43 protein-coding genes are annotated in these 44,005 nt (G+C 62.7%); 30 read left to right on the top strand and 13 right to left on the bottom strand.

Translation table 11 applies throughout. The annotated features are described in order from the left end of the window. Positions 1–72: 72 nt before the first annotated feature. From AC5ZFO_RS42750 to AC5ZFO_RS42735, 4 genes are all read right to left on the bottom strand, one after another. Positions 73–555 (bottom strand): MarR family winged helix-turn-helix transcriptional regulator, encoded by a 483-nt coding sequence (locus AC5ZFO_RS42750; RefSeq protein ID WP_282518412.1) that lies wholly within the window; start codon positions 553–555, stop codon positions 73–75. Further along, entirely contained in the window at positions 555–1,049 is a 495-nt protein-coding gene (locus AC5ZFO_RS42745) for a MarR family winged helix-turn-helix transcriptional regulator (protein ID WP_282518411.1), read from the bottom strand. Before AC5ZFO_RS42745 ends, AC5ZFO_RS42750 begins: the two co-directional genes overlap by 1 nt. A gap of 155 nt (positions 1,050–1,204) precedes the next feature. Next, positions 1,205–2,770: an indolepyruvate oxidoreductase subunit beta family protein gene (locus tag AC5ZFO_RS42740; protein ID WP_496123704.1), complete on the bottom strand. Its 1,566-nt coding sequence runs from the start codon at positions 2,768–2,770 to the stop codon at positions 1,205–1,207. Next, positions 2,767–4,926, bottom strand: a complete 2,160-nt coding sequence (locus AC5ZFO_RS42735; protein WP_282518409.1) for an indolepyruvate ferredoxin oxidoreductase subunit alpha — start codon at positions 4,924–4,926, stop codon at positions 2,767–2,769. The genes AC5ZFO_RS42740 and AC5ZFO_RS42735 overlap by 4 nt, the downstream gene beginning before the upstream one ends. A 386-nt stretch (positions 4,927–5,312) precedes the next feature. Between AC5ZFO_RS42735 and AC5ZFO_RS42730 the strand changes: the two genes are divergently transcribed. The 9 genes from AC5ZFO_RS42730 (at position 5,313) to AC5ZFO_RS42690 (ending at position 10,804) form a co-directional block, all read left to right on the top strand. Then, the gene (locus AC5ZFO_RS42730) at positions 5,313–6,419 is read left to right on the top strand and encodes a cupin domain-containing protein (RefSeq protein ID WP_282518408.1); all 1,107 of its coding nucleotides are present in this window, start codon (positions 5,313–5,315) and stop codon (positions 6,417–6,419) included. Between the two features lie 43 nt (positions 6,420–6,462). Then, positions 6,463–7,371 (top strand): fumarylacetoacetate hydrolase family protein, encoded by a 909-nt coding sequence (locus AC5ZFO_RS42725; protein ID WP_282518407.1) that lies wholly within the window; start codon positions 6,463–6,465, stop codon positions 7,369–7,371. After that, a complete protein-coding gene (locus tag AC5ZFO_RS42720) occupies positions 7,371–7,808 on the top strand; it encodes an acyl-CoA thioesterase (protein ID WP_282518406.1) in 438 nt (145 codons plus the stop codon). The genes AC5ZFO_RS42725 and AC5ZFO_RS42720 overlap by 1 nt, the downstream gene beginning before the upstream one ends. Next, positions 7,805–8,524: a hypothetical protein gene (locus tag AC5ZFO_RS42715; protein ID WP_282518405.1), complete on the top strand. Its 720-nt coding sequence runs from the start codon at positions 7,805–7,807 to the stop codon at positions 8,522–8,524. Before AC5ZFO_RS42720 ends, AC5ZFO_RS42715 begins: the two co-directional genes overlap by 4 nt. Before the next feature lie 83 nt (positions 8,525–8,607). Beyond that, complete coding sequence (locus tag AC5ZFO_RS42710) at positions 8,608–8,928, top strand: dodecin family protein (protein WP_282518404.1); 321 nt, start codon at positions 8,608–8,610, stop codon at positions 8,926–8,928. A 143-nt stretch (positions 8,929–9,071) separates the two neighbouring features. Continuing rightward, entirely contained in the window at positions 9,072–9,377 is a 306-nt protein-coding gene (locus tag AC5ZFO_RS42705; RefSeq protein ID WP_282518403.1) for a hypothetical protein, read from the top strand. A gap of 42 nt (positions 9,378–9,419) precedes the next feature. Then, positions 9,420–9,599: a hypothetical protein gene (locus AC5ZFO_RS42700; RefSeq protein WP_282518402.1), complete on the top strand. Its 180-nt coding sequence runs from the start codon at positions 9,420–9,422 to the stop codon at positions 9,597–9,599. A 151-nt stretch (positions 9,600–9,750) separates the two neighbouring features. After that, on the top strand, positions 9,751–10,392 hold the full coding sequence (locus AC5ZFO_RS42695; protein WP_282518401.1) for a glutathione S-transferase family protein: 642 nt from the start codon (positions 9,751–9,753) through the stop codon (positions 10,390–10,392). 82 nt (positions 10,393–10,474) lie between these two features. Next, positions 10,475–10,804 (top strand): GcrA family cell cycle regulator, encoded by a 330-nt coding sequence (locus tag AC5ZFO_RS42690; RefSeq protein ID WP_282518400.1) that lies wholly within the window; start codon positions 10,475–10,477, stop codon positions 10,802–10,804. Positions 10,805–10,837: 33 nt separating this feature from the next. Here the strand turns inward: AC5ZFO_RS42690 and AC5ZFO_RS42685 are convergent, their stop codons facing one another. Further along, a complete protein-coding gene (locus AC5ZFO_RS42685; RefSeq protein ID WP_282518399.1) occupies positions 10,838–11,809 on the bottom strand; it encodes an alpha/beta hydrolase family protein in 972 nt (323 codons plus the stop codon). A gap of 120 nt (positions 11,810–11,929) precedes the next feature. Between AC5ZFO_RS42685 and AC5ZFO_RS42680 the strand changes: the two genes are divergently transcribed. The 5 genes from AC5ZFO_RS42680 (at position 11,930) to AC5ZFO_RS42660 (ending at position 18,518) form a co-directional block, all read left to right on the top strand. Beyond that, positions 11,930–12,739, top strand: coding sequence for a LytTR family DNA-binding domain-containing protein (locus AC5ZFO_RS42680; protein WP_282518398.1), 810 nt, complete (start codon positions 11,930–11,932; stop codon positions 12,737–12,739). Positions 12,740–12,869: 130 nt separating this feature from the next. Beyond that, entirely contained in the window at positions 12,870–13,481 is a 612-nt protein-coding gene (locus tag AC5ZFO_RS42675) for a winged helix-turn-helix domain-containing protein (protein WP_496123703.1), read from the top strand. Further along, positions 13,430–15,739 carry an ATP-binding protein gene (locus tag AC5ZFO_RS42670; RefSeq protein WP_496123702.1) on the top strand — a complete coding sequence of 770 codons (2,310 nt, stop codon included), beginning with the start codon at positions 13,430–13,432 and terminating at the stop codon, positions 15,737–15,739. Before AC5ZFO_RS42675 ends, AC5ZFO_RS42670 begins: the two co-directional genes overlap by 52 nt. A 205-nt stretch (positions 15,740–15,944) precedes the next feature. Continuing rightward, positions 15,945–17,507 (top strand): winged helix-turn-helix domain-containing protein, encoded by a 1,563-nt coding sequence (locus tag AC5ZFO_RS42665; protein WP_282518396.1) that lies wholly within the window; start codon positions 15,945–15,947, stop codon positions 17,505–17,507. 255 nt (positions 17,508–17,762) lie between these two features. After that, positions 17,763–18,518, top strand: a complete 756-nt coding sequence (locus tag AC5ZFO_RS42660) for a ThuA domain-containing protein (protein WP_282518395.1) — start codon at positions 17,763–17,765, stop codon at positions 18,516–18,518. 577 nt (positions 18,519–19,095) lie between these two features. On the opposite strand, the gene AC5ZFO_RS42655 is transcribed toward AC5ZFO_RS42660, so the two are convergent. Genes AC5ZFO_RS42655 through AC5ZFO_RS42640 form a run of 4 tightly spaced genes read right to left on the bottom strand, consistent with a single transcriptional unit; the run spans position 19,096 to position 23,807 of the window. Continuing rightward, positions 19,096–19,809, bottom strand: coding sequence for an ABC transporter ATP-binding protein (locus tag AC5ZFO_RS42655; RefSeq protein WP_282518394.1), 714 nt, complete (start codon positions 19,807–19,809; stop codon positions 19,096–19,098). Further along, positions 19,806–21,575 carry a branched-chain amino acid ABC transporter ATP-binding protein/permease gene (locus tag AC5ZFO_RS42650; RefSeq protein WP_282518393.1) on the bottom strand — a complete coding sequence of 590 codons (1,770 nt, stop codon included), beginning with the start codon at positions 21,573–21,575 and terminating at the stop codon, positions 19,806–19,808. Before AC5ZFO_RS42650 ends, AC5ZFO_RS42655 begins: the two co-directional genes overlap by 4 nt. After that, complete coding sequence (locus AC5ZFO_RS42645; RefSeq protein WP_282518392.1) at positions 21,572–22,615, bottom strand: branched-chain amino acid ABC transporter permease; 1,044 nt, start codon at positions 22,613–22,615, stop codon at positions 21,572–21,574. Before AC5ZFO_RS42645 ends, AC5ZFO_RS42650 begins: the two co-directional genes overlap by 4 nt. A gap of 43 nt (positions 22,616–22,658) precedes the next feature. Then, entirely contained in the window at positions 22,659–23,807 is a 1,149-nt protein-coding gene (locus AC5ZFO_RS42640; RefSeq protein WP_282518391.1) for an ABC transporter substrate-binding protein, read from the bottom strand. Positions 23,808–24,437: 630 nt separating this feature from the next. On the opposite strand from AC5ZFO_RS42640, the gene AC5ZFO_RS42635 reads away from it, so the two are divergent. From AC5ZFO_RS42635 to AC5ZFO_RS42605, 7 genes are read left to right on the top strand one after another with little or no spacing between them, the layout of a single operon-like run. Then, positions 24,438–25,220 carry an aspartate/glutamate racemase family protein gene (locus AC5ZFO_RS42635; protein ID WP_282518390.1) on the top strand — a complete coding sequence of 261 codons (783 nt, stop codon included), beginning with the start codon at positions 24,438–24,440 and terminating at the stop codon, positions 25,218–25,220. Between the two features lie 16 nt (positions 25,221–25,236). After that, complete coding sequence (locus AC5ZFO_RS42630; RefSeq protein WP_368860653.1) at positions 25,237–25,665, top strand: organic hydroperoxide resistance protein; 429 nt, start codon at positions 25,237–25,239, stop codon at positions 25,663–25,665. A 24-nt stretch (positions 25,666–25,689) separates the two neighbouring features. Next, positions 25,690–26,868 carry a thiolase family protein gene (locus tag AC5ZFO_RS42625; RefSeq protein ID WP_496123701.1) on the top strand — a complete coding sequence of 393 codons (1,179 nt, stop codon included), beginning with the start codon at positions 25,690–25,692 and terminating at the stop codon, positions 26,866–26,868. Next, positions 26,865–28,106, top strand: coding sequence for an SDR family NAD(P)-dependent oxidoreductase (locus AC5ZFO_RS42620; RefSeq protein WP_282518388.1), 1,242 nt, complete (start codon positions 26,865–26,867; stop codon positions 28,104–28,106). The genes AC5ZFO_RS42625 and AC5ZFO_RS42620 overlap by 4 nt, the downstream gene beginning before the upstream one ends. A gap of 34 nt (positions 28,107–28,140) precedes the next feature. Beyond that, positions 28,141–28,923: a cyclase family protein gene (locus AC5ZFO_RS42615; protein WP_282518387.1), complete on the top strand. Its 783-nt coding sequence runs from the start codon at positions 28,141–28,143 to the stop codon at positions 28,921–28,923. Positions 28,924–28,981: 58 nt separating this feature from the next. Continuing rightward, positions 28,982–30,139, top strand: coding sequence for an ABC transporter substrate-binding protein (locus AC5ZFO_RS42610; RefSeq protein ID WP_282518386.1), 1,158 nt, complete (start codon positions 28,982–28,984; stop codon positions 30,137–30,139). A gap of 9 nt (positions 30,140–30,148) precedes the next feature. Beyond that, positions 30,149–31,810 (top strand): ATP-dependent acyl-CoA ligase, encoded by a 1,662-nt coding sequence (locus AC5ZFO_RS42605; protein ID WP_282518385.1) that lies wholly within the window; start codon positions 30,149–30,151, stop codon positions 31,808–31,810. 12 nt (positions 31,811–31,822) lie between these two features. Here AC5ZFO_RS42605 and AC5ZFO_RS42600 read toward each other — a convergent pair whose 3' ends face one another. Next, positions 31,823–32,326: a MarR family winged helix-turn-helix transcriptional regulator gene (locus tag AC5ZFO_RS42600; RefSeq protein ID WP_282518384.1), complete on the bottom strand. Its 504-nt coding sequence runs from the start codon at positions 32,324–32,326 to the stop codon at positions 31,823–31,825. Between the two features lie 290 nt (positions 32,327–32,616). Here AC5ZFO_RS42600 and AC5ZFO_RS42595 point away from each other — a divergent pair, with 290 nt between their 5' ends. Genes AC5ZFO_RS42595 through AC5ZFO_RS42585 form a run of 3 tightly spaced genes read left to right on the top strand, consistent with a single transcriptional unit; the run spans position 32,617 to position 36,580 of the window. Continuing rightward, entirely contained in the window at positions 32,617–34,935 is a 2,319-nt protein-coding gene (locus AC5ZFO_RS42595; protein WP_496123700.1) for a bifunctional salicylyl-CoA 5-hydroxylase/oxidoreductase, read from the top strand. A gap of 16 nt (positions 34,936–34,951) precedes the next feature. Next, positions 34,952–36,130: an acyl-CoA dehydrogenase family protein gene (locus AC5ZFO_RS42590; protein ID WP_282518382.1), complete on the top strand. Its 1,179-nt coding sequence runs from the start codon at positions 34,952–34,954 to the stop codon at positions 36,128–36,130. A gap of 18 nt (positions 36,131–36,148) precedes the next feature. Continuing rightward, entirely contained in the window at positions 36,149–36,580 is a 432-nt protein-coding gene (locus AC5ZFO_RS42585; RefSeq protein WP_282518381.1) for a RidA family protein, read from the top strand. 52 nt (positions 36,581–36,632) lie between these two features. Here AC5ZFO_RS42585 and AC5ZFO_RS42580 read toward each other — a convergent pair whose 3' ends face one another. Next, the gene (locus tag AC5ZFO_RS42580) at positions 36,633–37,079 is read right to left on the bottom strand and encodes an MBL fold metallo-hydrolase (protein WP_496123699.1); all 447 of its coding nucleotides are present in this window, start codon (positions 37,077–37,079) and stop codon (positions 36,633–36,635) included. 119 nt (positions 37,080–37,198) lie between these two features. On the opposite strand from AC5ZFO_RS42580, the gene AC5ZFO_RS42575 reads away from it, so the two are divergent. The 5 genes from AC5ZFO_RS42575 to AC5ZFO_RS42555 all read left to right on the top strand — a co-directional run bounded on the left by AC5ZFO_RS42575 (position 37,199) and on the right by AC5ZFO_RS42555 (position 39,157). Further along, positions 37,199–37,507, top strand: coding sequence for a DUF1330 domain-containing protein (locus AC5ZFO_RS42575; RefSeq protein ID WP_496123698.1), 309 nt, complete (start codon positions 37,199–37,201; stop codon positions 37,505–37,507). A gap of 307 nt (positions 37,508–37,814) precedes the next feature. Then, the gene (locus AC5ZFO_RS42570; RefSeq protein ID WP_496123697.1) at positions 37,815–38,045 is read left to right on the top strand and encodes a DUF6894 family protein; all 231 of its coding nucleotides are present in this window, start codon (positions 37,815–37,817) and stop codon (positions 38,043–38,045) included. A 189-nt stretch (positions 38,046–38,234) separates the two neighbouring features. After that, positions 38,235–38,420, top strand: a complete 186-nt coding sequence (locus tag AC5ZFO_RS42565; RefSeq protein ID WP_496123696.1) for a hypothetical protein — start codon at positions 38,235–38,237, stop codon at positions 38,418–38,420. Positions 38,421–38,655: 235 nt separating this feature from the next. Further along, the gene (locus AC5ZFO_RS42560; protein WP_496123695.1) at positions 38,656–38,820 is read left to right on the top strand and encodes a hypothetical protein; all 165 of its coding nucleotides are present in this window, start codon (positions 38,656–38,658) and stop codon (positions 38,818–38,820) included. Positions 38,821–39,007: 187 nt separating this feature from the next. Continuing rightward, complete coding sequence (locus AC5ZFO_RS42555) at positions 39,008–39,157, top strand: hypothetical protein (RefSeq protein WP_187387940.1); 150 nt, start codon at positions 39,008–39,010, stop codon at positions 39,155–39,157. 1,204 nt (positions 39,158–40,361) lie between these two features. On the opposite strand, the gene AC5ZFO_RS42550 is transcribed toward AC5ZFO_RS42555, so the two are convergent. Further along, a complete protein-coding gene (locus AC5ZFO_RS42550) occupies positions 40,362–40,595 on the bottom strand; it encodes a hypothetical protein (protein ID WP_496123694.1) in 234 nt (77 codons plus the stop codon). A 101-nt stretch (positions 40,596–40,696) separates the two neighbouring features. Then, the gene (locus tag AC5ZFO_RS42545) at positions 40,697–41,710 is read right to left on the bottom strand and encodes a helix-turn-helix transcriptional regulator (protein WP_496123693.1); all 1,014 of its coding nucleotides are present in this window, start codon (positions 41,708–41,710) and stop codon (positions 40,697–40,699) included. 1,184 nt (positions 41,711–42,894) lie between these two features. Between AC5ZFO_RS42545 and AC5ZFO_RS42540 the strand changes: the two genes are divergently transcribed. Then, the gene (locus AC5ZFO_RS42540) at positions 42,895–43,689 is read left to right on the top strand and encodes a class I SAM-dependent methyltransferase (protein WP_014493350.1); all 795 of its coding nucleotides are present in this window, start codon (positions 42,895–42,897) and stop codon (positions 43,687–43,689) included. Positions 43,690–44,005 lie beyond the last annotated feature (316 nt).

Raw genomic sequence — 44,005 nt, 5'->3', positions numbered from 1 at the left:
CGTCCAACTCCACCGCATCGCCCCAACAACGACCGGCGAGGACGCTCCATTTCGAGGTTTTTCAGCAGACTGCTAGATCTGGTTCTGGCGGATGTTCTCGACCATCTTGGCCAGCACGCGCGCGCAGACCTCGATGTCATCAGGCTCGATGCCTTCGATCAGCTTGTCGTAGTTGCTCGCCATGATTGGCCAGATCTTGCGCAGCAGCGCTTCGCCATCCGTCGTCAAACCCACGACGCGGCGGCGCTGGTCTTCCTCAGCGATCTCGCGCTTGACGAGGCCCGATGACACCATGGACTCGACCATGCGGCTCGCCGTCGACTGCTCGGTCACCGCGAGAACGGCGACCTCGTTGACCGTGAGGGTCTTGTAGATGAACAGGACCGACAGCGTCCGGAACACGACATTGTTGATGCCGTGGTCGCTCAGGTCGCGGTTCTGATCGAGATTCCAGCGATTGGCGAGCCGGTTGAACAGATACGGGATGTAGGTTTGCAGCTGGTCCCTCGTCCTCGGCGGACCCGACTTCCATCTGCTCTTGGATTCTCTGGCCATTATCTCTTGCGACTTTGCTTCTTGCTCTCGGTATGAAGTTTTGAAGAAAGGGATTTCAGTACGGACAGCGCACCGTCCAGCTCCCGGGCCGAGACATTCTCGAGCCGTTTGCCGAGATGCTTCTTGTGGATTTCGGCTGCCTTCCTGAACAGCGCGTCGCCCTTCGGCGTCAGGCGCACGATGAAGGACCGTCGGTCCTCGCTCGACATTTCCCTGCTGATGAGGTCGTCGGCGAGAAGACGCTGCACCAGCCCCGAGACATTGCCGCCGGTGACTTTCAGATTTTGCGACAACTGCCCGAGCGCGAGGCCATCCCGGTAGCGATCGAGCTGGGCCAGCACGTCGAATTTTGCGAGCGACAGGCCGAACTCGGAGTTCAGCATCGAATTCAGCGACGCGAACAGCTCGCCGTGCAGCGACAGCAATTGGAGCCAGAGCCGGGTTTCGATCTGCCCAGGGACGGGAACAATGTTCTCTTTGAGTGCTGCCGGCATTGCATGACCATCGAGTACAAGATGTCTCGTCGATTGGAGGGATTATCGCGGGTCTTTCGCTCCGATTAACAACCTGAGAATCGTAGTCAAGTCGCCTGATCCTGACGTCTTGGGGGTCGAACGGCAATCCACTCCCGCGGCCTCCTCCGATGGAATCATGCAAAAGTCTTGATGGTCTGGATCACGCCGTCGAGCTCCTTGCCGGCGCTGTCCTTCAGTGCGGCTTCCCGCAGGCGGCGCGCCCAATCGGCGGCATCCTCGCGTCGCTCGACCAGCTTGATCGCCGCCAGTGTCCTGTCGAATTTCGACAGCCCGCGGCTGTGGGTATCGGAATAGCCTTTCACGAGGCGTCGGCATTGCAGGATCTCGACACCGAGCTGGTAGTTGGTTGCGACCGCGTCGGTCGCGGCCTTGAGCCATCCGTCCCGATGCGTGGTCTCGACGGCGTGACGCAGCGAGCGGCGTCGCAGGCCGCGTAGTCCGGCCACGACGTAGAGCGTCAGGAACCAGGGCAGCGAGTAGGTCCGCACCCGGCGCCCCCGGTTGACGCGGCGATCGAGCCAGCCGAGCAGGCGCGGCCGTGCGCCGAGCCAGCGGCTGAAGCCCGCGGGCAGCACGCCCATGACCTCCTCCATGCGCGGATGCATGAATTCGGTGGTCTGGAGCACCTGTCCCTCGGACATCTCGAGCTCGCTCTCGATGCGCGCGCGGCGACCGGCGCGCGTCTTCAGGTCGGCCACGCGGATGACGTCGTCATAGGTCATGGCGTTGGCGAGATACTTCGCCGCCACCTCCGTGAAGGCATAGGCGCGCGCACCGCCGCCGGCGTTTCGGTCGGCCGTGTGCAACGTCTTGAGAATGTCGAGATATTCTCCGCCATAGGCGACGTCCTGGAAGTCGACCACCTTTTTCAAGCCGGCGCGGGCCATGGTGAGCGCAGGCTCGGGCAGCTCCTGCTTCAGTCTGGCGATGAGCCCGGCGAGTTCTGGATCGGGCGTGGCGGGAGAGGGGACGTGATCGGCCTGCTTTGATGGCGCTGGCGCTGCGACCTCGGGTGAGCCGGTCTTGACCCGGTCAAACGCGGCTTCAAACGTCTCCACGCTAGCCTTGGCGCCTTTCCCACCTGCGCGGATCACGTCGAGATAGCTGTCGCGGCTGAACGGCAGCACAGCGGCCGCCGCGAGCGCACCGAACATCGCGGCCGAGATGACGCTGCCATGCGCGATCGCCAGCGCGTTCAGATCGAAGATGATCTCGGTCTTGGCGGCAACCCCGATGGCGCCGGTGACGGCGTCGCCGTCGGCGATGCCGTTGCCCGGTGCAATCTTCTCGCCGATGGCAAACGACCGGTGGTTGGATGCGATCAACGTGGTGCGATCCGGCGTCACGAGGCCGCGCAGGATCGATCGCCCAGCCTCAATGAACTCCGCCGCCATCACCACGTCAACGTCGCCGGGCGTCGGCATCAACGACAGGATCGGCTTGCGGCCGTCGAGCGGCGGCATCGTCTCGATATAATAGATCGTGGCGCCGGTGCGCTGGGCGACGCCGGGCACCGAGGTTGATTGCGCGACCCAGCCATGGTTCTCGGCCAGCTGAACGATCCAGTCGGTCAGCACGCCGCCACCCTGGCCACCCATCGCGACGATCGCGATGGAGATTGGCCGCTCGGTCGCCTCGCCGGCGGCGGGGAGGGCCAGCCGGACCGTCTCGTCTCTCATGCCAACGCCTCAAGTGCCGGACGCCGGCGATCACGCCGCCGTTGCAACCAGCCGATCACGGCCATCGCGACCCTGGATTTGAACCTGTCCCAGCCGGTCGGATTGTGAATGACGTCCGCGCGATAGAATGAGGGGCAGAGCACGGCGGCTTCGGCGACCTCGCCGCAATTGCCGCAGCCTACGCAGGAATTGTCGATCGCGGCAACGGGATCGTCGCGCAAGGGATCGTCCAGCTGCTTCACCGAAAGCGACGGGCAGCCCGAGAGCCGGATGCAGGCGTGGTCGCCGGTGCAGACGTCCTCGTCGACACCGAAGCGCTCCTTGACGGTGCGCACTCCGTCCTTGATGGCCTTGTTGATCTGCGGCTTCACGCGGCGCTGCTTGTTCAGCATGCATTCGGAGGAGGCGACGATGACCTTGGGGCCTTCCTCCCTGGTCGTCAGCGCTTCCTTCAGCGTGTCGCGCATCTTGCCGACATCATAGGTGCGGTCGAGCTGGCGCACCCATTGGCCGCCGATGCCCTTCACGGCCTTGACGATCGAATTGTTGGTGTCGCGCCGCTTGTTGATCGCGCGCGAGGACAGGATGTCCTGACCGCCGGTCGCCGAGGTGTAGAAATTGTCGACGATGACAAACACGCCGTCGTGCTTGTTGAACACGGCATTGCCGATGCCGCTGGTCAGTCCGTTGTGCCAGAAGCCGCCGTCGCCCATCACCGCGATCGAGCGTTTGTCGGCCTTGACGTTGAAGGCCGAGGTCGAGGCCGGTCCAAGGCCGAAGCCCATGGTGGTCGCGCCGATATTGAAGGGCGGCAGGATCGAGAACAGATGGCAGCCGATGTCGGCCGAGACATGATGCTGGCCGAGCTCTTCCTCGACGAGCTTCATGGCGGCGAAGATCGGCCGTTCCGGGCAGCCGGTGCAGAGCCCTGGCGGGCGCGCCGGCACAACCTGCTTCAGCTTCTCGACCGCGGGGTGATTGAGCACGGGAACGGCGTCCGGGGCCGGCGGCCGGTTGCCGAGCAGCCGCGGCTCGGTCTTCTCCAGGAAGTCCCTGACGCCGCCGAGCAGAACCTGCGCGGTGTAGTCGCCGCCCATCGGCAGCACGTCCTTGCCATGGATGCGCGCCTGGATGTCCCTGCGGCGCAGCACGGTGTTGATCGCCTGCTCCAGATATTCCGGCTGGCCTTCCTCGACGATCAGGACGGCGTCCTTGTCGACGCAGAACTCCGCGACCTCGGTGTCGATCACGGGGTAGGTGACGTTCATGATGTAGAGCGGAACCTGCGTGTTGCCGTAGGCATCCGACAGCCCGAGATATTGCAGCGCGCGGATCACGTTGTTGTACATGCCGCCCTGCATGATGATGCCGACCTTGCCCTGCTTCGGCCCCATCCATTCATTCAGCTTGTTGTCCCGGATGAAGCCGATCGCCGCGGGCATCCGCGTCCTGATCTTCTCCTGCTCGTGCTCATAGGCGGCCGGCGGCAGCACGATGCGGTTGACGTCGCGCCTGGGGTTGTTGAGCGCGTCCTTGATGGTGTGCGCCGGCTTGACGTTGTCCTTGCAGGCGAAGCTGCCGTGCATGTGACAGGCGCGGACGCGGACCTCGAGCATCACGGGCGTGTTCGAAAATTCGGAGAGCTCAAAACCCTTCTCGATCAGATTGACGATGCATTCATGATCGGGGCGGGGATCGAGCAGCCACATCTGCGACTTCATCGCGAAGGCATGGGTGCGCTCCTGCATGATGGAGGAGCCTTCGCCATAGTCCTCGCCGACGATGATCATGGTGCCGCCGGTGACGCCGCCCGAGGCGAGATTGGCGAGCGCGTCGGAGGCGACGTTGGTGCCGACCGTCGACTTCCACGCCACCGCGCCGCGCAGGGGATACATCACCGAGGCCGACAGCATCGCCGCCGCGGCCGCTTCGTTGGCGGAGCTCTGGAACACGACGCCGAGATCGTCGAGCACGTCCTTGGCGTCGGCGAGCACGTCCATCAGATGCGAGATCGGCGAGCCCTGGTAGCCGCCGACATAGGCGACGCCCGATTGCAGCAGCGCCTTGGTGATGGCGAGGATGCCTTCGCCGCGGAACGTATCGCCATCGCCGAGCCGGAGATCCTCGACTTCGCGAGCAAAAGACCGTTCAGCCATTGCACCCTCCAGAAATATGCGATAGCATACGTTTATATATGAAGTAAGTCAACGCCGCGCCATGCTATCACGCTTGCGGATCTCTGCTCCGGCAAGGCGATCATGAGCCAGCGACAGGGTAGGGCCAATGCTGAAGCTGCCTCGCTTTAGAGCCGCCGCCGTCCAGGCTTCATCTGTCTATCTCAACGCCGGCGCGACAGCGGACAAGGCGGCTTCACTGGTCCGTGAAGCCGCAGCGAATGCACGACATCATCAGGCGCTACAACCGGTTCGACATCTTCGATCTGCGGGTCAATCGCCGTCGGCCGGCGCCGCTTGGCAAATCGGAACGAGAGTTCGGGACGCGTCGCGTCAACAGTGCCAAAGGGCAGGACTTGGAGGATAGGATGCGCGAAAACATCGTCGGTCGGGCCAATGTCGAGGACACCCCCGAGCTCAAGGCCTATTACAAGGACCTCGAAAAGTACGAAGCCGGCGCGCTGTGGACGGTCGCCAACAAGATCGAGCCGTGGGCGCCGCAATCGGCGTCCGTTCCCGTGCTCTGGCGCTACAACGATTTGCGCGAGCACGTGCTGCGCTCGGTCGAGCTGGTCTCGCCGGAGAAGGCGGGGCGGCGGGTGATCTATCTCAACAATCCCGGCCGCCGCGATGTGTCGGCCGCGGTCGGCTGGCTTTATTCGGGGTTGCAGGTGATGCATCCCGGCGAAGTCGCAACCGCGCACGCGCACTCGGCTTCAGCCCTGCGCTTCATCATGGAAGGGGCGGGTGCCTACACCATCGTCGACGGTCACAAGATGACGCTGGGGGCGCGGGATTTCGTGCTCACCCCGAACGGCACCTGGCACGAGCATGGCGTCGAAGCCAACGGCTCGGTCTGCATCTGGCAGGACGGCCTGGACATCCCGCTGGTGAACGCGCTGGAGGCGAATTTTTTCGCGGTCCATCCCAAGGTGCAGCAGGAAGACTCCGGTTATCCCGTGGACGACATGACCAAGACCTGGGGCAATCCCGGGCTTCGTCCGGCGGATTCGAAATGGTCGAAGGGCTATTCGCCCATGTTCAAATACGAGTGGGAGCCGACCTACGAGTCCTTGCGCAAATATGCCGCCGCGACCGACGGTTCGCCCTATGACGGCATTCTCATGAACTACGTCAATCCGATCTCCGGCGGACACGTGATGCAGACGATCGGCGCGAGCATGCAGCTGCTGCGGCCGGGCGAGAAGACGAAGTCGCACCGGCATACCGGCAGCTTCATCTACCAGGTCGCCAAGGGCCGCGGCTATTCGATCATCGCCGGCAAGCGTTTTGAGTGGCAGGAGCGCGACATCTTCTGCGTTCCCTCCTGGGCCTGGCATGAGCACGGCAATGCCTCGGGCAGCGAGGACGCCTGCCTGTTCTGCTTCAACGATCTGCCCGTCATCGAGAGTCTCGGCTTCTACCGGGAAGAGGCCTATGGCGACAACGCCGGCCATCAGCCAGTTGCCGCCTGACGTCCCCACACAGAATTCAACCGAAAGAGCCGGATAAAGCTTCATGCGCCTTGTTACCTACACCTTGGGCTCCAGCGGTGCCCGCCTCGGGGTTCTCGTTGACGGATTGGTCGTGGACGTCGAGCACTTCGGTGCGTCGCACGGCTTTGCATGGCCGAGCGACATGCTGTCGTTCATCGACAACAGTGTGACATTGCTGCCGGCGCTCAGGGACTGCCTGGACGATGCCAATGGACGCTTGCCGGCCGGCTCCGCCGTTCCGGTCGAGGACGTGAAGCTGCAGGCGCCGATCCCGCGTCCGCGCAAGAACATCTTCGGCATCGGGCTGAACTACCGCGCGCATGTGGCGGAGTCCGCCAAGAGCCTGGACACGGACAAGGATCTGCCGAAGCAGCCGGTCGTGTTCTCCAAGCCGCCGACGTCGGTGATCGGCCCCGGCGGCGCGATCCAGCACAATGCGAAGATGACGCAGCGGCTCGACTGGGAAGTCGAGCTCGCCGTCATCATCGGCAAGACTGCGACCCGCATCGCGACCGACAAGGCGATGGACCACGTCTTCGGCTATTCAGTGATGATCGACATCTCCGCGCGCGACAATCGCCGCGCCGGGCAGTGGATCTTCTCCAAGGGCATGGACACCTATGCGCCGTTCGGCCCCTGCATCGTGACCGCGGACGAAATTCCCGACCCGCATGACCTGCGGCTGTGGCTGACCAAGAACGGGGTCATGAAGCAGGACTCCAACACCAAATACATGATCTTCGACATTCCGGTCCTGATATCGGACATTTCATCGGGCATGACACTGGAACCGGGCGACATCATCGCAACGGGAACGCCGGAGGGCGTTGGCGCCGGCAGGACTCCCCAGGAATGGCTGTGGCCGGGCGACGTGGTGGAAGCGGGGGTCGACGGGGTCGGTGTCATCAGGCATCCGGTCGTTGCGATCTGATGACGACGTTCTCGTTCGATCGCGAGCTGAGGTTCGGAGACTGCGATCCCTCGGGGATCGCGTACTTCCCGTCCTACCTGAACATCCTCAACGGTGTCGTCGAAGACTTCTGGGCGAGAATCGGATTTCCATGGCCGGAGCTGATCACGGTCCGGAAGATCGGGACGCCCACGGTGCATCTATCCTGCGACTTTTCCCGGCCATCAATGTTCGGCGATCTCCTGACGTTCAACTTGCGTATCGGCCGCGTCGGCGGATCATCGCTCCATCTGGAGCATGTCGTCTCCGGCGCGAACGGCATGCGCTGGCGCGCCCGCCAGGTCCTTGCGGCGACCTCGCTGGTGGCCCACCATGCGATCCCGTGGCCCGATGACATTCGCGCCGCGCTGATCGCGCATGTGAGCGTCGGCGAGGGCACCGAGGCAACGCCCGCATGATCTCGCTGTTCATGACATTCTCCGATCCGGCCGGCGAACGGCGAATCCATCCTGACGAGGTCGTCGCCGTAGCGGAGCTGGTCGGGTCGATCCCTGACATGACCGAGGGCTTGCTGTTCACGCCGCTCGAACAGTCGGTCGATCATCCCTACAGGGACGATGGCTCCGGCCCGGTGTTTGCGTTTCAACTGCGGTTTCCCGACCTGCTCGCCTGCGAGGCGGCGATGGACCGCGGCGGCATCCTTGCCGGTCTCGCGACGGGGGCCGGACTAGCGATCCTCACCGGCTTGGACGTCACGCACCAGGTGATGCTGACGCGCGCGTTTCCCGTCGACGTCGCCGAACATCCGGCAGGCACGACCACTCCGTGCAGTTACCTCGTGCACTATCCCGGCCCGGCCGAGGATATGAACGCCTGGAACCTGCACTATCTCGAGCATCATCCATCGATCATGCGAACCTTCCCTGATGTCCGCCAGATCGAGATCTACACCCGGATCGATTGGGTCGACCGGCTGCCGTCGCGGCGGGTCGAGCACATGCAGCGCAACAAGCTGGTGTTCGACAGCCCGCAAGCCCTCGCGCACGCGCTCGGCTCCGACGTGATCAAGCGCATGCGCGCGGACTTCGTCCAGTTCCCGCCATTCGCAGGCGGCAACAAGCATTTTCCGATGCTGACGCGGGTGGTTAGGTCTAGGCCTCAGAGAGCCGCCTGACGACGAGCCGATCGCACCGCCGCTTCGGGCCAAAAGCCGCCATCCCCGCCAATGCGGTTTGTCCTTATCGGGCCCCCCGGGCGATGTCCGAGACCGTATCGCGTCGTATCAGCGCCGACATCCTGATGCTAGATTTCACGACGGCGGGGAGCACCTGCTTCCTGCTTCAGACCGAACAGGAGGACGACATGCCTGATAGCGTCTACAAGGTCATTGAACTGATCGGTACCAGCAGCGACTCATGGGAGAAGGCGGCCGCCAATGCGGTCCAGCAAGCCGCAAAATCTCTCCGGGATCTTCGCATTGCAGAGGTCGTCAAACTCGATGTGCAACTGGATGAGAAGGGCAACGTAGAGGCCTATCGCGCCAAGCTCAACGTCTCGTTCAAGTTCGAGGGGACCTGAGCCTCGGCACCTCGCCCCCGCTTGCGGGGCGAGGTTGGCTCGCTGGAGAAAGGCGCGCGGCCATCCGGGAAGCAGCGCCCTGGTCCAACCGGGACCCGGTTGCTTTGATGCGTAGGGCGGGAACTGCAACGCGTGGTGACCTCATGTACATCGTCATTCGCAAGTACACCAAGGTTCGTTCGGTTGCGGACGCTGCTCGCCGCGCCAAGAGCGGCGTCGGTCAGATCCTGAGGCAAACGCACGGATTCAGATCTTACTACGTGCTGGATGGGGGCGACGGCGTCGGTGTCGCCGTGATGATGTTCGAGGACCGCGAAAGCGCCAATGCAGCGAACGCCAGGATAATGGAGTTTATTCAAGCAAGTCTGCATGACCTCGATCTCGGGGATCCCGAAATCACTGCCGGCGAGGTGTTGGTAAATATAGAACCTGAGGCGTCCTCGGCATGAAGTATTCGTAAGCGCCGATGCTTTTCGAGGAGTAACAACAACATGAGGCAACACGATTTCGAAGCAGTTTTCATCACGGCGATCGTCTGGACGCCGCTCGCAGCTATGGACGCCGCGATGCCGCCCCGAGATCCTGATGAAGACGAGGAGGACGACGAAGACGACGAAGAGGAGGATGAAGCCGACGAACCGGCAGTCGTACGCGAGCCGGATGAAGACTAGGTCGTGAACCCATAAAGTGAAGAGGTGAGGCGCTGCATGATGCCGAGTACTCGGCGCGCCTTGTGCAGATCGTGTCAGAGCGATAGCAGTATGCGTGGAAATCTCGCTCCTGCGAATTAAGGCACTAAAGCCAGCGTAAGGACGCTCAATCATGCTCACTGTCTATGGCGAAGGTCGTGGGTTCCGTGTCGTTTGGCTGCTCGAGGAATTGGGAGTGGCTTATCGGCTGCGCCCGGTCGATCTGTTCGCGGTCGAGAATGATCCTGATTTTCTTGCGATCAACCCCGCCGGCTTTATCCCGGCGCTGCAGGACGGCGAGATGATCATGGTCGAATCGATCGCGATCCTCGAATACCTGCTCGCCCGCCACGGCCCGAGCCCGCTCGCCGTCGCCCCGGATGATCCGGCTTTCGCCGCCTATCTGCAATTCCTCCATTTGGGAGAGGCTGGGCTCGCCGGACCAATGAACGCCGTCATCGTTGGTCGCGCACTCGCCCCCGAAGCGGAGCGAAACGCCCGGGTCACATGCTGGGCACTGGAGACCTTTCATAGCCGGCTGGGATTGGTCATCCAGCGTCTCGCAAGCCGTCCATTTCTCGCCGGAGACCGGTTCACTGCTGCTGACATTTCAGTGAGCTACGCTCTCCTGCTTGGTCTGCGAACCGGCAACTATACCCCGGGTTCAGTCGAGCGTGCTTATCTCGCCCGCACCACGACACGCCCCGCCTACGCCCGGGCGATGGAAATCTGCCAAGCCACCAAAGGCTGGGCGGAGCGATCACCGAAATTGTAGAGCCAGGTCGTGAATCCATGGAAGGGATTCCCACGAGCGGCCTGGACTAGCCAGAGTCGGCCAGTCCGCGCTATAATCTCTCATGGGCTGGGATGCGAAAGACGTAGCGCTGCTCAAAAGGCTCTGGGCCGCAGGACAGAGTGCGGCACAGATTGCGCGCCGTCTCGGGTATAGCCGTAACGCGGTCTGCGGGATGCTGACCCGTTCGGGCTTGAAGCGTGGCCACAAGCCGCCAACAGCAAGACCCAAGATCAGGCCGCCCCCGAAGCTAAGGCCGGCGTCGTCGGCCGCCTTGGTACGTCGAGTAGAAAAGAAGGTGTCGCGGAGCACCGCAGAGAAGCAGCAGCCCAAGGAATTCAGCAAGCAGCAGCTGTATGCCATTCTCGCCGAGGCGGTCAGGAACACTGGCTAAGCGCTGACCACGAAGGCCGTTGCGCTCCGCGTCCTACTGCAGCGTCCGCTTGAAGAAGGCGACGATGTCGTGATCGAAGCGCTCATGAAACGCAGCGCGGTCGAAGCCCGGCTTGCTTGTGCAGATTGCAGGCATGCGGTTTGCCAGGTCCGCAGAGCACGGCTTCAGAAAGTCGTAGTGCCCGGCGTCAGCCACGACGTGCGTCTCCGGTGGCGTCGGCAAGGCGAGCCGAACGGCTTCCGCATAATAGGGGTGTGGCAGCACTTGATCATCCTCGGCCCGCCACAGCTGCACCGGCTGGAGGACCGCCGCTAGACCGTTGGTCCCGAAGGCAAAACCGAGAGCGGGCGCGGCGGAGACCACCGCCTTGATTCGCGGATCGTGGGTCCAGACGATATCGGTATCCGGCAGCGACGGGTGCTCTTGAATGATCTGACAGTCTTCGAAGGCGGGATGCGCCTTGCAGTGACGCGGGAGGGTCCGAAGGTCCGGCTCGCCACCGGCGGCCGCTAGCACCGTCAAGCCGCCAGCCGAGAAGCCGAACGCGCCAACGCGATTGGCATCGAGGCGCCCGTGGTCGCTCCACGCGCCCAGCATGTAATCCGTGAGCAGCTTCAATTGCCGTGGCCGTTCCCAGATTGCGGTAGGACGGCTTTGGTCGCGCCAGCTGTCGCCATTATGCGTAAGAGCGGCGACGACGAACCCTGCATTGGCCAGGGCCGTGGCGGTGTCGAGGTGCCCGGCATAGGAGCCTCCGTGACCGTGCGATATGACCACCAGCGGCAGACCGGTGCCCTCAACCGGCGCGTCGCGGGCGACCATCTGCTGATCGGTCTCGACCGCCGCCAGCTTCGGGGTCATCGTGGTCGGATACCAGACGCCCACCTCGATAGGTGGGCCTTGCGGATCGTCGATGCTGAAATGCCGGAACCCGACCGCGGCGTCGGCCTGGCCGGCGGTGACCGCGATGAGTACGGCGAAAAAATATGCAATCGTGTAGCGCATGGGAACCTCTCGGCGAGTGAGACGCCAAGGATCCAGCAAACGGCACAGGCCGGCGCCAGCAATTGTTCGCCAACGGGCGAATGGGTTCGCCGGCGGGCAAACCGCCACTATAATGGCCTTATGAGTGAAGCGCGCCGGAGTGACTTTCTGCGGGATTGGGTCGTTGACCTCGCGATCGCGAGCGTCTGCGCCATCTTTTTCGGCCTGATCGGACCGTTTGGTAGCTATCTGAACGGACCGACCTGGCAGCGCGTGGTGTTTCAACTCGCCTGTTTCTTACCAGGAATCCTCCTTTTCGGATCGCTGATCCGGGTGGTACTGCGGCTCCGCCTGAACCCGGCGATGACCTGGATGTCGATCTTCCTCGGCGTCGTCATCCTGAACGCGCCATTCCAGATCTGGGTCGTGTCGATCGCCGTATCGATATGGCCTTTCCTGAAAATCTTGCGACCACTCGATTGGTACTTGCAGGGGCTCGTCACCGCCTTGCCGATTGTGCTGGGTTTCACCCTTCTTATGCAGGCCCGGTTACATCGCCGACAGCAGGCCAAGGAAGCCGGCGAAGCGCCGCCAACTGCTTTCGGGCTACTCGGTGCGCCACCTTCCGCGGTGCTTTGCCTGCAGATGGAGGACCACTATGTACGCGTCCATACCGCCGGCAACTCTCGCCTTGTCCTGGCAACGCTCAACCAGGCGATGATGGCGCTCGAAAATGCCGATGGCCTGCAGGTGCATCGCTCCTGGTGGGTCGCGAGGAAGGCGGTTGTGCGGGCCGTTACCGAGGGCCGCAATCTGCGACTGCAACTCGTCAATGGAATCACGGCCCCCGTCGCCCGGTCAGCCGTCGCCATCGTGCGGGAGGCGGGCTGGTTGACGAACGAGAGCTCGACGGCGGGCCGCAGCACCGAAACAGAAATATTGTCCTTATGACGCGCTGACCGGATAGTTCGACGGCCCTTGCCCACTGCCCGGATCAACGTTTAAGCTGATTTCCTGGCGCGGTTCCCTGATCTGATGCTGAGATTTTCTTAGGATTACTCAACCGGCGGGGCAGGCCGTGATGGCGGAGCAAAGCCTACGAGCCGTCTATGAGTCGAACGGGTGGGAGATTGATCTTACCCAGCGTGAGTTGCGGTCCCGAGGTGTTGCCGTTCCGATCGGGAACCGTGCATTCGAGATTCTGGAGATTCTGGTTCAGTCGGGCGGCGAGCTTGTCAACAAGCGCGACCTGATAGATCAGGTGTGGCCGGTTGCGACGGTCGAAGAAAACACGCTGCAGATTCATATATCCGCCATTCGCAAGGCGCTCGGCGCAGATCGCGAGTTGTTGAAGACGGTGTCCGGCCGCGGCTATCACCTGCGCGGCATCTGGACCATGCGGCCAGCAACCGGACCGGGACATCCACTCTACCTGAACGAAAGTGCGTCGGCGCAGCCATTAGCGTCGACCAACCTGCCGCAGCCGGTTTCGGCGTTGATCGGCCGCACCGCCGAGGTCGGGGAAATCTCGAAGCTCGTCCGTGCCGGCCGGCTCGTCACCCTGACCGGGGCGGGGGGATCGGCAAGACACGGCTCGCGCTCGCGGTCGCCCGTGAACTGCTGCCGCATTTTCCAGAGGGCGTGTGGCTGGTCGAGTTCTCGCCGCTCGCCGATCCCAGTCTGGTTCCGATAGCGCTCGCTGCCGCGATCGGGCTCAAGTTCGGCGGAGGTGAAATTTCGACGCAGCGCGTGGCGCTGGCACTGGCGGCGCGGCGCTTGTTGGTGGTGTTGGACACCTGCGAGCATGTGATCGACGCCGCAGCGAGGATGGCTGAGGGCGTGCTGCGAGCCGGATCCTCGGCTCAGATCATCGCAACCAGCCGGGAGCCGCTCCGGGCCGAGGGGGAGCAGGTCTACTGGGTGCAGCCGCTCTCGATTCCGACGGAGGCCTCGGATGATCTCCTGAAATACGGCGCCGTCAGACTGTTCATCGAACGTGCGCGAGCAACCGAGCCAGGGGCGGTTCTGGATGGCCAGCGGGCAAAGACGATCGCGGCGATCTGCCGGCGTCTTGATGGCATACCGCTCGCGATTGAAATGGCGGCGGCACGTGTCACGGCTCTCGGTGTCGAAGAACTCGCCGCTCACCTTGACGATCGGTTTCAGCCGCTGACCGGAGGTTGGCGGACGGCGCTGCCGCGTCACCAAACTCTGCGGGCGACTTTCGATTGGAGCTACGAGCTGCTCACTGAGCCTGAGCTGGTGCTCCTCCGTCGGCTCGCGGTCTTCGCAGGCGCCATCGACCTGGAGGCGATCTGCGCGGTGGTAACGGACGCCGGGATCGCTTTGCCGGACGTGGTCGATGGAATTTCCAGCCTGGTTTCGAAGTCGCTGGTCGTGGCGGAAATCGATGCCACCGCGGCGCGCTACCGCTTATTGGATACGACCCATACTTATGCCCTCGAAAAGCTTGACGAGAGCGGGGAACGGGAACGGCTCGCGCGCCGCCATGCCGAGTATTACCGGGACTTGTTCGAGCGGGCTGAAGCGGAGCTGGAGATGCGCCCCACGGTCGACTGGATGGGCGACTACGGACGGCACATCGACAACCTGCGCGCGGCGCTGGGTTGGGCCTTCTCACCCGGCGGTGACGTGCAGATTGGCGCGGGGCTGACCGCGGCCGCCGTGCCCCTATGCATCCATTCGTCGTTGCTGGAGGAATGCCGAGGCCGCGTGGAGCGGGCGATCGCCGCCCTTGGGGCTACCGTCAATGGCGACGCGCGCCTCGAGATGAAGCTGCATACTGCGCTCGGTACGACCCTGATATTTGTCACCGACGCGAAAATTCCCGCGCTCGGCGGAGCCTGGACAAGGGCGCTGGAGCTTGCAGAGAGGCTTGACGATGTCGAGCATCAATTGCGGTCGCTGTTGGGCCTGTGGTTCTTTCACCGGGTTGCCGGCCGACTTCGCGCCTCCTTGACCGCCGCGCAACGATTCAGCGCCCTTGCGGCAAGCCGGTCAAATTCCAACGATCGGCTGATCGGTGAGCGATTGATCGGCATCTCGCAGCAATGCCTCGGCGGTCAACCAAGCGCGCGGTATCACCTCGAACGCATGCTCGCGCACTATGTTCCTCCCGTCCAAACGTCGCGGATCAGCCGTTTCCGGAGCAACCAGCGGGTGACCGCCGGCGCCTTTCTGGGCCGGACCCTATGGCTGCAGGGATTTCCGGATCGCGCAATGCGCATCGCCGAAACATACCTGCATGAGGCATCTGCCAGCAGACACGTCAACTCGGTGTGCTACATCGTCGCCAACGCAGCATGCCCGATCGCGCTGTGGAGCGGCCATATGGATGTCGCAGACCATTATGTGACAAGGCTGATCGACCTTTCGACCAGGCATTCGCTGATGCGCTATGTCGCCTTTGCCCGCAGCCATCAAGGACTGCTTGCGATCAGGCGCGGAGATACCGCCGGCGGATTGCCGCTGCTGCGGTCAGGCATCGACGAACTCGGCGACGAAGTCAACGCATCGCACCGCTATTTCCTGTTCGTTGGTGAGATGGCGGAAGGCTTGGGGCGCGTCGGGCAAGTGGGCGAAGGACTTTCGGTGGTGCACGATGCGATCGCGCGCGCGGAGGAGACCGAAGAACGCTTGAGCATCGCCGAGCTGCAGCGCATCAAGGGCGAACTGCTGCTGTTGCAAGGTGCGCCCGGCGCTGCGGCAACGGCCGAGGATCAGTTTTACCTGGCGATGAAGTGGGCGTGCCTGCAAGGCGCTCTGTCCTGGGAACTACGCGGCGCCACAAGCTTGGCGCAGTTGTTTCGCGATCAGGGCCGACCGGCTGAAGCGAAGGCGCTGCTGCAACCGATTTACGACCGGTTTACCGAAGGTCTCGACACCGCCGACCTTAAGCGAGCAAAAGGCCTTTTGCGTGATCTCGGTTGAGCCAATCTCCGTTCTTTGGGGAGCGCAGGTCAGCGTCAGCGCCAGGCCCAGCAGGCTCACTCCCATCAGCCCGAACGAGATGAGCACTGCTGGCTTGCGGCGATAAGGTCGCAAAACGATGTAGACAGCAACAGCTCGCTTACATTTTCCTCACTGGCAGCTTATTCTAGGGGTTTCAGAGGTGGCTCCTGAGAGGGAATGCAGCTTGCGTTTTCTTTTTGAGGATTACGCATTGGATACCGACAGGCGCGAACTGCAGCGCGCAACGGACGTGATCGTTGTCGCACCCCAGGTGTTCGATCTGCTTGAATACCTGATCCGAAACAGAGAGCGCGTCGTCAGCAAGGACGACCTCATCAACGCCGTTTGGAAGGGGCGCATCGTCTCGGATGCTGCGCTGACGACTCGCCTCAATGCCGCCCGGAGCGCAATCGGCGACACGGGCGAGAGACAGCACTTGATCAAAACATTGCCGCGCAAAGGTTTCCGCTTCGTTGGTGCAGTGCAGGAAGACCGGAGGCCCGCAAATCAGGCGGTGGACCCAGTCGAGCGCACTGGCGACGCACCGCCGCGCCTATCCATCGTCGTGCTGCCCTTCGCAAACCTGAGCGGTGATCGCGAGCAGGACTATTTCGTGGATGGTGTAACCGAGAGTCTGACCACGGACTTGTCGCGCATCGCTGGTTCATTTGTCATCGCACGGCACAGCGCCGTCTCATACAAGGATAGGGCAGTCGATGTACGGCAAGTCGGCCGCGAATTAAACGTTCGCTACGTGCTCGAAGGCTCAGTGCAACGCAGCGGCAAGCGACTTCGGATGAATGTTCAGCTGATCGATGCCAGGAGCGGCCAGCATCTTTGGGCCGAGCGCTTCGAGAAGCCTGTCGTCGACCTGTTCGATATGCAGGACGAAATCGTGTCGAGGCTCGCCGGTACATTAGGTGCCCAGCTCATCGAGGCTGAGGCGCGACGAGCCGAGCGTACGCTGCATCCCGATGCGATGGACTTGTGCTTCCAGGGCCGGGCCTGGTTGATGAAGGGGATTAGCCTTGAATGCGTTACGCAAGCGCGGGGCTTCTTCGAACGCTCGCTGGAGTTCGATTCCGGCAACGTCGAAGCAATGATTGGTCTGGCAAATGTTGATACGGTAGTTGGAGGTAGCTTTACGACGGATGATGGGCCCGCGCGGCTTGCGGCGGCCGAGGCGATGGTGAACAAGGTGTTGTCGATTAGGCCGAACAGTGCCTCAGCCCACATGGCTCGGGGTTGGGTCCAGACCTTTACGAACCGGGCCGCCCAAGGCATCCGTGAGTTCGAACATGCGTTGGCGCTGGCTCCGAATTTGGTCAACGCTCATGCTGCCCTTGGTTTCGCCAAATCCTACATAGGTCGCGCTACCGAGACCGAAGGCCATATACTCGAAGCTTTACGGCTCTCTCCTCGCGACGTTTTCGCCTACCAGTGGGCGTGTTTTGCGGGCGTGGCCAAGCTGCTGCTTGGTTCAGACGTCGAAGCCGTCAGTTGGCTGCGACGAAGCACCGAGGCGAACCGTAACTTTCATCTCGCTCATATATCGCTCGCCGCTGCCTTGGCCTTGACCGGCGCGCTCGATGAGGCGCGAACTGCTGCGAGAACGGGACTTGCGCTCAACTCAGGTTTCACCATTCGTCGCTTGCTCGCAGCTCAACAAAGCGACAATCCAATTTACCTTGCCGGGCTGCAGCGCTTGTGTGAAGGCTGGCGCCTCGCTGGCGTGCCGGAAGGGTGATGAGCGCTTCCGGTCAGAAGCCGACTTCAGCGCGTTCCCGCCCTACGTCGGCTTTGGGTCAAAGTGCGAAGAACTCGGCCTGAGCAAAACCAGTCCGCTTCCACCCACGAAGCGGACCTCAGTAAGACGGTTCGCCACTTAGCTGATGAGCCAGCAGCGTTGCATGGGACGCCAGAGGGCGATGCCCCAGGGTCGGCACTGGGCTGATCTGTGCTAGGCTTCTTCAACACATGGTTGGTTTTGGCGGAGGCGATTGTGAGGCGACGTGAGTTCATCGCGCTCCTCGGCGGCGCGGCGGCAATCCGACCACTCGGCGCGCATCCGGAGCGTCCGCCAGAGCGCATCCTCTATTTCACATACTCCGCCGGCTACCGGCATGACGTCATACCGCTTTCTAAGGCAATCGTGACCCAGCTCGGAAGCAATTCGGGTGTCTTTGAAGTCACTACAACGGAAGACACGTCTGAATTTTCAACCGAAAACCTCGAGCGCTACGCAGCGGTGATGTTCTACACGTCAGGAGAACTTCCGATGAGCGACGCGCAAAAGAGAGCTCTTCTCAACTTTGTGCGCTCGGGCCGCGGGTTCCTTGGCGTTCATTCGGCGACGGACACATTCTACACTTGGCCGGACTATCTCGATCTGGTCGGTGGCTACTTTAATGGTCATCCTTGGCATCAGGCCGTGAAGATCGAGGTGGTTGATCCTGGCGATCCCCTGGTGGCTTTCCTTGGGAATTCGTTGCAAGTCGAGGACGAGATCTACCAAATCAGCGACTTCGACTATCGTGGATCACACGTGCTTCTGCGCCTCGACCCAAGCTCGGTGGACCTTGGCAAGACCGGCGTACATCAACGATTCTATGGCTGGCCTCTCATCTGGACCCGATTCTATGGCGAGGGACGAGTATTTTATTCGGCGCTAGGCCACGAGCCGTCAGTTTGGCAGGACGCCCGCTACCAGCGAATCCTCACGAACGCTATCCTCTGGTCGATGCGAAGGTCGCCCTAGTAGACGCCGCGGCACTTCGCATTTGCGCCACCGCCGGATTCGTCGGCAGGTCGCCGTGCCAGAGGTTCGGACCGTCCTGGTCTGCGACTTCCGCTCCGGGTCAAATTGCGAAGAACTCAGAGCGAGCAAAATCGGTCCGCTCCACCCCACCAAGCGGACCTCAGTGAAAGGTGTCGCCACTTCGCGGATCGGCCAGAAGCTAGCACCAGCCTATCCATCTCCGTGTCGGCCGAGGTGCGAACAAACGATTCCGGCAGCTTAGCGAGGCTCTGATGTTTGCGGGACGTTTTGCTTGCTCAATTGAGGAGGCAAGTACTTCGGCTTCCCGGGCGCTGTACTCGGTCTCGCTGGTAGGGCATCCCGCGAGGTGAAGGCGTCCCCTAGCTTCCGAAAAGACAGCGACGTGAGCGGCGATGATGGCATCATGCCACTGTTTTGCCCGACGGATCAAGCTGATTTCGTAAAATCCGCAGACGCCGGCCAGCAAGCCATTGATATCGCTGTCACCGGCTACTGTGCATGGGGTTGTTTTGGACTATTTTGTTGTGCGGCTCGCCGGGCCTGATCCGAACCGGCGCTAGTGCCCGCCGAGATAGGCCGTGATCAGCCTGGGATCGTGGATGAGATCCTTGGCGGGGCCGGACTGCACGACCTCGCCGGTCTCGAGCACATAGCCGTAGTCGGCCGTCTCCAGCGCGGCGCGGGCGTTCTGCTCGACCAGCAGGATCGAAACGCCGAGATCGCGCAGCGACGCGATGGTGCGAAAGATCTCGCGCACGATCAGCGGCGCGAGGCCGAGGCTGGGTTCGTCCAGCATGAGCAGCTTCGGCTTGGCCATCAGCGCGCGGCCGAGCGCGAGCATCTGGCGCTCGCCGCCGGAGAGCGTGCCGGCGGCCTGGCGTTGCCGCTCCTTCAGGCGGGGGAAGCGATCATAAACCTCGTCCAATGTCTTCTGGACGCCCGTGCGGTCGCGCAGGCTGTAGGAGCCGAGCAGGAGGTTGTCTGCGACCGTCATGTCGGAGAACAGCTCGCGCTTCTCCGGCACCAGGCACAGCCGGCGCTCGACGCGGTCTTCGACCGACATTCTGCCGATGTCGTGACCCTGGAAGACCATGCGCCCGCGAGAGGCGAGCAGGCCGATGGCCGCCATCAGCAGCGTGGTCTTGCCGGCACCGTTCGGGCCGATGACGGTGACGATCTGACCTTCCTCGACCGACAGCGACACGTTGCGGACCGCTTCGACATTGTCGTAGCAGACCGTCACATCCGTCATGGACAGCATCTCGCTCACGCGACGCCTCCGAGATAGGCTTCCTGGACCCGTTCGTCGCTGCGGATCGCGGCTGGCGCGCCTTCGCAGAGTTTTGAGCCGAAGTCGAGCACCACGATGCGGTCGACCAGCGACATCACGAACTCCATGTCATGCTCGACGATCAGGATCGTCAGATGGTCCGCCCGCAGCGACCTGAGCAGTTCCGCGAGCCGCAGTTTCTCCTGGCGGCGAAGGCCGGCGGCCGGCTCGTCCAGCACCAGCAGCGCAGGGTCGGCGGCGAGCGCACGCGCGATCTCAAGGATGCGCTGGTTGCCGAGCGGCAGATTGCCCGCGAGCTCGAACGGCTTGTCGCCGAGCCCGACGCGTTCGAGCTGCATCAGGGCCTCGTGCCGGGCGCTGGCCTCCTCGCGCTGGTTGAGGCGGAAGGCGCCGGCGAACAGGCCGCTGCGCGTGCGGGCATAAGTGCCGAGCATGACGTTTTCCAGCAGGCTCATGCGCGGTCGCAGCTTCACATGCTGGAAGGTCCTGGCGACGCCGGCCTTGGCGATGCGGGACTGCGCATCATGCGTGATCGGGCGTCCCGCAAAGACGATCTCGCCCTTGTTGACCCGGAGCGCCCCGGTCAGGCAGTTGAACATCGTGCTCTTGCCGGCGCCGTTGGGGCCGATGACGGCAAGGATTTCGCCGGCGCGGACCTCGAAGCTGACATTGTTGACCGCGACCAGGCCGCCGAACCGGCGCTCGGCGCCATCCACTTTCAGAAGCAGCTCTCCGGGCGTCGGTTGTGCACGACGGGGCAGGGGCGGCGCCGGTTGAGGTCGCTCGCGCCTGGCCTTGGGCAGATAGCGCACGACGAAGGGAACGATGCCCTGCCGGGCCCATTGCAGGAACAGGATGAACAGTGCGGAGAAGGCGACGATCTCGAGCTGGCCGGAGGCACCCTTGGCGATCAGCGGCAGATAGTCCTGCACGCTGTTCTTGAGTAGCGTGACGACGGCGGCCCCCACGACACCGCCGAGCAGGCTGCCGGCGCCGCCGACCATCGACATCATCAGATATTCGATGCCCATGCCGGCATCGAACGGACCGGGGCTGATGAAGCGGCTCATATGCGCATAGAGCCAGCCGGAGAGCGAGGCCAGGAAGGCCGCGATCACGAAGGTCGCGAGCTTGATGCGGAAAGCGTTGATGCCGAGGCTCTCGACCAGCGTATTGCCGCCGCGGAGCGCGCGCATGGCGCGGCCGAGCCGGGAGTCCAGCAGGTTGTAGCCGAGGAAAAGCACCGCGGCGACGATGCCCCAGATCAGGAAATAGATCTGGGCGCTCGTGACCAGCGCAATCGAACCGACGCTGATCGGCGGGATCGACGAGATGCCGTTGAAGCGGCCGAGCCCCTCGACATTGCCGAACAGGAAGCCGATCGCGAGGCCCCAGGCGACGGTCGAGAGCGAGAGGAAGTGACCTTGAAGCCGCAGGGTGACGACGCCGAGAACCGTTGCGACGCCGCAGGTCAGCACCACGCCGAACACGAGGCCGAGCCACGGGGAGTAGCCGTTCAACGCGGAGACCCACGCGCTTGCATAGGCCGCGACGCCGACGAACGCCGCCTGACCGAACGACACGATGCCGCCGACGCCGGTGAGGAGTGCAAGACCAATGGCGACCAGCGAATAGATGCCGATATAGTTCATCAGCGTGATGCTGAACGGACTGAGCACGAAGGGAGCCACCGCGAGACACAGCACGGCGAGGATGGCGGCAAACTGAATGTGGAGGCGCGTCATTCCTCGATCTCCTCCTCGGAATGCAGCGAGGCGAGGGATCGCCAGATCAGGATCGGGATCAGCAGCGAAAAGACGATGACGTCCTTGAGCGCGCTGCTCTCGAAGGAGGCGAAGCTTTCGAGGATGCCGACGCCGACGGCGCCGATCGCCGCACCGGGATAGCTGGTCATGCCGCCGACGATGGCGCCGACGAAGGCCTTGAGGCCGATCAGGAAGCCGGAATCGTAGAACACGGTGTTCACCGGCGCGATCAGGATGCCGGATACGCCGGCCATCAGCGACCCCAGCAGATAGGCGATCGTGCCGGCGCGGGCGGGGCGTATTCCCATCAGCCGGGAGCCGGTCCGGTTCACGGCCGTGGCGCGCAGCGATTTTCCGACCAACGTGAAGTCGAAGAAGAGGTAGAGGAGGCCGCTGAAAACGAGTGCCGCGATCACGATCAGCATGGTCTGGCCCGAGATCAGCACGCCCGCGAACTCGGTCGAGAGCGAGGTCAGCGGCTCGGTCCGGACCCCTTCGGGCCCGAAGAACAACAGGCCAAGGCCGACCAGCGCGAAATGCAGCGCCACGGACACCGTGAGCAACAGGAGCACGGTGCCGTCAGCGATGGGACGGAAGACGATCCGGTCCAGCAGCGGAGAGATCGGCGTGATCAGCATCAGCGCCAGCACGAGCCTGACGGCAAGCGGCGGGTCCAGGCGCATGACAAGCCAGGCTGCACCGACCACGGCGAGCGGAAGCAGGAGATAGAAGGACAGCGCGCGGGGCAGCAGCCGGAGTTCGCCGGAGCGCATCAGCGAGATGATCTCGATCAGGGTCGCAAGACAGGCCAGGATCACGACCAGCGCTCCCGTGCCCGGAAAGCGCTTCGCGTCGAGGGCAGCCAGCGTCAGCGCAGTGAAGGCCGCGATGTCGCCGAAGGGAATGAAGATGACCCGTGTCACCGTGAAGATGAGGACGGTCCCGATCGCCACCAGGGCGTAGACGGCCCCGGTGGCGATCCCGTCGATCGCGAGAATGGCTGCAATGTCGCTCGTCATTGAGACGTCGTTGCTCCCTGTGATGCCGGGGCCATTGATCCGGTTATGGCGCGTACTTCCAGGCGCCGCCGGTCAAGCGCACCACGACGAGCGAGCGCTCGTCGACGCCGGTGACCGCACCGGGCTTGAAATTGTAGACGGCATGCACGCCCGGCAGCTCCTTGGTGCTGAGGATCGCGTCCCGCAGCGCGGTGCGGAATTCCGCCGTTCCGGGCTTGGCGGTCTTCAGCGCCCGCTCGGCGGCGTTGGCGAAGATCAGCCAGGCGTCGAAGGAATAGGCGGAGAAGCCGTCGGTGGTCGGGATGTTATGGGTCTTCTGGTAGACGCTGCGGAAATCCAGCGCGATCTTCTTGGCAAAGTGCTCGTCGGGAAGCTGCTCGGCGACGATTACGGGACCCGCGGAGACCTGAATGCCGTCGGCCGCCTTGCCGCCGACATTGACGAAGTCCGGATTGACGAGCGCGACCGTGCCGTAGGTGTTGCCCTTGAAGCCCCGCTCGGCCAGCGTGAGAAGGGGCAGCGCGCCTTGCGTACCCGAGCCGCCGTCGAGCACGGCGTCGGGACGTGCGGCCATCACCTTGAGGATCTGCGCGGTGACCGAGGTGTCGGTGCGGGCATAGCGCTCGTTGGTCTGAATCTTGATGTCGCCCGCGGCTTCGGCGGCCTTGGCGCCGTTATAGACGAGGTCGCCCCAGGCATCGGAGAAGCCGACATAGCCGATGTTCTTCATGCCGTCGCGCTTCATGCGGTCGGCGACGATCTTGACGAGGAGCGAGGCCGGCTGCGGCACCGACACCACCCACTGCTCCGGTGTATCCGGCAGCTTGCCGATCGGCGAGACCGCGATCATCGGCACTTTCAGCTCGCTCGCCACCGCCGCCATGGCGATGGTCGAGGGCGCCGTGGCCGTGCCGATCAGGAGATCCACCTTCTCTTCTTCGACCAGCTTGCGCGCATTGCGGGTCGCGGCCGACGGGTCTGAGCCGTCGTCGAGCTGGATCAGGCGAATGGTCTCGCCGTTGATGGTCTTCTTGTATTCATGGGCGGCGTTGATGCCGCGCCCATAGGGGATTCCGATCGACGAGCCGTTGCCGCTCAGCGAGGTGACGAAGCCGATGGTGATGTCGGCCTGCGCAGCCGGCGCTGCGAAGAGTCCGGCGACAGTTGCGAGTAGGCTCAGAGTCTTGCGCATACGCGTTCTCCTCCGTTGTTGCTGGATAGGAATGCCTCGAAGCTGTCGTGCGGGGACCCCGAACGACGAATGAACCGATTGAAAGCATTGCTGCAGCGCCGAAATCCGGGCGCGACCGAAGAGGGTTTGCTCGGCCGGATCTCAGCGGCCATGGCGCTGGTTGCCGCTCGAACGACAGGCCCATCGGCAGATGCGGGCGGGACTTTCCTGAAGCAACGAAAGGCCGTTGGCCCGGCCGCGATGCGCGGCCGGCGATGGTGCTGCTGCCGGCTGTTCGAGCACGGCGACTGTCCACACGATCGAGTCTCTCAAAATCGGTGCCCTGCAACATCATGGTCATGGCCACCGGTCCCTGGCCGGTGATGAATTACTTAAAGCCTAAAGTATTGTTGGTGGAGCCGTCAACACGTGTCACGCCTCTGTCAGAAAAAATGTTGTTGCATACAATTTCGCCAGAGTGCGGCGCCCCCGTGTCGATCGAGCGTACGAAAAGGCCGTGCTTGCCTTGCCGTAGCAAGGGCCGTCACCGGCGACGCCGAGCGCATTTGACGCGTGAATTAGTTTATGATTGAAATATCTTCATCGGCCGTCGACGACCGATCCTCCGATCACCGCCTGAGGAGAAGGACGATGCGCATCTTCTGGCAGAGCTTCGTTGATGCGAGCGTGAACGCGCCCTACATGGCGCGGCTGTCGGAATACCTCAACAACATCGCCGCATCGGGCACGACAGTTCACGTCGAGGGCATTTCGCCGCCCGACCGGGAGTTCGGACGGCTCGCGGAATTGCGCTGCGCCGTCCAGGCGATCGACAACGGCATCGCAGCCGAGGAGGGTGGGTTCGACGCCTTCGTGATGGGACATTTCCAGGATCCCGGGCTCTACGAGTTGCGTTCGACGCTCGACATTCCCGTGATCGGGACCGGCGAGGCGACGTTGTTGGCGGCCTCTCAACTCGGCCGGAGACTCGGCCTTGTGACGCTCGATCCCGTCTTCGAGGTCTGGCACTACGAGCAGGCCGAGCGTTATGGCCTCGGCGATCGCGTGGTCCACGTGACCGGCCTCGGCTGCAAGCCGGCGGATTTCGCTGATGCCTTTGACGGAGATCAGGCCGCGCAAGCCCGCATGATCAAGGACTTTGTCGCCTGCGCACGTCCGCTGGTCGAGCACGGCGCCGACGTCGTGATCCCCGCCGGTGTGCTGCCCGGCCTTCTGATCGGAAGGGAGCATGGCCTCAAAGTCGGGCACGCGCCGGTGGTCAATTGCGCGGCCGTGGCGCTGAAAAGTGCCGAGATGTGGGTGCAGCTCCGGCAGCTCAATGGCACGGAGCCCAGCCGCGGGCCGAGCTTCAAGCGGGCCAGCGCCCAGGCGCGCGACGATTTCCGCGCACTGCTTGCTCGCAACAGCCGGTAAGACTGGAGAATGAATCATGATGACTCCCGAAAAGATCCTGTACGAGACCGAGGTGACGGCAACCGGCGGCCGGGACGGCAAGGCCGCCAGCGCCGATGGCCTGTTGTCGGTATCGCTGTCCTTGCCGAAATCGCTGGGCGGCCCCGGGGGCGAAGGCACCAACCCCGAACAGCTCTTTGCGGCCGGCTACGCCGCGTGCTTTCTCGGAGCGGTCAAGCTCGTTGCGCGTACCCGGAAGGTCGTCCCATCCGCTGAGCCGTCAGTGACCGCGAAGGTTGCGATGGGTCCGGTTCCCGTCGGATATGCGCTCGCCGTCGAACTGAAGGTCAATCTGCCCGGTGTCGAGAGGTCGGTGGCCGAGGAGGTCGTCGCGGGCGCGCACGAGCGCTGTCCCTATTCGAATGCAACACGCGGCAATATTGCCGTGAAGCTGACGGTCATCTGAGACAATGAACGAGGCGGGCGGTTGGTGACCAATACCTTGCGCACACCGTACGACGGCGTCGTGATTGCTGCGCCCGTCACGATTCCCTATGTGCGCTACTCCATCGAGAGTGCGCAGTGGTGGATCGGGCGGGCACTGAGCACGCTCGTTGCGCAGGCTGGCATCAAGGCTTCCGACATCGACGGTCTGTGCGTCTCCAGCTTCACCATGGGCACCGACAGCGGGATCGGGCTGACGCAGCATTTCGGGCTCTGCGTGCGATGGCTGGATACGATTCCGCTCGGTGGCGCCAGCGCCATCGCAGGCTTGCGAAAAGCGGCGCGCGCGGTTCAGGCGCGCGACGCCGACATCGTGGCGTGCATCGCCGGCGATACCAACCACGTCGATTCCTTCCGGCTGACGCTGGAGAACTTCTCGCGCTTCAACCAGGATGCCGTCTATCCCTATGGCGCCGGTGGCGCCAATGCGAGCTTCGCGCTGATCGCCCGCAACTACATGCGGACCTTCGGCGTCACGCGTGAGGATGTCGGCAGGATCGCCGTCGCCCAGCGCGCCAATGCCCTGCGCAACCCGCATGCGCTGATGAAGACGCCGCTGACGATGGAGCAGTATCTGGCGGCACGGCCGATCTCCGATCCCATCCATCTCTTCGATTGCGTGATGCCTTGCGCCGGCGCCGAGGCCTTCCTGGTGATGCGGGACGAGACCGCGGCCTCGCTCGGGCTGACAGCAGCACGGCTGCTTTCGACGATCGAGCGGCACAATGCCTTTGCCGACGATCCGATGCAGGTCCGCGGCGGCTGGGCAATGGACATCGGCGAGCTCTACGCAATGGCCGGCGTGAAGCCTGACGATCTCGATATCGTGCAGACCTATGACGATTACCCCGTCATCACGATGATGCAGTTCGAGGATCTCGGCTTCTGCAACAAGGGGGAGGGCGCCGAGTTCGTGCGCCAGCACGACCTCACCATCGACGGTGACTTTCCGCACAACACGTCGGGCGGGCAGCTCTCGGCCGGGCAGGCCGGTGCCGCCGGCGCCTATCTCGGTCTCGTCGAGGGACTTCGACAGGTTCTGGGGACTGCAGGCCCCACCCAGGTCAGGAATGCGAGCCTCGCCTTGGCCTCGGGGTTCGGTATGATCAACTATGACCGTGGTCTCGCCTCGGGCGCCGCGATCTTTGCAGGGCCGTCGCGATGATAGAGCCGATCAAGCCGCCCCGGCGCAAGAATCCGCTGCTGCGGACGCGGCTGCCTGCTTCGCCGCCGCGACCGCGCAGCAGAACGTCGCATGGGTTTACGCGGGCGGCCGCCGAGGGCCGCTTCATGCTGCAACGCTGTGAGGCTTGCGGTTCTTTTGCTTATCCGGCGCGGGAGGCCTGTCCGTCTTGCCTGTCGGCCGGCCTTGCCTTCGTCGATGCGCCACGACAAGGTGTTCTTCTTGCCGAAACGACCGCGCGCGTGCCGAGCGACGTCTATTTCCGCGAGCGGGCGCCCTGGCGTATCGGCCTCGTGAAGATGGATTGCGGTCCGACGATTGTGACGCACCTCCATGCCGACTGCGTGGAGGGCGCACCGGTCCGCATGTCGTTTCAACTCGACAAAAGCGGCCAGGCAGTGGCCTTTGCCCATCCCGAAGGGGAGACTCCCAACATGGCAGACGACAAGCAGTGGCGGGAAATGACGGCCGATCCGAAATTCCGGCGCGTGCTGGTCACCAACGGTCGGAGCATGATCGGTCAGGAGGCCGTCGCCGCTCTGAAGGCCGCGGGCGCCAAGACGGTCTTCGTCGGCGTTGCCGAACCGTGGCGGCCTTTCGCCGGCGAGCAGCTGCTGCGCGGTCAGGACGGAATCGAGATCGTGACCCTTGACGCCGCCGACGAGAAATCTGCGGCCGATCTCGCGGCCGACATCGGCGGTAAGGTCGATATCCTCGTCAACACGACGGAATATGTGCGGCCGGGCGGCCTGCTCGACCGCAGGGGCACGAGCATCGCGCGCGACGAGATCGACCAGGCCTATCTCGGCTTCATCAACCTCGCGCAGGCCTTCGGCCCCGCGATGCGGATGCGGGGTGCCGATGGCATCAACAACAGTGCCGCGTGGGTCAACATTCTCTCGGTCCATGCGCTGGCGAACTGGCCGGCCTTTGGCGCCTACTCGGCCTCGCAAGCGGCGTGCATGTCGCTCTCGCACTGCCTCCGCGCCGAGCTCAGGCCCGGCGGCGTCAGGGTGATGAATCTGTTCACCGGGCCCGTCGACACCGAGTGGTTCCAGACCGTACCGCCGCCGAAGGTCGCGCCGCGCGCAATCGCGCAGGCGATCGTGTCGGGGCTGAGAGGCGGGCTCGAGGAGATGTATGTCGGAGATGTCGCCGAAGAGATCCGGCAACGTCTCGGGGCCAATCCGAAAGCGCTCGAGCGCGAGCTCGACAGGTGACATCTGGATTTCAACCAAGCCGGAGGACGTGACGATGCAGAGCAACAATCTCCTGGAGCTGGCGGGTGCGGTTTCTTCCGGCGCGGTGCGCGTCGTCGATCTGACCTTCACGCTCAGTCCGGATTTTCCGGTCATCGTGCTGCCGCCGGAGTTCGGCCAGGCCGCGCCGGTCCGCATCCAGGAAATCTCGCGTTACGACGGTCGCGGTCCGGCCTGGTACTGGAACAATGTCACGTTCGGCGAACACACCGGCACGCATTTCGATGCGCCGATCCACTGGTTCACCGGCAAGAACCTGCCGAACAATGCCGTCGACACGATGCCGGCCAAGGACATGATCGCGCCGGCATGTGTGATCGACTGCTCCGCTCAGGCGGCGCAGGATCCCGATTTCCTGCTGACGGTCCCGCTCGTCGAGGCCTGGGAAGCAAAGCACGGCCGGATCCCCGAGCGGAACTGGGTGCTGCTCAGGACCGACTGGTCGAAGAAGGGCTGGCGCGACTATTCCAATCTCAAGGATGACGGCGCACACACGCCCGGCCCCAACGCGGCCGTCATGAAATGGCTGGTGGAGGAGCGCGGCGTTATCGGGTTCGGCACCGAGACCATCGGTACGGATGCGGGGCAGGCCGGGCATTTCGAGCCGCCTTATCCGGCGCATCATTTCCTGCACGGCGCCGGCCGCTACGGCCTGCAATGCCTTTGCAACCTGGATCAGCTTCCGGCCACCGGGGCGGTCATCGTGGCCTCGCCACTCAAGATCCAGAACGGTTCCGGCAGTCCGCTTCGCGTCATCGCGCTGGTTGCGTCAACCTGAATCCAATCCATGGCGCGTGCCAATCGGAACAAGAACATCCTCACGAAAGACAGGTGCCATGAACTTGATCAAGAGCCTGCTGGCCTCCACTGCATTGCTTCTCGCCGTCCCGCAAATTGCTCAGGCCGAGATCCTCGTCGGTTTCGTCACCGGTCTCAGCGGGCCGGTATCCTCGATCGGCATCCCGAATGCAAAGGGCATCGCCGCGGGAGAGGCCTATGTCGGTGAGATTGGCGGCGAGAAGGTCCGCGTCATCCAACTCGACGACGCTTCCGATGCCACCGCCTCGGCGCGCAACGCGCGCAAGCTCGTCGAGCAGGAGAAGGTCGATATCCTGATCGGAACGTCGGGCGCGCCGCAGACCCTGGCGATGGCGACCGCCGCGATCGAGATGAAAGTGCCGATGATCGCAGTTTCCCCGATCGCATCCGTTCCGGACGGCGAGGGCGGTCCCTGGGTCGTGCAGACGCCGCAGCCAATGCCGCTCCTGGTCCGTGGCATCGTCGACCACATGAAGGCACAGGGATTGAAGACGGTTGCCTTCATCGGGTTCTCGGATGCGCTCGGCGACCTCTTGTATGATTCGCTGTCGCAGAGCGCCAAGGCGGTGGACATCAAGGTCATCGCCAACGAGCGCTATGCCAGATCCGACTCGTCGGTGACCGCACAGGTGCTGCGCGCGCTAGCGGCGCGTCCCGATGCCATCATGCTCGGTGGCACCGGAACGCCGGGCGCGCTGCCCGCCATCGCCTTGGCCGAGCGCGGGTATAAGGGGCCGCTCTACGGCAACAATGGAATGATCAGCGCCGACTTCCTGCGCCTCGCCGGCAAGACCGCCAATGGCATCATCTGCCCGACCGGGCCGGTGATCGCGGCCGAACAGCTTCCGGCGAGCAATCCGATTCAGAAAGTCGCCTTGGCCTACCGGGCGGCCTATGAGAAGGCGAACGGCGAGATGCCGACCGACTCGTTCTCCTCCTACTCATTCGATGGCTGGGTGGTCCTTGTCGATGCCGCCAAGCGCGCGATGGCATCGGGTGCCAAGCCCGGCACGCCGGAATTCCGCGCAGCGCTTCGTCAAGCGCTGTTCACGACCAAGGAGGTCGTCGGGACGCAGGCCGTCTACACCTATACGCCGGCGGATCGGCATGGCGTCGACGATCGCTCGCGCATCCTGGTCCAGATCGACAACGGCAAATACAAGCTGTTGCCCTGAGGCGGAAGCATGATCGTGACGGAGAACGCGCCGGTGAGCATCAGCGACGCGGTCGGCCGGGAGAACGTGCCCCCGGCCTGGGCGTGTGCAGTGACGTCGTTTCCGCCGTCGGACCGCATCCTCTCAACGATCCTCACGCGGCAGGCCGAGCGCTATGGCGATCGTGTCCTGCTTGTCGCGGGGGAGGCGCGCTGGAGCTTTGCGCAGACCGCGGCGATCGCGGCCGCGTCGGCCCAGGCGCTCGTCGATGCCGGGATCAAGCCGGGCGATCGGGTTGCGCTGATGTGTTCGAACCGTCCGGAGTTTTTGCAGGTCTATCTCGGCTGTGCGTGGCTTGGCGCCATCGCGGTCCCGATCAATACCGCGCTGCGCGGCTTCCAGCTGTCCCACATCTTCCGCAACTCGCGTCCCGCGCTCCTCGTCGTCGAGGCTCAGTTCGTCGACGCGATCGAGAGTGTCGAGGCGGGTGTCGAGCTGCCACCTCGCACCTGGATCGTCGGAGTTGCCGCCGGTGCAATCGATGCCCGGCTTTCCGCCGTATCGTTGCCGGCGCTCGGAGCCGTCGCCGCGGCGGGTGCCGCGCGTCCCGGCGATACCGTTGCGATCCTCTACACGTCGGGCACGACGGGGCCAGCGAAGGGTGTGTGCTGTCCGCAGGCGCAGCTGTTCTGGTGGGGCATTTATTCGGCGCGGGCGCTTGGCATCCGCGAGGGCGATGTGCTGTTCACGACACTGCCGCTGTTCCACACCAACGCGCTCAATGCGTTCTATCAGGCGCTCCTGAACGGCTGCACCTACGTGCTGGAGCCGAAATTCTCCGCGTCCGGCTTTTGGGCGGCCGCGCAACGGCACAAGGCGACGGTCGGCTATCTGCTCGGCGCAATGGCGTCGATGCTGCTGGCGCAGCCGAAGAATGCGAGCGACTCGACGCATCGTCTTCGCGTTGCGCTTGGCGGCGGCGTGCCGCCGCAAATCCACGATCCGTTCGTTCAGCGGTTTGGCGTGCCGCTGGTCGACGGCTACGGGTCGACCGAAACCAACTTCGTGTTCGCGGGCACGATCCCGTCCGATCGTCCGGGAACGATGGGCTATCTGGCCGAAGGCATCGAGGCGCGGATCGTCGACGAGAATGATTCAGCACTTCCTGACGGACAGGCCGGCGAGCTCTTGCTTCGCGCCGGAGAACCCTTTGCCTTTGCCACCGGCTATTTCGGCATGCCGGAGAAGACGGTCGAGGCCTGGCGGAATCTGTGGTTCCATTCGGGCGATCGGGTCGTTCGGGATGCTGACGGACATTACCGCTTCATCGACCGCATGAAGGATTCGATCCGCAGGCGTGGCGAGAACGTATCCTCGTGGGAGGTCGAGCAGACCATCCAGTCCCATCCCGCGGTCGCCGCCTGCGCGATCTACCCGCTGCCGTCTGAGTTGGGCGAGGACGAGGTTGCGGCTGCGATCCTGCTGGAGCCGGGCCAATCGCTCGAGCCCATCGACATCGTCAGGCATTGCGAAGGCCAGATCGCCTATTTCGCCATCCCGCGCTATGTGCGCATTCTGAACCAGATGCCGTTGACTGAGAACGGCAAGATCAAGAAGGGCGTGCTGCGCGAGGCGGGCATCACCACGGATACGTGGGATCGCGAGGCGGCCGGAGTGAAGCTTCGGCGCTGACTGTCGGTCCGCTCAGGGTTTTTGCAGTGCGTCCCTGACGGCGCCTTTGAGGTCGTCGAGCTCGCCGATCAATCCGTCGAAGCGGTCCGCCGGGAAATCGGCCAGCAGCTCGGCAAGCCACGCGCCGTGACTCTTGGCCATTCGCCTGAAGGTCTTGCGGCCTTCGACCGTCATGCAGACAATCTGCACGCGGCGGTCGAGGTTCGACGGCGTGCGGGTGATGTATCCATCCGCGACCAGGCGGTCCACGATCGGCGTGAGGTTCCCGGCCGAGACCATCAGCCGCTTGGGCAGCTCTCCCAGCACAAGCCCGCTCGGTTCTCGGTCGAGCTGAGCGAGAACATCGAAGCGGGGCATCGTGAAATCGAACTCATCGCGAAAACGGCGCCGCAGCTCGCCTTCGATGAGGGTCGTGCAGGCGAGCAGCCGGAGCCAGACCCGCGTTTGAGCCCTGTACTCGGCCTCCTGATCCGCCCCATTCTTTGAAACAGGCGTGGACTCCTTCGCGAGTGCCAATCGAATCTCCCGGGCTTGATGGCCTGACGAAAGCCGGCGCAGCTGTCGTGGTCACCGGCAAGATAGTTCGTGCCAAAAGTAAATTCAAGGCTGCGCCGGAGCGGCTCGGAATCGGCGCTACCGTGTGTCCAATTTACACTGAATCTCCAGATCGACGCCGCGGAGACCAGGCCGTGGGCCGGGTCTTTGCAGAACCGCCTTGACAAGATGCGTGCCGAGGAAATATTTTATGCTTAAAATAATTTGGGTGAAAGCTCGGCACACGGCGCGACGCGCGAAAGCGAGGGATCATGCGCATAGTCTGTATCGGCGGCGGCCCGGCCGGTCTCTATCTGGGCTTGCTGATGAAGCGCCGGCACCCGGAGCACGTCATCACGGTCGTCGAGCGCAACAAGCCCTACGATACGTTCGGCTGGGGCGTGGTGTTCTCCGACGCCATGATGACCGCGATGCGGATTGCCGATCCCGAGAGCGCCGCCGAGATCGAGGACGCCTTCAATCACTGGGACGATATCGAGCTCGTCTTCAAGGGAACGCGCCAGCGCACGAGCGGCCACGGCTTCATCGGCATCGGCCGCAAGCATCTGCTCAACATTCTCCAGAGGCGCTGCGAGGCGCTGGGCGTCGAGCTCGTCTTCGAGCGCGACGTCGAGTCCGATCTTGAATATCCCGACGCCGACCTGATCGTCGCCTGCGACGGCGTCAATTCCAGGATCCGCGCCCGTTACGCCGAGCAATTCCAGCCCGACATGGTGATCCGGCCGAACCGCTTCATCTGGCTCGGCACCAAGAAGGCGTTCGACGCCTTCACGTTCGATTTTCAGAAGACCGAGCACGGCTGGTTCCAGGCCCACATCTACAAGTTCGATGCAGAGACCTCGACCTTCATCGTCGAGACCACGGAAGCAGCCTACCAGGCCCACGGGCTCGACAAGCTCGATCAGCAGGGCTCGATCGAGTTCTGCGAAAAAATCTTTGCCGAGACGCTCGATGGCGCGAAGCTCCTGACCAATGCGCGCCATCTGCGCGGCTCGGCCTGGCTCAATTTCAGCCGCCTGATCTGCGGCAAATGGAGCGTGTTCAACGGCAAGTCTCATGTCGTGCTGATGGGGGACGCCGCGCACACCGCGCATTTCGCCATCGGATCGGGCACCAAGCTCGCGCTCGACGACGCCATCGAGCTCGCCAACCAGTTCGATCGCCATGGCCACGGTCGCGCCGGCATCGAAACCGTGCTCGACGCGTACGAGGAGGTGCGCCGCGTCGATGTCGCGCGCATCCAGAATGCGGCGCGCAACGCCATGGAATGGTTCGAGGTGGTCGGCCGGCGCTATGCCGATACGCTCGAGCCGCCGCAATTCTTCTATTCGATGCTGACACGCTCGCAGCGCATCAGCCACGAGAACCTTCGCCTGCGCGACCGCACCTGGCTGGAAGGTTTTGAGCGCTGGTTCGCCGAACGCGCGGGCATAGCGGTCAAGGACGGCGAGCGGGTGCCGCCGCCGATGCTGACGCCGCATCGCGTGCGCGGCCTTCCGCTTGCGAACCGCATCATGGTCTCGCCGATGGCGATGTATTCGGCGCAGGACGGGCTGATCGACGACTTCCACATCGCCCATCTCGGCGCGCGTGCCATGGGCGGCGCCGCGCTGGTCTTTGCCGAGATGACCTGCGTCTCGCCGGATGCGCGGATCACGCCGGGCTGCCTCGGGCTCTGGAACGATGCGCAAGCGGCGCAGTGGCGCCGCCTGGTCGATCTCGTTCACAGTGTCGGACACGCCAAGGTGGGAATTCAGCTCGGCCATGCCGGGCGGAAGGGCGCGACCCGGGTGCCGTGGGAAGGAATCGATCAGCCGCTGGTATCGGGGGATTGGCCTCTGATCTCCGCGTCGGCCTTGCCGTATTTGCCCCACAGCCAGTTGCCGCGGGCGATGGACCGCGGCGACATGGACCGCGTGCGGGACGATTTTGTCGCGGCAACACGTCGTGCCGCTGCCGCCGGCGTCGAGTGGCTCGAACTCCATTGCGCGCACGGTTATCTGCTGTCGAGCTTCCTCTCGCCGTTGACCAACCGGCGTACGGACGAATACGGCGGCAGCCATGAAAACCGCGCGCGCTTTCCGCTGGAGGTGTTCGAGGCCATGCGCGCGGTGTGGCCGCCCGATCGGCCGATGTCGGTGCGCCTGTCCTGCCATGACTGGACCGACGGCGGTAACATTCCGGCCGATGCGGCGGTCTTCGCTGCGATGTTCAAGGAGGCCGGGGCAGACCTGATCGATTGTTCATCGGGGCAGGTCTGGAAGGATGAGCGGCCGATCTATGGACGCCTGTTCCAGACGCCGTTCGCCGACCTGATACGCAACGAGGTCGGCATTGAGACCATCGCAGTCGGTGCGATCTCCGAGGCCGATCACGCCAATTCGATTCTCGCGGCCGGCCGCGCCGATCTCTGCGCCATCGCGCGGCCGCATCTTGCCGACCCGGCCTGGACGCTGCACGAAGCCGCACGCATCGGCATCACCAAGGTCGAGTGGCCGAAGCAGTATCTGTCCGCCAAGGGACAATACGAAACCAATCTGGCGCGCGCTGCGGCAGCTGGCGCGCAATGAGCGGAGGAGGGATCAGATGAGCTCCACGGAGAAAGTGATCCGGCGCGAATGGCTCGACTGGCCGTTTTTCGAGCCGCGTCATCATGCGGTCGGCGAGGCGCTCGACCGCTTCGTGCGGTCGGGCGCACTCGACACGATCGATCACACTGATGTCGATGGCGCCTGCCGCAAGCTCGTGCGTGCGATGGGCGAGGCGGGGGTGCTCGATTGCGCCGTCGCGGCGCCCGACGGCGATGCGACGACGATCGATTCACGCTCGATCTGCCTGTCGCGGGAGTCGCTGGCCTATGCCGATGGCCTCGCCGACTTCGCCTTCGCCATGCAGGGGTTGGGCTCCGGCGCGATCGCGCTCGGCGGCTCGGCGGACCTGCGCAAGGCCGTGCTGCCGAAAGTTCGCGCCGGCGAATGGCTGGCGGCCTTCGCGCTGTCCGAGAAGGAGGCAGGATCGGACGTCGCAGCGATGTCCTGCACGGCGCGGGCCGACGGCAACGACTACGTCATCGACGGCGAGAAGACCTGGATCTCCAACGGCGGCATTGCCGACGTCTACACGCTGTTTGCGCGAACGGGCGAGGCGCCGGGCGCCCGCGGCATCTCGGCCTTTGTCGTCTTCCCGGATGATCCCGGCTTCGGCATCGCCGACCGCATCGACGTCATCGCGCCGCATCCGCTGGCGACGTTGCGCTTCACCAATTGCCGGATTCCGTCGAGCCGTCGTCTCGCCGCGCCGGGCGGCGGGTTCAAGCTCGCAATGCAGACGCTGGATATTTTCCGTGCATCGGTCGCCGCTGCAGCCCTCGGCTTTGCCCGGCGAGCGCTCGACGAAGCGCTGTCGCATGCGCGCAGCCGGCACATGTTCGGTGCGACGCTGGGAGATCTCCAGCTGACCCAGGCCGCGCTCGGCGACATGGCGACGGAGACTGACGCCGCCGCGCTCCTGACCTACCGCGCGGCCTGGCGCCGCGACGTCCAGAAGCTTCCGACGACGCGCGAAGCTGCAATGGCGAAGCTGACGGCAACCGAGACCGCGCAGCGCGTCATCGACCGCGCCGTCCAGATGTTCGGTGGCCGCGGCGTGCGCAAGGGTGAGATCGTCGAAAGCCTTTACCGCGAAATCCGTGCGCTGCGCATCTACGAGGGCGCGACCGAGGTCCAGAAACTGATTGTCGCGCGCGATCTCCTGAAGCCGCGCTGAGAGGATTGAGAGCCCCGCATGACTACGATGAGAAAGCCGGAAGGCCCCGCGGCGAGCGGTCTGCAAGTGCTTCAGCCCGGCGGCTGGCCGCAGCCGAAGGGGTACGCGAACGGCATGATGGCGGAAGGACGTCTCGTTGTGACGGGTGGTGTCGTCGGCTGGGACATTGCAGGCCGGTTTGCTGATGGGTTTGTCGCACAGGTCCGGCAGGCACTCGAAAACATCGTCGCGATCCTGGCAGAGGGGGGCGCGCGGCCGGACCATCTCGTGCGCCTGACATGGTATGTCGTCGACATGGATGAATACACCGCGAATCTGAAGGCGCTCGGCAAGGCCTATCGCGAGGTGGTCGGCACCCACTACCCCAGCATGGCGCTCGTGCAGGTGGTGCGCCTCGTCGAGCCATCCGCGCGCGTCGAGATCGAAGCGACTGCCGTCGTCCCGCGCTGACGAGGGCGTGCGCGAAGGAGTGCTGCGGCCCATCGCGCGGGCTCATGGGCCGCTACGCGACCGGAATGAATGCATATCCTCGTCCTTCTTCGACCACTCTGCCGATGCCTGGTCGACCCAAATGAGCGCCGGCCAGCCATGTCTGCGCATTTGCTGCGTCCTGGAGCAACTTGATCCGGGTAGCCCTCGCCACGGCTTCGTCATCGTCATAGGTCCAGGTAAGGTCCGGACGGGAAAACTGTGCGGCGGGAACGTGGATGAGGTCGCCGCAGAATAGGACATCGTCCTCGTCAGCGTTGAGGAGATAACCCATATGGCCCCGAGCGTGCCCAGGTATATCCACCGCCAGTAAATGTTCGGCCAGCCGATCTCCTCCGTTAATGGGGGCAAGGAGCGAACGAAACTGCTCCAGCACCGGCTCGGCAAGAAACTCCTCGACGGCGTCTTCCCCTATCACAATCTTCCTCAGGTCATTAAAGGCTCGTCGACCGTCAGGCATCAGGAGCCACTCAACTCAAGCCCAACGGTGTCGTCAACCCGACGGAACCATGCACCGCAGAGCAATTTAACCCCCAGCGGCCCCTCTTGATTTGAGAATGCAGAGATGAGGAGGACAGCATGCCGAACGGGTATTGGATCGGGCGCATCGATGTGATCAAACCCGAATACACCAAAGCCTACGGCCCCGCCCTCGCGGCGGTGCTCCGCGAATACGACGCGAAATTCCTGGTGCGGGGCGGCACCTTCGAGGCGGTGGAGGGCAAGGCGCGCGACCGCAACATCGTGATCGAGTTCAAGGACTACGAAACCGCGCTCGCCTGCTACCGTTCACCTGAATACACCAAGGCGAGGGCACTGCGCGCGGGCGCCGTGGACATCGATATCATCGTGATCGAAGGCTACGACGGCCCGCAGCTCACGGACTGAGCCCCGCTTTGGCGGCGCGCACCACGCAGCTGAATTTTGCCTCGTAGTTCGTTCGCACCGCCGAATGTCTCCGTCTGGCCCGTAGCTGACCATCCCTGCGAGCACCCCGATGTCTGCTGCTAGGCGGTGAACGGACAAAGCTCCTGCAAGATGCCGAGGTCAGCCTTTCATCCATAGCCGACGCAGGCTGGTTCCTTGGCTGCCTGCCTCTATAATCCTTTGCCGTCCTGTCCCAGTGGCCTACGTTGAATTCGGCGCAGAGTAGACCGGGTTAGGAACTGCGACGACTAACCTGTGTTAATCGGCAATGCCGAGATACTTCTTCAACGTTCATAGTTCAGACCCAAGCACCGATGACACAGGAGAGGATTTGCCGGACGATGAAGCGGCGTGGCATGAAGCTACGGTCTTTGCTGCCGAAGTCTTGAAGGACATCGACGGGAGGTTTCGCCCTGGGCAAGAATGGTCGCTAGAGGTGACAGACGAAGCTGGCAAGCCGATCTTCTTCATCAACATTGGGTCTAGGAAATTGAAGTAAGGCCCGCCTCAGCTAACGGCCTCGTCGTTTTTGCGCCACTTGGCCCTTAGCCGAACCCCCTGATCCTATTGGACGTTGTTGTCGGCGGAAGACCGGACCTCGGGCGACGCTCGCCCAAACCGCCTCTTTTGATCCCAGAGTTGAATTTGTAACTGGTATATGCACGCTGGTTCCAGACAGGAACCGGCAATGACGCTGGATGAGAAGGTCGGCCGAGCACAGCGTCACGTTGACAGTGGCAGGCTGATCATTGAGCGTCAGCGAGCGATTGTTGCCCGCCACGGAATGCAAGCCTCAGTCGACCTCCTAAAACTGTTCGAGCAGATACAGCAGAATTTCGAGTTGGACTTGGCCGATCTGCTCAGAAAGAAGTAAGGCCATTTCGCTTGGCGGCCTCTTTCGTTCTCGTGTCGAGGAATTCCGCTCGTGGCCCAAGGCCGACATGAAGCCATTCGGACTTCAATGTCGCTCTCTGAGAGCAAAGCGGACGCGCGACCTACAAGAGTTCCTTCACCTTGATCTAGGGATACATCCGAATAGGCAATAGCCGAACATCGCTTCGCGCTGGAGAGTGAGGCCGCTGCTGCTGGGGGCGAACCGGAGATATCCGATGGGTGCGGCAGGCTGGCGCTTTGCGCATATGAAGAGAACTCTTCGCGTCCGGGCGGTCGTTGTTGGCGTGCTGGAAGAGTTGCCGTTTATCTGCCCGGTGGTGGTCGCAATCGGCTCGCTGGTCATGATCGGCATCACTCTTTACAAGGATTGGCCGCAGTGAGCCGCGTTACACGGCCGGAGCTGCTTTTGCGACCTCAGTATTGAGGTGTTCCTCTAGGCGGGCCGACGACCATGCGCTCGTTAATCTCTTCTCTGTGGATTGCGCGCGCAAACTTCTATATTTGCAGCTTTCAATAGTGCGCACTCAAATCGAAGGTGCTTCTCTGTGGAGAAGGAGAGGCTGATCGATGACCCAGTTCAATTCTGTCTTTGTCGCGATTGCTCTGGCGCTCACTGCCTACTTTGCCGTAGCCGCTTGGCAAGCCACAGCAGATGATCGCCGCGATCAGGCTTATATTCATAGGATGGAACCATCTGCGGCGTTAACGCAACAGTAGCGGAGGAACGTGCATCGACCATCATTTGTGAGCGGTCAGGGTGTCTCCGCCCGGCTAGGATCGCCGCGATGGCTGGACGAAAACCGATCTTACCTAACGATGTTTTGCTAATAGTTGCGATCAACGTTGTCGTCGCGGTTGTGGTCTATTACTTGATCGTACTTTGGGGATTGATGGAGGGCTGAGGCAACAATCGGACAGGCGGGTGAGCCTGCCAACCTCGACGTGACTGGATCACGTGCGGCCTCTCACATCACAATTAAACCGTGATCCGGCAACGGCCGCTGCAGCGCCTTCGCCTCGTCCCAAGGCGCGCGCATCTAGACATCGCAAACCTCGACAGCGCGGTGCGAAAGTATTGATGGCGCCGCTTGTGTTCAGACTTAGCTCGTCCGTACCTTGGCATCCCGCAAGCGCCGAACGTAGTAGCCTTGTCTCTCAACGGCCAACTTAATCTCGTCGCTGACCTTAGAAACTCTTTTCTTGCTCTTCCGCCATTTGCTCGATGAACCAAATGCCGGGATCGGAGAGCCCTTGCTTAAGACGAGAAAATCACGTTTATGATTGAAATAAATTTCAAACATCTTTACCCCCGACCGACTAGCTTAATGTCTCGGACGTCTGCACGGCAATTGATGCGCAGCGCGGTAAATTTGCCGCCGCACTTCAAATCTAGACGCGACCCGACGCAACCCCACCCCCCTGTGAACAGCGGGGATGATGCTGCCAATTAATTCTCCAGCAACAATTTTTGCTTGTATGTTGTTCGTATGTCACGCTCGCACACTAGCTCTCTTCTTGATCAATACGAATTAGCGATCGACGAGATCGTCGCCGCTTGTGACGGTGACGTGCGCGGCGCGCTTAGGGCCTTGATACTTGTCAATGAGCAGCTAGAGCAAAGTTTGGAGCGGATAAGCGCTCAATTAGATGATCAGTCAGAGGATCATCAGCCAAGGGAAATCCTCACTAGCCGCCGCGGCTCGCTCCACTGACGCAATACAGCCGAGCCGGCGCGCGGTTGGGGCCTGCCTTACCGTACCAGCACGGCACTGTGTTGCGCCTGACCGGCGCCGGATGGTCGAAAGACATGCTCGGCATCAGCTATAGGTTGCCAACGCGGTGGTCGAGGTGCGCGGAGTGTACTCGCCGTCGAAGCCCGATTAAAGCGTTGGATCGGGCTCCCATATGGCCTGCTAGCTAATCAGGTGAAGAGCCGCAATCCGGTCTCCGCTCGCGTCGTTGGGGTCTGCCTGCCAACGATGCGCCGCAGCTCGGCCGCGACGCCGTCCAGCACCGCGCGCTTCTCCTTCATCCGCTTGGAATGGCTATAGACCTTGCCGGTGACAGTCGGCACGACGACTTCGGCCTTTTTGCTCGCGGCATGATCGAGACATTTCGCGATCCATGCGTCGTCAAATCCGAGATCACCGGCCAAGGTCGCTGCCGAACGGCGCAGATCGTGCGGCGAAACTCTTTCAGCCCTGTAGCCCCGGTGCGCGCTGCCTGCCGTCCTGCGAGGTCGAACTGTCCGCGTTTTCAACGGCCGTCGCCCGCGCATTGTGAGGGGGCGCAGGATGACTTCTGCCGCACCATCGATGCGGCGCGCACGCCTGATGGCGTCTCGCCGAAGTGTCGGCGGAACGAGCGATTAAAATGAGAGACATCACCAAAGCCGACTGCAAACGCGATATCGATGATGGCCAAATGCAGATGGTGCGGGTCAGTCAACATCGCGAAGGCACGCTCAAGCCGACACGCTGCAAGGTGCTCGGTGAACGACTTTCCGGTCTCTTCGAGCAACTTTTGCACGTATCGCCGCGACATACCGAGCGCTCCAGCAACATTGTTCAGATCGACATTGGGATCGCCGAAGCGTTGCGCGACCTCCGCCAGGATCGCCTGCAGCTTGGCTGCCTTCACACCACGCTCCGTAACGAGGTTTGCAGATTCGACGGTCGGCCCGAGCGTCGCGGCCACAAGATCGAGGAGATGTGTGCCGACGGTGGAGGCGAGTTTTGATGACGGAGGTTCCTTGAAGGATGCGAGCGATTGCAGGTAGAGGTGGAGCAGGCGAAGCGCCGGTCCAGGACGCACCGGCCGACCTGATAGATCTTCCGGCTGTGCAACCAGCGACCTAAGGGCGGCAGCCGGCACGGTCACGAATTTGACGCTGGCGCCACGCGACCCAAATACTCGCAGCAGCCTTCCCCGGTCAACCAAACAAGCGGCGCCGACATCATAGACATGTTCCTGGCCAGCATTTGCAAATTGGACCGGGCCAGCTTCGACGATGTTAAGTCCGAATTGGTCACGGCTATCCTTGAGGTGGCGTTTGTGACGGATAAACTCCACCGGCGTGGTGACGATGCTACAAACGCCAACCGGGCCGAGCGGCAAGTAGGTGACATTGATACGCGGGCGGCCGCCGCTGTGATCTATCACGTCCAAGGCGAGGTTCAGCCGCGTAAACTCTTCACGGAACGTGGAGAACCTTGTTCGCTCCGGCAGCATCTCAGTCGACCATCGCACAAGGGGAGATGACGTTGGCATGCCGGCCTCCCGTTTCGGTGCCCAACCACGCAAGAACGACTGAGCGCCCGAACGAAATCTGTAAATTCCTCGAATGACGCCAAGACTGAGACAATATCGGACCGCAGCTTCGCTGCAGGTGTGAGGTGGATTACAAATGGAGGTAGGGACCTCAAGAAAATGATGAGGAATTTCCCGTCAGGCTTTCGATGCTGACACGGTTCGCATCGAGGTTGCTATGATGCGCGAAATGCCGCAAGGGCACGAAGAATGTGCGTGCGCAACTTTCAGGATGCGCATGTGTGATCCACAGCCGATACGACTGGCGTCACTCCTCAAAAGGTGAAGAAAACGCCGTGCCTAAAGGCCGCCAACCGAGACGGCTTGCTTCTTTAGCAAGCCCACATCATCCGCGAGTTGCGGGCGGCCGGAAAAGCCAGTCTACGTTCCATTGCAGAGGAGCGGAACGAAGCCGGCAACTCGGTTGCGCGTGCGGAAGGCTCAGTTTGCTCGGTTCAGCGGTTGCGAGTGTCTTGACCATCGCAAGATCGAATGGGGTTGGGATAGAAGCAGCGATGCGGGCCCGAATGGGATCGCCCAAAAATGTCACTGCAATCGTGATCATCACTACAGATACTAGGACTACGAGCACATCAGTCATGATGCGCCTCGAAAAGTGCTTCGTCATGATTTGAACCCCTCACAACCAATGACGCGCGTGTGCGCAGCTATAATCAATTTCGCATGCAAATGGGTATGTGAATGGGAGTTCGCCGCACGTAGCGGATCGTCCCTTTATAGCGCAGCAGTCACCAACTATGTGGCAGCGATCCAGACCCAATTTAGCGGATGCGTCAAAACTGATGTCCTCGCAGGACGCTATAGCTTCCACGTCGTGCATCGCACGGACACGACAGGATGGTCGAGGGTCCTATGGAGGGCGACGAAAAGCGCGGGGACCGTGCGACCGAACCTATCGAGAATATCTGGCGCGAGAAAATCCGTGGTTGCAGTTGCAGAGGACATGCATCTGTTTCGGACGCGCGCTCATATCATCGCGCTAGGCGGTCTACCTTGAACTGAGACATTGTGCCGCAACCGATTTGTAAACTGTGGTTGAGGTTCGTCTTGCGTGCCAATGTTCTCATCACGCCGGGCTCAAGCGACTGAGCTGATTATTCCATCGAGATCGAGGAGTAAATTTCATGGCGCAAATTCTTGCTCATAACCTCAAACCCGCCGCGACTTGGGGTTCCGGCGGCGCGTCCTACGATACCGTGAGCCAAAGTATAGCAGACGCCATTGATCACGTCGTGAATCGAATCTGGCCGCAACCGGGAGAGCGCATCCTTGACGTTGCGACAGGCACGGGCTGGACTGCGCGGCGGTTATCTAATCGAGGCGCAAAGGTGACTGGTATCGATATTGGTGAAGGCGTTATCGAGGCGGCGAAACTGATTGCACCGGAGATCGACTTCAAGGTCGGCGATGCCGAAGCGCTGGAATTTCCGGATCAAAGCTTTGACTGTGTGACTTCGACGTTCGGTGTCATGTTTGTCTCGCGCCCCGAGGCTGCAGCTGCCGAGTTGGCACGTGTCACGCGCAAGGGCGGGCGACTGGGGTTGGTCACTTGGCTGCCTGGCAGTGCGGTTGAAGAAATATTCCAGACAATGCGGCCATACATGCCGCCACCGCCTGACAATCCTCCTCCTTCGCCATTTGCGTGGGGCCGGGAAGGCCGCGTTCGGGAATTGCTTGGCGATACATTCGATCTGGCCTTTGAACCTGGCACCACGGTACTCCGCATGCCGAGCGGCCAAACGGTATGGGACATATTTGTGACTGGCTATGGTCCGACAAAAACGCTCGCCGCATCGCTGGACCCTGAAAGGCGCACGGCACTTCAACGAGACTTCATCGCGATGCATGAGAAGCACCGCTCGCCGGTCGGGTTAGCCATGCCGCGCGACTATCTCTGTACGATTGGAACTCGAAAATAGCGCACCCTGCACTGCGTGCCCATCAGCCATCCTGCGCAACGTATCCGCAGTCGACCAAGCGTCCCATCATCGACCTCGACGCGAGCGCGTCAACGCGGGGCCTCCGTTGTGTCCGGCACGTTGTCCACCGCAATCGGTAGCGGCTTGCCTCTCCCGCTCGGGGGCGGCGCATCCCCGCGTGTGCGGCCGGAGCTATCACCGAGGAGTAACACCAAACTTGAGGCGCACAACGGGTGGGGTTAGGCTTCCGGCGAAGTGAAGAAGCAATGGCCTGATAACCCGGCGGTGGTTTACATGCGCCATACGATTAAGACCG

Source organism: Bradyrhizobium sp. Unk1 (assembly GCF_059512345.1).
This window is presented reverse-complemented; position numbering and strand designations above follow the sequence as displayed.

Excerpts from the sequence above, each read along its gene's own strand:
- AC5ZFO_RS42720 (WP_282518406.1), top strand. The coding sequence starts at position 7,371 with ATGACGACGTTCTCGTTCGATCGCGAGCTGAGGTTCGGAGACTGCGAT.
- AC5ZFO_RS42730 (WP_282518408.1), top strand. The coding sequence starts at position 5,313 with ATGCGCGAAAACATCGTCGGTCGGGCCAATGTCGAGGACACCCCCGAG.
- AC5ZFO_RS42745 (WP_282518411.1), bottom strand. The coding sequence starts at position 1,049 with ATGCCGGCAGCACTCAAAGAGAACATTGTTCCCGTCCCTGGGCAGATC.
- AC5ZFO_RS42650 (WP_282518393.1), bottom strand. The coding sequence starts at position 21,575 with ATGACGCGCCTCCACATTCAGTTTGCCGCCATCCTCGCCGTGCTGTGT.
- AC5ZFO_RS42555 (WP_187387940.1), top strand. The coding sequence starts at position 39,008 with ATGACCCAGTTCAATTCTGTCTTTGTCGCGATTGCTCTGGCGCTCACT.
- AC5ZFO_RS42615 (WP_282518387.1), top strand. The coding sequence starts at position 28,141 with ATGCAGAGCAACAATCTCCTGGAGCTGGCGGGTGCGGTTTCTTCCGGC.
- AC5ZFO_RS42680 (WP_282518398.1), top strand. The coding sequence starts at position 11,930 with ATGAGTGAAGCGCGCCGGAGTGACTTTCTGCGGGATTGGGTCGTTGAC.
- AC5ZFO_RS42635 (WP_282518390.1), top strand. The coding sequence starts at position 24,438 with ATGCGCATCTTCTGGCAGAGCTTCGTTGATGCGAGCGTGAACGCGCCC.
- AC5ZFO_RS42595 (WP_496123700.1), top strand. The coding sequence starts at position 32,617 with ATGCGCATAGTCTGTATCGGCGGCGGCCCGGCCGGTCTCTATCTGGGC.
- AC5ZFO_RS42725 (WP_282518407.1), top strand. The coding sequence starts at position 6,463 with ATGCGCCTTGTTACCTACACCTTGGGCTCCAGCGGTGCCCGCCTCGGG.
- AC5ZFO_RS42685 (WP_282518399.1), bottom strand. The coding sequence starts at position 11,809 with ATGCGCTACACGATTGCATATTTTTTCGCCGTACTCATCGCGGTCACC.
- AC5ZFO_RS42735 (WP_282518409.1), bottom strand. The coding sequence starts at position 4,926 with ATGGCTGAACGGTCTTTTGCTCGCGAAGTCGAGGATCTCCGGCTCGGC.
- AC5ZFO_RS42590 (WP_282518382.1), top strand. The coding sequence starts at position 34,952 with ATGAGCTCCACGGAGAAAGTGATCCGGCGCGAATGGCTCGACTGGCCG.
- AC5ZFO_RS42580 (WP_496123699.1), bottom strand. The coding sequence starts at position 37,079 with ATGCCTGACGGTCGACGAGCCTTTAATGACCTGAGGAAGATTGTGATA.
- AC5ZFO_RS42700 (WP_282518402.1), top strand. The coding sequence starts at position 9,420 with ATGAGGCAACACGATTTCGAAGCAGTTTTCATCACGGCGATCGTCTGG.
- AC5ZFO_RS42710 (WP_282518404.1), top strand. The coding sequence starts at position 8,608 with ATGTCCGAGACCGTATCGCGTCGTATCAGCGCCGACATCCTGATGCTA.
- AC5ZFO_RS42610 (WP_282518386.1), top strand. The coding sequence starts at position 28,982 with ATGAACTTGATCAAGAGCCTGCTGGCCTCCACTGCATTGCTTCTCGCC.
- AC5ZFO_RS42705 (WP_282518403.1), top strand. The coding sequence starts at position 9,072 with ATGTACATCGTCATTCGCAAGTACACCAAGGTTCGTTCGGTTGCGGAC.
- AC5ZFO_RS42640 (WP_282518391.1), bottom strand. The coding sequence starts at position 23,807 with ATGCGCAAGACTCTGAGCCTACTCGCAACTGTCGCCGGACTCTTCGCA.
- AC5ZFO_RS42575 (WP_496123698.1), top strand. The coding sequence starts at position 37,199 with ATGCCGAACGGGTATTGGATCGGGCGCATCGATGTGATCAAACCCGAA.
- AC5ZFO_RS42690 (WP_282518400.1), top strand. The coding sequence starts at position 10,475 with ATGGGCTGGGATGCGAAAGACGTAGCGCTGCTCAAAAGGCTCTGGGCC.
- AC5ZFO_RS42630 (WP_368860653.1), top strand. The coding sequence starts at position 25,237 with ATGATGACTCCCGAAAAGATCCTGTACGAGACCGAGGTGACGGCAACC.
- AC5ZFO_RS42645 (WP_282518392.1), bottom strand. The coding sequence starts at position 22,615 with ATGACGAGCGACATTGCAGCCATTCTCGCGATCGACGGGATCGCCACC.
- AC5ZFO_RS42740 (WP_496123704.1), bottom strand. The coding sequence starts at position 2,770 with ATGAGAGACGAGACGGTCCGGCTGGCCCTCCCCGCCGCCGGCGAGGCG.
- AC5ZFO_RS42695 (WP_282518401.1), top strand. The coding sequence starts at position 9,751 with ATGCTCACTGTCTATGGCGAAGGTCGTGGGTTCCGTGTCGTTTGGCTG.
- AC5ZFO_RS42560 (WP_496123695.1), top strand. The coding sequence starts at position 38,656 with ATGGGTGCGGCAGGCTGGCGCTTTGCGCATATGAAGAGAACTCTTCGC.
- AC5ZFO_RS42620 (WP_282518388.1), top strand. The coding sequence starts at position 26,865 with ATGATAGAGCCGATCAAGCCGCCCCGGCGCAAGAATCCGCTGCTGCGG.
- AC5ZFO_RS42540 (WP_014493350.1), top strand. The coding sequence starts at position 42,895 with ATGGCGCAAATTCTTGCTCATAACCTCAAACCCGCCGCGACTTGGGGT.
- AC5ZFO_RS42565 (WP_496123696.1), top strand. The coding sequence starts at position 38,235 with ATGACGCTGGATGAGAAGGTCGGCCGAGCACAGCGTCACGTTGACAGT.
- AC5ZFO_RS42545 (WP_496123693.1), bottom strand. The coding sequence starts at position 41,710 with ATGCCAACGTCATCTCCCCTTGTGCGATGGTCGACTGAGATGCTGCCG.
- AC5ZFO_RS42715 (WP_282518405.1), top strand. The coding sequence starts at position 7,805 with ATGATCTCGCTGTTCATGACATTCTCCGATCCGGCCGGCGAACGGCGA.
- AC5ZFO_RS42570 (WP_496123697.1), top strand. The coding sequence starts at position 37,815 with ATGCCGAGATACTTCTTCAACGTTCATAGTTCAGACCCAAGCACCGAT.
- AC5ZFO_RS42750 (WP_282518412.1), bottom strand. The coding sequence starts at position 555 with ATGGCCAGAGAATCCAAGAGCAGATGGAAGTCGGGTCCGCCGAGGACG.
- AC5ZFO_RS42585 (WP_282518381.1), top strand. The coding sequence starts at position 36,149 with ATGACTACGATGAGAAAGCCGGAAGGCCCCGCGGCGAGCGGTCTGCAA.
- AC5ZFO_RS42675 (WP_496123703.1), top strand. The coding sequence starts at position 12,870 with ATGGCGGAGCAAAGCCTACGAGCCGTCTATGAGTCGAACGGGTGGGAG.
- AC5ZFO_RS42605 (WP_282518385.1), top strand. The coding sequence starts at position 30,149 with ATGATCGTGACGGAGAACGCGCCGGTGAGCATCAGCGACGCGGTCGGC.